The 56,000-nt window shown below is 73.0% G+C and carries 49 protein-coding genes and 2 pseudogenes (1 of these 51 running past the window's edge); 29 read left to right on the top strand and 22 right to left on the bottom strand.

Annotated features, from left to right (window positions below):
• From ABZ562_RS35220 to ABZ562_RS35205, 4 genes are all read left to right on the top strand, one after another.
• Positions 1-93: the final stretch of an amidohydrolase family protein gene (locus ABZ562_RS35220; RefSeq protein WP_361487798.1), read on the top strand. It extends 1,083 nt beyond the left edge of the window; only the last 93 of its 1,176 coding nucleotides appear in the window; the start codon falls outside the window, past its left edge; the stop codon is at positions 91-93.
• 56 nt (positions 94-149) lie between these two features.
• Positions 150-503, top strand: coding sequence for a hypothetical protein (locus ABZ562_RS35215; RefSeq protein WP_361487795.1), 354 nt, complete (start codon positions 150-152; stop codon positions 501-503).
• Positions 504-587: 84 nt separating this feature from the next.
• The gene (locus ABZ562_RS35210) at positions 588-1,385 is read left to right on the top strand and encodes an SDR family NAD(P)-dependent oxidoreductase (RefSeq protein ID WP_361487793.1); all 798 of its coding nucleotides are present in this window, start codon (positions 588-590) and stop codon (positions 1,383-1,385) included.
• A gap of 59 nt (positions 1,386-1,444) precedes the next feature.
• A complete protein-coding gene (locus ABZ562_RS35205) occupies positions 1,445-2,509 on the top strand; it encodes a zinc-dependent alcohol dehydrogenase family protein (RefSeq protein ID WP_361487790.1) in 1,065 nt (354 codons plus the stop codon).
• A 7-nt stretch (positions 2,510-2,516) separates the two neighbouring features.
• On the opposite strand, the gene ABZ562_RS35200 is transcribed toward ABZ562_RS35205, so the two are convergent.
• From ABZ562_RS35200 to ABZ562_RS35190, 3 genes are all read right to left on the bottom strand, one after another.
• The gene (locus ABZ562_RS35200) at positions 2,517-4,013 is read right to left on the bottom strand and encodes an MFS transporter (protein WP_361487787.1); all 1,497 of its coding nucleotides are present in this window, start codon (positions 4,011-4,013) and stop codon (positions 2,517-2,519) included.
• Positions 4,010-4,645 carry a TetR/AcrR family transcriptional regulator gene (locus ABZ562_RS35195; RefSeq protein WP_361487785.1) on the bottom strand — a complete coding sequence of 212 codons (636 nt, stop codon included), beginning with the start codon at positions 4,643-4,645 and terminating at the stop codon, positions 4,010-4,012. Before ABZ562_RS35195 ends, ABZ562_RS35200 begins: the two co-directional genes overlap by 4 nt.
• Before the next feature lie 72 nt (positions 4,646-4,717).
• On the bottom strand, positions 4,718-5,668 hold the full coding sequence (locus ABZ562_RS35190; RefSeq protein WP_361487783.1) for an SDR family NAD(P)-dependent oxidoreductase: 951 nt from the start codon (positions 5,666-5,668) through the stop codon (positions 4,718-4,720).
• Between the two features lie 52 nt (positions 5,669-5,720).
• Here ABZ562_RS35190 and ABZ562_RS35185 point away from each other — a divergent pair, with 52 nt between their 5' ends.
• Positions 5,721-6,134, top strand: coding sequence for a MerR family transcriptional regulator (locus ABZ562_RS35185; RefSeq protein WP_361487781.1), 414 nt, complete (start codon positions 5,721-5,723; stop codon positions 6,132-6,134).
• A gap of 18 nt (positions 6,135-6,152) precedes the next feature.
• Here the strand turns inward: ABZ562_RS35185 and ABZ562_RS35180 are convergent, their stop codons facing one another.
• Positions 6,153-8,240, bottom strand: a complete 2,088-nt coding sequence (locus tag ABZ562_RS35180; RefSeq protein WP_361487779.1) for a 3-hydroxybutyrate oligomer hydrolase family protein — start codon at positions 8,238-8,240, stop codon at positions 6,153-6,155.
• A 50-nt stretch (positions 8,241-8,290) separates the two neighbouring features.
• Positions 8,291-9,622, bottom strand: coding sequence for a citrate:proton symporter (locus ABZ562_RS35175; RefSeq protein WP_361487776.1), 1,332 nt, complete (start codon positions 9,620-9,622; stop codon positions 8,291-8,293).
• Positions 9,623-9,767: 145 nt separating this feature from the next.
• On the opposite strand from ABZ562_RS35175, the gene ABZ562_RS35170 reads away from it, so the two are divergent.
• The 4 genes from ABZ562_RS35170 (at position 9,768) to ABZ562_RS35155 (ending at position 14,016) form a co-directional block, all read left to right on the top strand.
• On the top strand, positions 9,768-10,706 hold the full coding sequence (locus tag ABZ562_RS35170) for a LysR family transcriptional regulator (protein ID WP_361487773.1): 939 nt from the start codon (positions 9,768-9,770) through the stop codon (positions 10,704-10,706).
• A gap of 104 nt (positions 10,707-10,810) precedes the next feature.
• Entirely contained in the window at positions 10,811-12,022 is a 1,212-nt protein-coding gene (locus tag ABZ562_RS35165) for a CoA transferase (RefSeq protein ID WP_361487771.1), read from the top strand.
• Positions 12,012-12,929, top strand: coding sequence for a CoA ester lyase (locus ABZ562_RS35160; protein WP_361487769.1), 918 nt, complete (start codon positions 12,012-12,014; stop codon positions 12,927-12,929). Before ABZ562_RS35165 ends, ABZ562_RS35160 begins: the two co-directional genes overlap by 11 nt.
• A 91-nt stretch (positions 12,930-13,020) precedes the next feature.
• Positions 13,021-14,016 (top strand): aldo/keto reductase, encoded by a 996-nt coding sequence (locus ABZ562_RS35155; RefSeq protein WP_361487767.1) that lies wholly within the window; start codon positions 13,021-13,023, stop codon positions 14,014-14,016.
• A gap of 56 nt (positions 14,017-14,072) precedes the next feature.
• Here the strand turns inward: ABZ562_RS35155 and ABZ562_RS35150 are convergent.
• Positions 14,073-14,818, bottom strand: a pseudogene (locus tag ABZ562_RS35150) (sigma-70 family RNA polymerase sigma factor).
• 243 nt (positions 14,819-15,061) lie between these two features.
• On the opposite strand from ABZ562_RS35150, the gene ABZ562_RS35145 reads away from it, so the two are divergent.
• Complete coding sequence (locus tag ABZ562_RS35145) at positions 15,062-16,099, top strand: glycoside hydrolase family 5 protein (RefSeq protein ID WP_361487764.1); 1,038 nt, start codon at positions 15,062-15,064, stop codon at positions 16,097-16,099.
• A 28-nt stretch (positions 16,100-16,127) separates the two neighbouring features.
• On the top strand, positions 16,128-17,918 hold the full coding sequence (locus ABZ562_RS35140; RefSeq protein ID WP_361487761.1) for a glycoside hydrolase family 9 protein: 1,791 nt from the start codon (positions 16,128-16,130) through the stop codon (positions 17,916-17,918).
• Positions 17,919-18,018: 100 nt separating this feature from the next.
• On the opposite strand, the gene ABZ562_RS35135 is transcribed toward ABZ562_RS35140, so the two are convergent.
• Positions 18,019-18,507 (bottom strand): glutathione peroxidase, encoded by a 489-nt coding sequence (locus ABZ562_RS35135; protein WP_055551726.1) that lies wholly within the window; start codon positions 18,505-18,507, stop codon positions 18,019-18,021.
• 223 nt (positions 18,508-18,730) lie between these two features.
• Between ABZ562_RS35135 and ABZ562_RS35130 the strand changes: the two genes are divergently transcribed.
• The gene (locus ABZ562_RS35130) at positions 18,731-19,279 is read left to right on the top strand and encodes a DUF3761 domain-containing protein (RefSeq protein ID WP_361487758.1); all 549 of its coding nucleotides are present in this window, start codon (positions 18,731-18,733) and stop codon (positions 19,277-19,279) included.
• Between the two features lie 57 nt (positions 19,280-19,336).
• On the opposite strand, the gene ABZ562_RS35125 is transcribed toward ABZ562_RS35130, so the two are convergent.
• From ABZ562_RS35125 to ABZ562_RS35115, 3 genes are all read right to left on the bottom strand, one after another.
• Positions 19,337-20,260, bottom strand: coding sequence for a YceI family protein (locus ABZ562_RS35125; protein ID WP_361487755.1), 924 nt, complete (start codon positions 20,258-20,260; stop codon positions 19,337-19,339).
• Between the two features lie 112 nt (positions 20,261-20,372).
• Positions 20,373-21,245 (bottom strand): dioxygenase, encoded by an 873-nt coding sequence (locus tag ABZ562_RS35120; protein ID WP_361487754.1) that lies wholly within the window; start codon positions 21,243-21,245, stop codon positions 20,373-20,375.
• Positions 21,246-21,287: 42 nt separating this feature from the next.
• Complete coding sequence (locus tag ABZ562_RS35115) at positions 21,288-23,060, bottom strand: FAD-dependent monooxygenase (protein WP_361487752.1); 1,773 nt, start codon at positions 23,058-23,060, stop codon at positions 21,288-21,290.
• Positions 23,061-23,187: 127 nt separating this feature from the next.
• Here ABZ562_RS35115 and ABZ562_RS35110 point away from each other — a divergent pair, with 127 nt between their 5' ends.
• The 5 genes from ABZ562_RS35110 (at position 23,188) to fxsT (ending at position 33,307) form a co-directional block, all read left to right on the top strand.
• Positions 23,188-24,987, top strand: coding sequence for a helix-turn-helix domain-containing protein (locus ABZ562_RS35110; RefSeq protein WP_361487750.1), 1,800 nt, complete (start codon positions 23,188-23,190; stop codon positions 24,985-24,987).
• A gap of 52 nt (positions 24,988-25,039) precedes the next feature.
• On the top strand, positions 25,040-26,140 hold the full coding sequence (locus ABZ562_RS35105; protein ID WP_361487747.1) for a hypothetical protein: 1,101 nt from the start codon (positions 25,040-25,042) through the stop codon (positions 26,138-26,140).
• 152 nt (positions 26,141-26,292) lie between these two features.
• Entirely contained in the window at positions 26,293-27,786 is a 1,494-nt protein-coding gene (locus tag ABZ562_RS35100; protein ID WP_361487745.1) for a hypothetical protein, read from the top strand.
• Positions 27,783-28,952: a MoxR family ATPase gene (locus ABZ562_RS35095; RefSeq protein ID WP_361487743.1), complete on the top strand. Its 1,170-nt coding sequence runs from the start codon at positions 27,783-27,785 to the stop codon at positions 28,950-28,952. Before ABZ562_RS35100 ends, ABZ562_RS35095 begins: the two co-directional genes overlap by 4 nt.
• Complete coding sequence (gene fxsT, locus ABZ562_RS35090) at positions 28,949-33,307, top strand: FxSxx-COOH system tetratricopeptide repeat protein (protein ID WP_361487740.1); 4,359 nt, start codon at positions 28,949-28,951, stop codon at positions 33,305-33,307. The genes ABZ562_RS35095 and fxsT overlap by 4 nt, the downstream gene beginning before the upstream one ends.
• 13 nt (positions 33,308-33,320) lie before the next feature.
• Here the strand turns inward: fxsT and ABZ562_RS35085 are convergent, their stop codons facing one another.
• From ABZ562_RS35085 to ABZ562_RS35075, 3 genes are all read right to left on the bottom strand, one after another.
• The gene (locus ABZ562_RS35085; RefSeq protein ID WP_361487738.1) at positions 33,321-35,108 is read right to left on the bottom strand and encodes an HEXXH motif domain-containing protein; all 1,788 of its coding nucleotides are present in this window, start codon (positions 35,106-35,108) and stop codon (positions 33,321-33,323) included.
• On the bottom strand, positions 35,105-35,278 hold the full coding sequence (locus tag ABZ562_RS35080; RefSeq protein WP_361487736.1) for a hypothetical protein: 174 nt from the start codon (positions 35,276-35,278) through the stop codon (positions 35,105-35,107). Before ABZ562_RS35080 ends, ABZ562_RS35085 begins: the two co-directional genes overlap by 4 nt.
• A 197-nt stretch (positions 35,279-35,475) precedes the next feature.
• Entirely contained in the window at positions 35,476-35,880 is a 405-nt protein-coding gene (locus tag ABZ562_RS35075; RefSeq protein WP_361487733.1) for a DUF4232 domain-containing protein, read from the bottom strand.
• Between ABZ562_RS35075 and ABZ562_RS35070 the strand changes: the two genes are divergently transcribed.
• Positions 35,870-36,103, top strand: coding sequence for a hypothetical protein (locus ABZ562_RS35070; protein ID WP_361487730.1), 234 nt, complete (start codon positions 35,870-35,872; stop codon positions 36,101-36,103). The two genes, ABZ562_RS35075 and ABZ562_RS35070, sit on opposite strands and share 11 nt — an antisense overlap.
• A 269-nt stretch (positions 36,104-36,372) precedes the next feature.
• Here the strand turns inward: ABZ562_RS35070 and ABZ562_RS35065 are convergent, their stop codons facing one another.
• Complete coding sequence (locus ABZ562_RS35065; RefSeq protein WP_055551856.1) at positions 36,373-36,642, bottom strand: DUF1876 domain-containing protein; 270 nt, start codon at positions 36,640-36,642, stop codon at positions 36,373-36,375.
• Between the two features lie 53 nt (positions 36,643-36,695).
• Positions 36,696-37,322: pseudogene (locus tag ABZ562_RS35060) on the bottom strand (phosphoribosyltransferase); the annotation flags it as partial.
• A 90-nt stretch (positions 37,323-37,412) separates the two neighbouring features.
• Here ABZ562_RS35060 and ABZ562_RS35055 point away from each other — a divergent pair.
• Together ABZ562_RS35055 and ABZ562_RS35050 are read left to right on the top strand one after the other, a co-directional pair.
• Positions 37,413-37,652: a hypothetical protein gene (locus ABZ562_RS35055; RefSeq protein ID WP_361487726.1), complete on the top strand. Its 240-nt coding sequence runs from the start codon at positions 37,413-37,415 to the stop codon at positions 37,650-37,652.
• 6 nt (positions 37,653-37,658) lie between these two features.
• Entirely contained in the window at positions 37,659-38,429 is a 771-nt protein-coding gene (locus ABZ562_RS35050; protein WP_361487724.1) for a DUF72 domain-containing protein, read from the top strand.
• Here the strand turns inward: ABZ562_RS35050 and ABZ562_RS35045 are convergent.
• The 4 genes from ABZ562_RS35045 to ABZ562_RS35030 form a co-directional block, all read right to left on the bottom strand.
• On the bottom strand, positions 38,419-39,243 hold the full coding sequence (locus ABZ562_RS35045; protein ID WP_361487721.1) for a carbohydrate ABC transporter permease: 825 nt from the start codon (positions 39,241-39,243) through the stop codon (positions 38,419-38,421). The two genes, ABZ562_RS35050 and ABZ562_RS35045, sit on opposite strands and share 11 nt — an antisense overlap.
• Positions 39,240-40,148 carry a sugar ABC transporter permease gene (locus tag ABZ562_RS35040; protein ID WP_361487718.1) on the bottom strand — a complete coding sequence of 303 codons (909 nt, stop codon included), beginning with the start codon at positions 40,146-40,148 and terminating at the stop codon, positions 39,240-39,242. Before ABZ562_RS35040 ends, ABZ562_RS35045 begins: the two co-directional genes overlap by 4 nt.
• Positions 40,145-41,563 (bottom strand): extracellular solute-binding protein, encoded by a 1,419-nt coding sequence (locus ABZ562_RS35035; protein WP_361487716.1) that lies wholly within the window; start codon positions 41,561-41,563, stop codon positions 40,145-40,147. Before ABZ562_RS35035 ends, ABZ562_RS35040 begins: the two co-directional genes overlap by 4 nt.
• 80 nt (positions 41,564-41,643) lie before the next feature.
• Positions 41,644-42,744 carry a PfkB family carbohydrate kinase gene (locus ABZ562_RS35030; protein ID WP_361487713.1) on the bottom strand — a complete coding sequence of 367 codons (1,101 nt, stop codon included), beginning with the start codon at positions 42,742-42,744 and terminating at the stop codon, positions 41,644-41,646.
• A 130-nt stretch (positions 42,745-42,874) separates the two neighbouring features.
• On the opposite strand from ABZ562_RS35030, the gene ABZ562_RS35025 reads away from it, so the two are divergent.
• The 8 genes from ABZ562_RS35025 (at position 42,875) to ABZ562_RS34990 (ending at position 51,718) form a co-directional block, all read left to right on the top strand.
• The gene (locus ABZ562_RS35025; RefSeq protein WP_361487710.1) at positions 42,875-43,636 is read left to right on the top strand and encodes a DeoR/GlpR family DNA-binding transcription regulator; all 762 of its coding nucleotides are present in this window, start codon (positions 42,875-42,877) and stop codon (positions 43,634-43,636) included.
• A complete protein-coding gene (locus ABZ562_RS35020) occupies positions 43,633-44,994 on the top strand; it encodes a 6-phospho-beta-glucosidase (protein WP_361487708.1) in 1,362 nt (453 codons plus the stop codon). Before ABZ562_RS35025 ends, ABZ562_RS35020 begins: the two co-directional genes overlap by 4 nt.
• Positions 44,995-45,271: 277 nt before the next feature.
• Positions 45,272-46,033, top strand: coding sequence for a DeoR/GlpR family DNA-binding transcription regulator (locus ABZ562_RS35015; protein ID WP_361487705.1), 762 nt, complete (start codon positions 45,272-45,274; stop codon positions 46,031-46,033).
• Positions 46,034-46,096: 63 nt separating this feature from the next.
• Positions 46,097-47,452 carry a sugar ABC transporter substrate-binding protein gene (locus tag ABZ562_RS35010; RefSeq protein ID WP_361487702.1) on the top strand — a complete coding sequence of 452 codons (1,356 nt, stop codon included), beginning with the start codon at positions 46,097-46,099 and terminating at the stop codon, positions 47,450-47,452.
• Entirely contained in the window at positions 47,445-48,410 is a 966-nt protein-coding gene (locus tag ABZ562_RS35005; RefSeq protein WP_361487700.1) for a sugar ABC transporter permease, read from the top strand. Before ABZ562_RS35010 ends, ABZ562_RS35005 begins: the two co-directional genes overlap by 8 nt.
• Positions 48,407-49,285: a carbohydrate ABC transporter permease gene (locus ABZ562_RS35000; protein WP_361487697.1), complete on the top strand. Its 879-nt coding sequence runs from the start codon at positions 48,407-48,409 to the stop codon at positions 49,283-49,285. The genes ABZ562_RS35005 and ABZ562_RS35000 overlap by 4 nt, the downstream gene beginning before the upstream one ends.
• Positions 49,282-50,271 (top strand): zinc-dependent alcohol dehydrogenase family protein, encoded by a 990-nt coding sequence (locus tag ABZ562_RS34995; RefSeq protein WP_361487695.1) that lies wholly within the window; start codon positions 49,282-49,284, stop codon positions 50,269-50,271. Before ABZ562_RS35000 ends, ABZ562_RS34995 begins: the two co-directional genes overlap by 4 nt.
• Before the next feature lie 76 nt (positions 50,272-50,347).
• On the top strand, positions 50,348-51,718 hold the full coding sequence (locus ABZ562_RS34990; RefSeq protein ID WP_361487692.1) for a hydroxylase: 1,371 nt from the start codon (positions 50,348-50,350) through the stop codon (positions 51,716-51,718).
• Positions 51,719-51,737: 19 nt separating this feature from the next.
• Here the strand turns inward: ABZ562_RS34990 and ABZ562_RS34985 are convergent, their stop codons facing one another.
• The 3 genes from ABZ562_RS34985 to ABZ562_RS34975 are packed head-to-tail and all read right to left on the bottom strand — an operon-like array spanning position 51,738 to position 54,956.
• Positions 51,738-52,505, bottom strand: a complete 768-nt coding sequence (locus ABZ562_RS34985) for an aldolase/citrate lyase family protein (RefSeq protein ID WP_361487691.1) — start codon at positions 52,503-52,505, stop codon at positions 51,738-51,740.
• Between the two features lie 58 nt (positions 52,506-52,563).
• Positions 52,564-53,514, bottom strand: coding sequence for a phosphoglycerate dehydrogenase (locus tag ABZ562_RS34980; RefSeq protein ID WP_361487689.1), 951 nt, complete (start codon positions 53,512-53,514; stop codon positions 52,564-52,566).
• 8 nt (positions 53,515-53,522) lie between these two features.
• Positions 53,523-54,956: an Nramp family divalent metal transporter gene (locus tag ABZ562_RS34975; protein ID WP_361487687.1), complete on the bottom strand. Its 1,434-nt coding sequence runs from the start codon at positions 54,954-54,956 to the stop codon at positions 53,523-53,525.
• A 171-nt stretch (positions 54,957-55,127) separates the two neighbouring features.
• On the opposite strand from ABZ562_RS34975, the gene ABZ562_RS34970 reads away from it, so the two are divergent.
• A complete protein-coding gene (locus ABZ562_RS34970; RefSeq protein ID WP_361487684.1) occupies positions 55,128-55,919 on the top strand; it encodes a DeoR/GlpR family DNA-binding transcription regulator in 792 nt (263 codons plus the stop codon).
• Positions 55,920-56,000: the final 81 nt, after the last annotated feature.

The raw sequence follows: 56,000 nt of genomic DNA, 5'->3' as shown, positions 1-56,000 counted from the left end.
GACGCGGGGCGGGTGGCGGCGCTGCTCGGCGCGGACAACGCGCGCCGAGTGTACGGTCTCGGCAGCACGATCACCCGTGATCATCAGCCTTGACCGCAGAATCCCCGGTTCGCGGGGCACCGGGCGAGGAGTTTCGTCACGATGGTGGGATGGACGAAGAGCAATTCCTGGAGCGCGCCAAGCAGTTCGCGCTTCACCTGGCCGAGCTTCAGTCGCGTCTCGACCCCGCGTCGTACGATCTGCTGCTGCGCATACTGCACGGCGTCAACGAGGCCATCGTGGGCCGGTCCTCGGGCGGGGCCACCGGTATCGACGTGCCGTTCACCGCGCTCGACCGGGATCTGTTCACCCCCGCTCTCGGACGGGAGCTGGCCCAGCTGACCAGTCTGCTGGGGCCGCACGGGCTGCAGTTGGTCGTCGAGTTCGGCGACCAGCCAGAGCGCGACCGGCGCGAGGTCGAGGCGATAGCCCGGGCCAGCGGCATGGATCCCGGAGGCGCGTGAGGATCTACCGGCGGGTACGGTTCGGCGTGGGCGATGGTGCGTGCCGCCGTCGCCCGCCACGTCAGCGTCGCCGGAGGAGAACGCATGCGGATCAGCGGCACCACCGTCCTGCTCACCGGAGCGACCGGGGGCATCGGGCAGACCCTCGCCCGGGCCCTCGCCTCCAGGGGCGCCGAGCTGCTGCTCACCGGGCGCCGCGAGGAGGTGCTGCGGCCGCTGGCCGAGCGGCTCGGCGCCCGCGCGATCGTGGCCGACCTGGCCGACCGGTCCGATCTGGAGCGGCTCGTCGAGGAGGCGGAGGCGGCGGACACCCGCATCCTCATCGCCAACGCCGCGCTGCCCTCCAGCGGTGACGTCCTCGGCTACGACACCGACCACCTCGACCGCGCCCTCGACGTCAATCTGCGCGCCCCGCTGCTGCTGTCCCGGCTGATGGCACCGCGGATGGTGGCCGCGGGCTCGGGGCAGCTGGTGATGATCGGCTCGCTGTCGGGCCGTACCGCGTCCCCCGGCGCCGCGCTCTACAACGCGGCCAAGTTCGGGCTGCGCGGCTTCGCGCTCGGGCTGCGGCAGGACCTGCACGGCACGGGCGTCGGGGTCACGCTGGTGCAGCCCGGGTTCGTCGGCGACGCCGGGATGTTCGCCGACTCCGGCGCCTCCACGCCGCCCGGAGTGCGCACCATCACCACCGGCCGGGTCGCGGCGGCCACGCTCCGCGGGATCGAACGGAACCGGGCCGAGGTGAACGTGGCCCCGCTGGAGCTGCGCTTCGGCAGCGCCCTCGGCGGCCTCTTCCCCACCCTCGCCGAGCGCGCCCAGCGCGGAGCCGGGGCCGGGCAGACGTCCCGGCAGCTCGCCGACGGACAGCGCGACAAGCGCTGAGCGCGGCGTGGTGTAGGTTCGGGCGACCCCACCGGGAGTTCGAGCGAGGGAGCGGGTTCATGCGTGCTGTGGTGTTCGACGACTTCGGGCGCAGGCCCGAGGTACGGACCGTCGACGATCCCGCCCCCTCCCCCCGCGGCGCGGTGATCCGCGTCGAGGCCACCGGGCTGTGCCGCAGCGACTGGCACGGCTGGATGGGCCACGACGCGGACATCCGGCTGCCGCACGTCCCCGGCCATGAACTCGCGGGCACAATCGAGGAGATCGGCCCCGAGGTCCTGAACTGGCGCCCCGGCCGCCGGGTCACCGTGCCCTTCGTCTGCGCCTGCGGACGCTGCGCCGCGTGCGCGGACGGCGCCCAGCAGGTGTGCGAGCGGCAGACGCAGCCGGGCTTCACCCACTGGGGGTCGTTCGCCGAGTACGTCGCGGTCGAGAACGCCGACGTCAACCTGGTCGGCATCCGCAACGAACTGCCCTTCACCACCGCCGCCTCGCTCGGCTGCCGCTTCGCGACCGCCTTCCGCGCGGTGGTGACCCAGGGCCGGGTCGCCCCGGGCGAATGGGTCGCGGTGCACGGATGCGGCGGGGTCGGACTGTCCGCCGTCATGATCGCGGCGGCTTGCGGGGCGCGGGTCGTCGCGGTCGACATCTCCGCCCGGGCGCTCGCCCTGGCCTCCCGCTTCGGCGCGGCGGTCTGCGTGGACGCGTCCTCCACCCTGGGCTCGGTGGCCGAGGCCGTCGCGGACGCGACGGGCGGCGGCGCCCATCTCTCCGTGGACGCGCTGGGCTCGCCCCGTACCTGCGCGGCCTCCGTGAGCAGCCTCCGCCGCCATGGCCGCCACGTCCAGATCGGCCTGCTGCCGCCCGCCGCCGGAAACCCGATGCTGCCGATGGACCGGGTCATCGCGCTCGAACTCCAGCTGCTGGGCAGCCACGGCATGGCCGCCCACGCCTACGGGCCGATGATGGAGATGGTCGATGCCGGGACGCTGCGGCCGGATCTGCTGGTCACCGACGTCATAGGGCTGGACGCCGTCCCCGAGGCCCTGACCACGCTGACGTCGGCGGCCAGGGGCGGGGTGACGATGATAGAGCCGCATCGCGCACCGCTCTCCGGCCGCTGACGCCGGCTCAGCTCCGGGCGGGCGTCACCGCCGCCTGGTCACCGGCTCGTGGGGCGGGCGGGCGTCCGCTGCCCCGTGGGGTGGGGATGGTGATGTCCCGCATCGCGAAGACCGCCGCGAGGGCGAGGACTCCGGCGGCCGCCCCGCCCCAGGCGACCGTGGAGCCGATCGCCGCGGCGCTCGCCGCGGTCGTGCCGTGCGAGCCCATCAGGGATTGTGCGCAGGCCAGCCCGAAGGTGCCGCCGATCTGCTTGGCGAGGGCCGAGCCCGCGGTCGCGGTGCCCATGTCGGCGGCGGGCACGGAGTTCTGGGTCGCGAGGGTGATGCCGCCCATCGCGGGTCCCGTGCCCAGTCCGGCGATCAGCAGCCAGCCGCAGATCAGGGCCGTCGGTGTCGCCGCGTCCAGGGCGAAGAACGCGGCGGTCCCGGCGGTGAGCAGCCCGGCCCCGGTCAGGAGCACCGGTTTGGGGCGGCCGCTGCGCAGGATGGCGGCGGCGGTGAGCCGGTTGCTCAGCGCCATGCCGGCCATCAGGGGAAGGAGCAGCAGCCCGGAGGTGGTCGCGGAGTGGCCCCGGACCTGCTGGTAGTACAGCGGCAGCAGGATCCCGACCGGCATCGCGGCGGCCTGGAAGAAGAACCCGCCGGTCAGCAGGGCGCTGTAGGCGCGGTGCCGGAAGAGACCGAGCGGCAGCACGGGTACGGACGCGCGGCGCTCGACGGGAACGAGCAGGGCGAGCAGCGCCAGGCCGCCGAGCAGACAGCCCGCCACGGCGGGATCCGTCCACGACGGGGCGCGTCCGCCGTCGGGAGTGCCCTTCAGGCTCAGGCCGGTCAGGGTCAGGGAGAGACCGGCCGTGAGGAGGAGGACCCCCGCGATGTCGAGCCGTCCGGACGGCGCCCCGGCGGGGCGGCGGTCCGGCAGCACCAGACCGAGGACGGCCGCGACGGCCAGGCCGATGGGGAGGTTGAGCCAGAAGGCCCAGCGCCAGCCCGCGTGGTCGGCCAGCGCACCGCCGACGATCGGGCCGCCGACCAGGCCGAGCACCAGCATCGTGCCCATCGCCGTCTGCATGCGGATCAGCCCCTCCGTGCGGGAGGGCGGATTGAGGTCACGGATCAGGGCCATGCCGAGGGTGAGCAGGGCCCCGGCGCCCAGTCCCTGACCGGCGCGGCAGATGATCAGCGCTTCCATCGAACCGGCCAGACCGCAGGCGAGTGAGCCCGCCAGGAACAGGGCGAGTCCGCCCAGCAGCAGTCGGCGGCGGCCGTACAGGTCGGAGAAGCGGCCGTAGACGGGGACGCTGATCGAGGAGGTCAGCAGGTAGGCGGTGACGAGCCAGACGTACCAGCTGTCGTCGCCGCCGATCTGCTCGGTGATGCGGGGCAGCGCGGTGCCGACCACGGTGCCGTCGAGCAGGGCCAGGAAGGCGCACGCCAGCAGGGCCAGCGTGATCAGGGTCCGGCGGCGGGAGGTGAGGTGCGCGTATCCCTCGGATGCGGTCACCGGGCCTCCCCCGGCCCGGCGAGCGCGCCGTGCAGGAAGAGGTCCACCAGTTCGTCCGTGGTCAGCGGGTCGTGCGCGCCCGGCCGCCCGGCGAACATGAGCAGCAACTGGAAGGAGTCCGCGAGCCGTTCGGGGGCGAGCCGCAGGGTCTCCCGGTCCGGCTCCAGCAGGGCGGCCAGGGCCGCGCGCGGTGCGGCGAGCCCCGCCTCACGGTCCGGCAGCTCGCCGCCCTCGCCCGGCCGGCGGGGTGCCCCGCGCTCCAGCCGGCCGGTCGCGGCGAGGGCCCCGACGACGGCGCCGATGCGGGTCATGTGCCCGCGCATCACCTCGGCCGCCTCGGTGAGCCTGGCGGCGAGCGGCTGGTCCAGGTCGATCGCCTCCAGGTGGGCGACCGCGTCGTCGGGGCGCGTGGCCTCGGCCACGCAGGCGGCGATCAGGGTGTCCTTGTCGGGGAAGACACGGAAGATCGTGCCCTCCCCGATGCCCGCGGCCCGGGCGATCTTCGCGGTGGTCACGGCGGCGCCGTATTCGACGACCAGGGGAAGCGCCGCAGCGATGATCATCTTGCGGCGCTGATCGGGGTCCATGGCGGGCGCGCGGCGCCGGGTCGGTGTGGAAGAGGTCTCCGTCATACCTCCGAGAGTACGGAGTGAGTGCTCACTCCGTCAATGAGTGAGCACTCACTCCGCTCCTCCGCAGCGGGCTCAGAACGCGTTCACGCCCGTGAGTTCGCTGGAGAGATCCCACAGCCGCGAGGCGGCCTGGGGGTCGGTGGCCCAGGGCTTCACCCCGCCGATGAGCATGTCGTCGGTGGTGGCCGGCTCGGCGATGTCGCAGTCCTGGCAGTACGCGCCGCCGTGGGCGCCGAGCAGCGGGGAGGTCGCGGCCCAGACGGCCGTCGCCGCGCCCTGCGGGGGCGTCTTGAAGCCCTCGGCGGGCTCGCCGTCCGGCGTCACCCAGCCCAGCCCGTGCCATTCGTCGCGCGGGATGTGGCGCTGGAGCGGGGTGAGGATGCTGCCGGGGTGCACGGCGTAGGCGTGCAGACCGCTGTCGGCGCCGAGACGGTCCAGGTGCAGGGCGAAGAGGGCGTTGGCGGTCTTGGACTGGGCGTAGGCGAGCCAGCGGTCGTAGCCGGTGCGGAAGTGCGGGTCCGCCCAGCGGATGTCGCTCAGGAAGTGGCCGGACGACGCCACGGACACCACCCGGGCGCCGGGGGCGAGCGCGGGGCGGAGGCGGCCCACGAGCGCGAAGTGCCCGAGGTGGTTGATGGCGAAATGGGCTTCCCAGCCGGGACCGACGCGGGTCTCCGGACACGCCATCACCCCGGCGCCGTTGATGACGATGTCGAGGCTGCGGCCGGTGTCGAGGAAGCGGTCGGAGAACGCGCGCACGCTCTCCAGGTCGCCCAGGTCGAGCGCGCCGGGTTCCGCCCCGGGAATGTCCCGCAGGGCTTCCCCGGCGATGCCGGGCCGCCGGGCCGGGACGATGACGCGCGCCCCGGCGCGGGCCAGCGCGCGGGTGGTTTCCAGGCCGAGCCCGGAGTATCCGCCGGTGACCAGGGCCGTGGCGCCGGTGAGGTCGATCCCGGCGGACACGTCGGCGGCGGTGCTGTGGGCGCCGAACCCGGAGGGGAGCTTGCGCTGTTTCGTGATCATGCACAGGACGCTAAAACCTCGACCGCGCGCTAGGTCAAGGTACGGTTCGCCGATGAGCAATGGCTTGAGTATCGGCGCGGTCGCCAAGGCGACCGGGCTGAGTGTGCACGCGCTGCGGTTCTTCGAGCGCGAGGGGCTGTTCCTGCGGGAGATCCCCCGCACCGGTGGCGGGCAGCGGCTCTACGCACAGGCGGATGTGGACTGGCTCGCGCTGTGCGACCGGCTGCGCGCCTCCGGCATGCCGATCGCGAGAATCCGCAGATTCGCCGAACTGGTCCGCCTCGGCCCGGGCAATGAGGCCGACCGGCTCGAACTGCTCCGTGAGCACGAGGAGAACGTACGGGCCAGGATCGGCGAGCTCGGCGCCTGCCTGGAGGTCATCCGGACCAAGGTGGCCGTCTACGAGCGGCACGTGCGCGACGGGACCGCCGCCGGGGTGTGGTCCCCCACGCCGCCGGAGGGGTGACGGACCACCGGCCCCGCCCTACGGCACGCGCACGGTGTCCCGCACCACCCGCACCCGGTCCCCCGCCGCCGGATCGGCCGCGATCGCGGGCACGTTGGCGGGGGTCAGCTCCGGGGCGTGGCCCGGCTCGCCGCCCCGTGGCACCGTCCGCACCACCTGGCTGGGCGGCAGTTCCCCGCCCCGCCCCCGCAGCCGCTGCCACATCACGTCCAGCGCCTGCTGGTAGTAGTACCCGAGCGGGACGTACCGGTTGTCCAGCCCCGGGGTCTGCGCGTCGCTGTGGTGGGCGTGCGTGACCTCGACGTAGCTGACCGTGGAAGTCCCCCGCTGCGCACGGGCGTTGAGCCCCAGATACGGCCGCGAGCTGTGGTTCACCGGCACCCTGGTGTCATCCCGGCCGTGCACGATGAGTGCCGGTTTGCCGTGCAGATCGCCGCTGCGGCGCGTGGCGTCGAGCCCGGCGGCCAGCCGTGCCGCCCAGCCCCGTCCCCCGCGGGCGCCCGGCGACGGAAAGGCGAGCCCGTACACGCAGCGCTCGCCGCGCAGGTTGTAGTCGTGACGGCCGTCCGCGCCACGGGACTTGCTGTCGGCGACGGGCCCGCCGGGCGCGTTCTCGTCGATCAGCGTCCCCGGGGCGGGCGCCCGCCCGGGGCTGGTGCCGAAGGCGGCGGCCAGCTCGGAGCGGCGGTAGGGCACCGGGGTGCCCGAGCCGTCGGTGCGCGCCCATCCGTATCCGCACAGCGCGTCGTCCACGGAGGCGCGCGCGTAGCTCATCGCGTACGAGGCCGGGGTCTGCGGATCGTAGTGCGCGAGCTGCAAGTACCCGGACTGCGGCTGGTATCCGGCGCGCACCAGGGCCCGTGCGGCGAGCCGTGGCAGACCGTCCTCCCCCGCCCGGCGCGCGTCGCGGCGTGTGATGAGCCGGGGGTCGTCGCCGACCAGCGCCGCGCACCGGCGGCGCGCGGCGGGGACGTCCAGGGTGGCGTAGCCCGGCGCGGAGGGTTCGGTGAGGGCGGCGCACGGCTGGAGCAGCGAGGCCAGGGAATTGTACCGGATCAGCGGCAGCCCGGCCACGGGGACGGCGCGCCCGCCCTGGCGCACCCGGATGCCGCCTCGCGGGGCGAGGTTCATCTGCGGTTCGGAGGCGACGACGGCGTCGATGAGCCCGGTACGGTCGTCCTCGCCCGCGGCGACGGCCGCCCCGCCGCCGTTGGAGACGCCGGTGGCCAGGACCGTGGTGGTGGCCGCGGTGTAGCCGCCGGGCGGTGCGCCGCTCGCCCGGTCGCGGTTCAGGACGGCGAGCGCGAGCCGCACCGAGCGCAGCACATCGCGCCCCCAGGTGGCCTGCGGATCGGTCCGGGAGTGCGCCATCTTGTACGCCACCCGGTACGGGCGGGCGGCGTCGAAGCGGGCCCGCTCGGCGTCGGTCAGCCCGGCGTCGAAGGCGCTGCGGCCGCCAGGTTCCGTACGCGGTCCGGTCGTGCCGTCGTAGGCCATGACCGTGCCGGAGTGCAGATCGTCGAAGGCCGGGCCCATGCCCTTGTCGGTGTAGGCGACGGCGCACCCGCGGTGCAGGCCCCAGGCCCCGGCCGTGCCGACCATGCTGTAGACGCCGCCGAGTCCGGTCGCGGGCGCGGCCACCACGCAGGGCCGGGCGCGGTCGAAGGTGTCCGGCACCTGGACGACGAAGCTCACGCTGTCCGCGCCGCGCCCCGCCACCGCCCGGTACTCGGTGCCGGCGATCCGGCCGTCGCCGGGCAGCGGGCGGCCCCGGTCGACGTTGGCCCCGTACAGCCGGCCGAGTCCGCCGCCGGAGCCGGCCGACATCCCGGCGGACGCCCAGACGGCCTGGCGGCGCAGCTCGGCGGTGGTGGGCCGGTCGGGGTCGGCGGGGGCGGGCAGCGGGCCGCGCAAGCCCTCGAAGCCGAGCCCGGCGGTGAGCAGATCGTCGCCCGTGCCGTCGTAGTGCACGGAGGTGAGGTGGTGGAAACCGGGCAGGGGGGCCGCGTCCGCGACGGCGGTGGCGGTGGCGGGGGTGAGGGACGCCGCGGCCAGGGCCGTGGTCAGCAGCAGGGTGGCGTTGCGGCGGTGGCGTACGGATGGCATCGCCAAGGCTCCTCCTCGGGGCGTCACGGCCGCACTCGCGGGGTGCAGGATCACAGCGGCACCGCGCCCGTCGCCATGGCGACCGCGGTCATCACCAGCGTGGTGCCGAACGCCCAGCGGAAGATGAACCGCTGGTGCTCGCCGAGTTGCACGCCGCTCATGCCGAGCAGGATGAACGTCGCGGCGGTGAGCGGGGACAGCGGGAAGCCGGTGGTCATCTGGCCGAGGACGGCGGCGCGGGCGACCTCGGCCGGGTCGGTGCCGAAGGAGTCGGCGGTCCCGGCGAGCACGGGCAGGATGCCGAAGTAGTAGGCGTCGGGGGTGAAGACGAGGCTGAGCGGCATGCTGGTGACGGCGACCAGCGCGGGCAGATGCCCGCCGAGGCCGTCGGGGATGACCCCGACGATCGCGTGGGCCATCTTCCCGATCATGCCGGTGCCGGTGAGGATGCCGGTGAACACACCGGCGGCGAAGATCATGGTGGTGACGAGGACGACGCTGTTGCCGTGCTTCTCCAGCAGGGCCTGCTGGTCCTCCCAGCGCGGGTGGTTGACCAGGAGCGCGATGGCGAACGCGAGCACGAACAGCACCGGCAGCGGCATGGCCTCCAGCACCAGGCAGACCAGCAGGGCCAGGGTGAGGGTCAGGTTGAAGACGGTGAGCGCGGTGCCCGCCCGCGCCGCCACCCGGGGCGTGCCCGGGCCGTCGCCGGTGGCCGCCGCCGCGGTCGGCTCCGGGATCGGCTCCGGGCCGGAATCCCGGCCGAGCGCGCCGAGGCGCGTGCGTTCGCGGCGGCCGATGGCGTACGAGGCGAGCAGCACCCAGCAGATGCCCGCGGCGAAGGCGGGCAGCAGCGGGGTGATCACATCGGAGGTGTCGAGCTTGAGGGCGGCGCCGGCCCGCGCGGTCGGCCCGCCCCAGGGGATCATGTTCATCACGCCCGCGCCGAGTGCGACGACCCCGGCCAGCACGAGCCGGCTCATGCCGAGCCGCCGGTAGACGGGCAGCAGGGCGGAGATGGTGATGAGGAAGGTCGAGGCGCCGTCGCCGTCGAGCCCGACGCACATCGTCAGGACGGCGGTGCCGACCGCGACCCTGACCGGATCGTTCTTCGCGATGCGCAGGATGGCGCGGATCAGCGGTTCGAAGAGGCCCGCGTCGATCATCAGGCTGAAGTAGAGCACCGCGAAGGCGATCATGATGCCGGTGGGGGCGACCTGGGACAGCCCGTCGAGCGCCATCGGGCCGAGTTCGTCCCCGTAGCCGCCGGCCACCGCGGTGACCACCGGTGTCAGCACGAGGGCGACCAGCACCGAGACCCGTTTGAACATGGTGAGCAGCAGGAAGCCGCCGATCGTGCAGAATCCCAGGGCTGCCAGCATGGGCCGCTCGCTTCCTCGTCCGGTCGGGTGTTGCCGATGAGTGTCGGAGCGGCGAAAGATCCGCGTCCAGCATCGAACACAGATCTATCCATGCGTTCTGCGCAACAGTTCCCCCGGACGGCGGTCGCGCATACGCTCGCCGACCATGGACGTCACCCTGCGCCAGCTCACGGCGTACACCGCGGTCGCCCGCGCGGTGAGCTTCACCGCGGCCGCCGCCGAACTGCACGTGTCCCAATCCTCCCTGAGCCGTGCGGTCGCCGATCTGGAACGCACCCTCGGCATGCGGCTGCTGGAACGCGACACCCGCAACGTCGAACTCACCCCGGCCGGGGCGGAGGCGCTGCGGATCGCCGACCAGATCCTCGCCGCGCACCGGGCGGGCCTCGCCCAGCTGGGCCGCTATGTGGCGGGCGAGCGCGGCACGGTGTCGCTGGCCGCGCTCCCCTCGGTGGCGGCCGTCCTCCTGCCGCCGGTCATCTCCGCCTTCCGCGCCCGGCGCCCCGAGATGACCGTACGGCTCCTGGACGGCCTGGAACGCTCGGTGCTCCAGCGGGTCGTGGACGGCGACGCCGACTTCGCCGTGAGCACGGTCCCCCGCCACCGGGCGACCGGCGGCATCCGGCTGCGGCCCCTGGTGCGCGACCGCTTCCACGCGGTGCTCCCCGAACACCATCCGCTCGCCGAGCGGGAGGAGGTCACCTGGGACCAGCTGGGCCGCGAACCGTTCCTCGCGGTCGGTACGGACTCCAGCGTCCGCCGCATGACGGACGCCGCCTTCACCCGGGCGGGCAGGGACGCGGCCCCGGCTGCCGAGGCGTCGAGCGTGGCCACGGTGGGCGGTCTGGTGGCGGCGGGCCTCGGCGTCTCAGCCCTCCCCGCCCTGGTCCACCCCCTGATCCCGCCGGGCCCCGTGGTCCGCCGCCCGCTGGTCGCCCCGGTGCTGGACCGCCGCCTGTACGTGGTCCTCCCGGCGCACCGGGCGCTCCCGCCGGGAGCGGCGCGCTTCCTGGAGGAGCTGGAGGTGTGCCGGGCGGCGGGCCGGGGGCTCCCGGACGGGGTGGCGTGGGAGGAGGCGGACTGATCCATAACTGGCCGGGCACTCCTGGCCATTATTGCGACATCCGCATGAATTGATGCTCGTTCAATGCTGGACCCGCATATGCCCCAGCCCGCAGCCTGAACCGCATGGAGGACCACACCAGCACACGGCAGGGACAGCTCGCGGGACTCAAGGTGGTGGAGTTCGCCCACGTCGTGGCGGGCCCGCTCGCCGGGGGCATGCTCGCCGACCAGGGGGCCGACGTCGTACACGTCGAGCCGCCCGGCGACGGGGACGCCGCCCGGGCCATGGGGCCCCGCCGGGACGGCGTCCCGCTCTGGTTCAAGGTCGCGGGCCGCAACAAGCGCTCCGTGACGCTCGATCTGCACCACGAGACGGGCCGGGAGGTCGCCCGGGAGCTGGTCGCGTGGGCCGATGTGGTGATCGTGACGCTGCGCGCCGGGCGGCTGCGGACCTGGGGGCTGGACTGGGAGGCCGTCCACGCGCTCAACCCCCGGGCCATCCTGCTCCAGATCTCCGGCTTCGGCGCCACCTCCTCCCGCGCGGACGCCCCCGGCTTCGGCAAGATGGGCGAGGCCCGCAGCGGGGTCGTCCACCTCACCGGCTTCCCCGACGGCCCGCCCGTGCACACCGGCTTCTCGCACGGCGACGCCGTCACCGGCCTGATGGGGGCGTTCGCGGTGCTCGCCGCGCTGCACCGCCGCAACACCGACCCGGACTTCGACGGCGAGTGGATCGACCTGGCCCTCTTCGAACCCCTCTACCGCCTCGTGGAGTGGCAGATCATCGCGTACGACCAGCTCGGTACGGCCCCCGAGCGGGCGGGCAACCAGCTCGCGGTCGCGCCCGCCGCCGTCATCAACACCTACCGCAGCGCGGACGGCGACTGGCTCACCGTCACCTCCGCCACCACCCGCTCGGTGCGCAACGTGGTCCGTCTGCTCGGCCTGCCCGACGCCGAGTTCGCCACCGTCGAGCAGCAGCACGCGGGCCGCGACCGGCTGGACACGGCGCTGCGCGAGTGGGTCGCCGGGCGCCCCTCGGCCGAATGCCTGGCGGAGTTCGAACGCGCCGAGGTGGTCGCCTCCCGCGTCTTCACCGCCGCCGACATCGCGGCCGACCCCGTCTACGCCGAGCGCGAGGACATCATCACCGTCGACGACCCCGACCTCGGCCCGGTCCGGATGCAGGCGGTCATCCCCCACTTCCGCCAGGCCCCCGGCGCCGTGTGGCGCACCGGCCCGGCGCTCGGCGAGGACAACGCCATGGTCTACGGGCAGTGGCTCGGCATCGACGACAAGCGGCTGGCGAAACTGGAGGACGACGGTGTCATCTGAACCGTGTGCACCCGCCCGGGTCCCCCTGCGCTCCCTGCTGTTCGTCCCGGGCAGCAGAACCGACTGGCTGCCCAAGGCCCGGGCGGCAGGCGCCGACGCCGCGATCCTGGACCTGGAGGACGCGGTCCCCGATGACGGCAAAGCGGCGGCGCTCGACGCGGTGACCCGCGCCGTCGACGAGGCGGCGGCGCAAGCCGCCACCGGCCGTATGCGGCTGCTGGTCCGCGTCAACTCCCTCGACCGCGCGGCGGGCTGGCAGGCCGCCGACGAACTGCGCGCCGTGGCCCGCCCCGGCCTCTACGGCATCGTGCTGCCCAAGGTCTCCCACGCCGACGACGTGACGGCCGCCGACCGGATGCTGGCGTGGTGCGAGCACCAGCACGGCCTGCCCGAGGGCCACTTCGCGCTCGTTCCCCTGCTGGAGACGGCGCGCGGACTGCGCGAGGCCTACGCCATCGGCCGCGCCGCCGACCGCGTCGCCCACCTGGGCGCGCTCACCGGCCCCGGCGGGGACGTGGAGCGCGCCGTGGGCTACCGCTGGAGCCCGGAGGGCGAGGAGACACGCGCACTGCGCGCCCGGGTACTGCTCGACGCGCGCGCCGCGGACCGCCCCCACCCGGTGGCCGGGCTGTGGACCGACATCGCGGACCTCGACGGGCTGCGCCGCTTCGCCGAGCAGAACCGCGCCCTGGGGTACGAGGGGATGGCGGTGATCCACCCCTCCCATGTGCCGGTCGTCAACGCGGCGTTCTCCCCCGGCCCCGACGAGCTGGCCCGCTGCGCCCGGCTGATCGCGGCGGTGGAGGAGGCCCAGGCGCGCGGGGCCGGGGCCGTGCGGTTCGAGGGGCGGATGGTGGACGAGGCGATGGCGGCCACGGCCCGCCACACGCTCGCCCTGCACGGCTGACTCCCGTCCGCTCGGGGGCTTGCCCTGGAGCGCGCGCTCCAGTCCCGGGGGCTTGCCTTGGAGCGCGCTCCAGCTCCTACAGTCCACCGCCATGGAGACCATGGCGCACAACAGAACACTGGGCCGCGGCGGCATCGAGGTGAGCGCCCTCGGCTTCGGCTGCTGGGCCATCGGCGGTGAGTGGCAGTCCCCCGACGGGCAGCCACTGGGCTGGGGCAGGGTCGACGACGAGGAGTCCGTGCGGGCGATCCGGCGCGCCCTCGACCTCGGTGTCACCTTCTTCGACACCGCCGACGCGTACGGCACCGGCCACAGCGAACGCGTGCTCGGCCGCGCCCTCGGCAAGCACCGCGCCGACGTCGTCGTCGCCACGAAGTGGGGCAACGTCTTCGACGAGCGGACCCGGACCCGCCTCGGACAGGACGACTCCCCGGAGCACGCGCGCCGGGCCCTGACCGCCTCCCTGCGGCGCCTGGACACCGACCACATCGACCTGTACCAGCTGCACATCTCCGACGCCGGGCCGGAGCGCGCCGCCCGGCTGCGCGAGACGTGTGAGGAGTTCGTACGCGAGGGGCTGATCCGCGCGTACGCCTGGAGCACCGACGACCCGGCCCGGGCCGCCGTCTTCGCCGAGGGCCCGCACTGCGCGGCCGTCCAGCACCGGCTGAACGTCCTCCAGGACGCGCCCGGGCTCCTCGCCCTCTGCGCCGAGTCCGGCCTCGCCAGCATCAACCGCAGCCCGCTCGCCATGGGCCTGCTCACCGGCAAGCACGCCGCCGGGCGCGCCCTGGAGGGCGGGGACATCCGCAACGCGCCGCCCGCCTGGCTGCCGGGGTTCACCGCGAACGCCGGGGCCGACCCGGCCTGGCTCCGGCGGGTCGACGCCCTGCGGTCCGTCCTCACCAGCGACGGCCGCACCCTCGCGCAGGGCGCCCTCGCCTGGATCTGGGCCCGCGACCCGCGGACGATCCCCATCCCCGGCTTCCGCACGGTCGCCCAGGCCGAGGAGAACGCCGGCGCCATCGCGAAGGGACCGCTCACCGCCGGGCAGATGGCCGACGTCGAGCGGATCCTGGGGCGGTAGCGGCGGTCAGCGTTGGCCGGAGCCGCGCCCGGCCAACGCTGGGGCGCCCGGCGTCGTCAGTCCAGGGCGGTCAGGTCGAGCCGGGCCAGCCGCTCCGGATCGGCGAGGATGTCGATCGCGACGATCTTGCCGTCCGTGACCGTGAAGCCCAGTACCGAGGCCGGCCTGCCCGCGCGGGTCCCGACCACCCCGACGGCTCCGTTGACCAGCACGGGCCGTGGGCGGGAATCCCCGCCGCCGACGCGGGCGAAGGTGAGCGCCTGGTGGGCCACGCCCTCCGCGCCGAGCACCTCGCGGAACGCGACCGGGGTGGCGGCGCCCGGCGGCGGGCGCGGCTGGCGAGCTGACGGGCCGCGGCCGGGGTGCGGTCGACGATGGGCGCGATCTCGTCGAACGGCACGCCGAACAGGTCGTGCAGGACGAACGCCAGCCGCTCGGCGGGAGCCAGGGCGTCGAGCACGACCAGCAGGGCGAGGCCGACCGAGTCGGCGAGCAGCGCCTGGTCCTCCGGGTCGACCCCGCCCGTACCGCTGAGGACCGGGTCCGGCACATGCGCCCCGAGGGGTTCTTCGCGCCGTGCGGTGCGCGAGCGCAGCATGTCGAGGCACACCCGGCCGACGACCGTCGTCAGCCACCCGCCCAGGTTCGCCACCTCGCTGGTGTCGGAGCGGCTGAGCCGCAGCCAGGCCTCCTGGACGGCGTCGTCGGCCTCGCTGAGCGAGCCCAGCATGCGGTGGGCCACCGCCCTCAGATGGCCGCGGTGTGCCTCGAAGGTCTCCGCCAGGAACGCGTTTCCGCCCATCGGCCCTCTCTCGTCATCGGTTGTCATCAGAACACTGACGTACGGCCGCGCCGGATGTGACAGGGCGGGCAGACACCGCCGTGGGCCGGTACGCCCGTTCGGTCCCCCAGCCCTTGACGCGCCGCGGCGCCCTGGCTACATAACTTGGGAGCGCTCCCAACCCGTTTCACCGTTTCCAGGCATCGTTGTCATGCTCGGGGCAATCGCCCGGGGCCCCGACCGCTCCCCCACCAGGAGTCGCCCATGCGTACGACCGCCCCCGGCGGTGCCACCCCCCGCGTCATGGCCGTCGTGTTCGCCGCCCTCGCCGCCCTGCTGCTGTCCCTGCCCTCCCTCGCACCACCCGCCCGTGCCGTCGGCGGATTACCCGTCGCGGGCGGATTGCATGTCGCGGGCGGCAAGCTGGTCGAGGGCAACGGCAGCCCCTTCGTCATGCGCGGCGTCAACCACGCCCACACCTGGTACGCCTCCCGGACCGCCCAGGCCCTCTCGGACATCAAGGCGCTGGGCGCCAACACCGTGCGGGTGGTGCTGTCCACCGGGGACCGCTGGGCCAAGAACGACACCGCCGATGTGGCGAACGTCGTCGCGCAGTGCAAGCGCGCCCGGCTCATCTGTGTGCTCGAAGCCCATGACACCACCGGCTACGGCGAGCAGGGCGGCGCCATCACCCTCTCCCGCGCCGCCGACTACTGGATCAGCGTGCGCTCCGCCCTCGCGGGCCAGGAGAGCTACGTCGTCGTCAACCTCGGCAACGAGCCGTACGGCAACACGGGCGCCAGCGCGTGGACCGCCGACACCAAGGCCGCCATCCGGAAGCTGCGCACCGCCGGAATCCATCACGCCCTGATGGCCGACGCCCCCAACTGGGGCCAGGACTGGGGCTTCACCATGCGCGACAACGCGGCTTCGGTCCTGGCCGCCGACCCGGACCGCAACACCGTGTTCTCCGTCCACATGTACGGAGTCTTCGACACCGCCGCCGAGGTCAAGGACTACCTCACCCGCTTCGTGGGCGCCCAACTACCGCTCGTCGTGGGCGAATTCGGCCACAACCACTCCGACGGCAACCCCGATGAGGACGCCATCATGGGATACGCCCAGGCGCTCGGTGTCGGCTATCTGGGCTGGTCCTGGAGCGGCAACAGCGGCGGTGTCGAATACCTGGACATGGCCACCGGATTCAACGCCGCGGCGCTCACCGGCTGGGGACAGCGGATCTTCAAGGGTGCGAACGGCATCGGCTCGACGTCCAGAGAAGCCACGGTCTACCGCTCCTAGCCAACCCCAGATCAGAAGGGCCTCCACCATGCCCAAGTCCCCTCTCCCACGTACCGCCGCCGCCCTGCTGGCCGGAGCGCTGCTGTTCGCCGCCGCGCCCACCACCCAGGCGGCCGTGGCCGCGCCCTCGGCCGTCCACGTCAACCAGCTCGGCTATCTGCCGGACGGCCCCAAACGTGCCACCGTCGTCAGCGCGAGCAGCACCGCCCTGCCCTGGCAGCTGCACGACGCGTCCGGCGCGACGGCCGCCTCCGGCACCACCACCGCGGGCGGCGCCGACGCCGCCTCCGGCGACTCCACCCAGCTGGTGGACTTCTCCTCGTACCGGGGAACCGGCACCGGCTACACCCTCACCGTGGACGGGCGGACCAGCGATCCGTTCGACATCCGCGCGGGCCTGTACGACGGGCTGCGCGCGGACGCGATGTCCTTCTTCTACCAGCAGCGCAGCGGCACCCCCATCGAGGCCCGGCTCGCCGGCGCGGCGTACGCGCGCCCGGCCGGGCACCTGGGTGTCGCGCCCAACACGGGCGACACCAGCGTGCCCTGCCAGCCCGGGGTGTGCGACTACGCGCGAGATGTCCGCGGCGGCTGGTACGACGCCGGTGACCAGGGCAAATACGTGGTCAACGGGGGCATCGCGACCTGGCAGCTGGTGAACTCCTTCGAGCGCGCCAAGCGGGCCGGGCACGCCGCGGCGCTCGGCGACTCCACCCTGCGCGTGCCGGAGCGGGGCAACAAGGTGCCCGATGTCCTCGACGAGGCGCGCTGGGAGCTGGAGTTCCTGATGCGGATGCAGATCCCGGAGGGGAAGCCGCTCGCGGGCATGGCCTTCCACAAGGTGCATGACGCGGCCTGGACCGGCCTGCCGACCCGCCCCGAACAGGACTCCCAGCCGCGCCAGCTCCACCCGCCGTCCACCGCCGCCACCCTCAACCTGGCGGCCGCGGCGGCGCAGTGCGCACGCGTCTACGCCCCCTACGACGCGGCCTTCGCCGCCCGCTGCCTCGCCTCGGCGCGCCGCGCCTGGACCGCCGCCCAGGCCCACCCCGGCCTGCTCGCACCGGACTCCGACAGCACCGGCGGCGGCGCCTACGGGGACACCCGGGTCGGCGACGAGTTCTACTGGGCGGCCGCCGAGCTGTACGCCACCACCCAGGAGAGCCAGTACCGGGACGCGGTGACCTCCTCGCCCTTCCACACCGCCGACGACGTGTTCACCGCGGGCGGGTTCGGCTGGGCCGACACCGCCGCCCTCGGCCGCATCACCCTGGCCACGGTCCCGAACAAGCTGCCCGCCACCGACCTCGCCCGCGTCCGCGCCTCCGTGGTCACCGCCGCCGACGGCTACCTGGCCACCATGAGCCGCCAGGGATACGCCGTCCCCCTGCCCGCCGACGGCTACGTCTGGGGCTCCAACAGCCAGGTGGCCAACAACGCGAGCGTCATCGCCATCGCCTACGAACTCACCAAGCAACCCCGCTACCGCACCGGGGCGCTGGAGGCCCTGGACTACCTCCTCGGCCGCAACGCCCTCGGCCAGTCCTACGTCACCGGCTACGGCGACCACACCTCCCTCAACCAGCACCACCGCTTCTGGGCCCACCAGTACGACGCCTCCCTCCCGCACCCGCCCGCGGGCTCCTTCGCGGGCGGCCCGAACGCGGCACTGCAGGACCCGGTGGCCCAGGAGAAACTGGCGGGGTGCGCGCCCGCGAAGTGCTACATCGACGACATCGGCTCGTACTCCACCAACGAGGTGGCCATCAACTGGAACGCCCCGCTGGCGTGGCTGGCCGCGTTCGCCGCCGAGCGCTGAGCGCCGAAAGCTGAGCCCTCAACGCCATCGGTGAGCCACCGGCCGGTGCCTGACAACGCGCGAGCGTCGCAGCGGGCGCCGGCCGGTGGCCTCTTTCAAGTCAGCGCGGCAGCTGGGCCTCGATCGCCTCGACGACCTCCGCCGCCTCCGGCTCGGTCCGCGGCCGGAACCGGCCGGCCACCTCGCCCTGCGGCGAGACCAGGAACTTCTCGAAGTTCCACTGCACGTCCCCGGCCTCCCCCGCCGCGTCCGGCGTCCGGGTCAGCTCGGCGTAGAGCGGATGCCGCTGCTCGCCGTTGACGTCCGTCTTCTCCAGCAGCGGGAAGGAGACACCGTACGTGGTCGAGCAGAACGTCTCGATCTCCTCCGCCGTCCCCGGTTCCTGCCCCGCGAACTGGTTGCACGGGACCCCGAGCACGGTGAAGCCGCGCCCGGCGTACCGCTGCTGCAACCGCTCCAGCCCCTCGTACTGCGGCGTCAGCCCGCACTTGGACGCCACGTTGACCACCAGCACCGCGGCACCCTGATGCGCGCCGAGGGTGGTCGGCTCGCCGGACAGGGTGCGCAGGGGAATGTCGTACAGACTCATCGCGGATACCACCTTCGTCGTCAGCCAATGCGCCCAATCTATGCCCTGCGGGCGCCGCCACGTCTGCCGGGGACTACGCGCGCCCGCCTGCCCCGCCGGGGCGCTCCGGCGGCCGGGCGGACAGCGCCCGGATCACAACTTGACCACGGATCACACACAAACTTTTCACTTTTCAATTACCGCAGTTATGGTCAGCTCCTCGAGTTTCACTCAAGGGGGGACCATGTCCTGGAATAACCACCCAACACCGCCGCCTCCGGGTCCGGGTCCGACGCCTCGTCGGCCGAGATGGGCCCGTAAGCGCGTCGCGATACCGGCGGCGGCCGCGCTGCTGTTCGTCGGCATGGGCATGGGCGGGGCGGACGGGGAGGACGCCAAGGCGGCAGGCCGGGCCAAGCCCGCGCCCACGGTGACGGTGACGGTCACCGCGAAGCCCGCCCAGATCAAGCACAAGGCCGAGCCGACGCCGACCGTCACGGTCACGGTCACGAAGACCGTCACGGCCGAGCCCAGGCCCGGTGCCACGCCGAAGCCGAAGGCGACGAGGAGCGCCGAGGCACCCGCCGACACATCGGGATCGGGAGCCGGGACGGGCTCGGGGTCGGGATCCGGGACCGGGTCGGGGTCGGGGTCGGGATCCGGGTCCGGTGGTTCGTCTTCCGGGGCGGGGAGTGGGGCCACGGCCAGGTGCGAGGACGGGACGCTGTCGTACGCCGCACACCATCAGGGCGCCTGCTCGCATCACGGCGGGGTCGCCGTCTTCTACCGGTGACACGGCGACGGGGCGCGCCGCGGTGGCGCGCCCCGTCGTGTGCGGGCCGGTGTGCGGCTACTCCGGCGGGGTCGGGGTTTCGTGGTTGCGGTACATCGCCTGGATGTCGAGTTCCAGCTTGACCGTCGGTCCGACGACCGCGATGCCGCGGGCGAGCATGTTGCGCCAGTTCAGCGTGTAGTCCTCGCGGTGGAGTTCGGCGGTGGCGCGGGCCGCGCAGCGCAGTTCCTGGTCGTATCCGCCGTTGACCGCGCCGAGGTAGGTGGTGTCGAGGGTGACGGAGCGGCTGACACCGTGCATCGTCAGGGGGCCCTGGATGTTCCACTTGGCGCCGCTGCGCCAGGTGAAGCGGTTGCTGACGAAGTGGATGTCCGGGTAGTTCTCGACGTCGAGGAAGTCGGCCGAGCGCAGGTGGTTGTCCCGGGTGTTGTTGCCGGTGGAGATGCTGGAGGCGTCGATGAGGACCTCGATGCGGGAGTCCTCGATGCGCTCGGCGACATGGATGCCACCGCGGAAGCGGGTGAAGCGGCCGTGCACGTTGGCCATGCCGACGTGGCGGGCGATGAAGCGGATGGCGGTGTGCGGGGGGTCGAACAGCCAGGTGCCGGGCGGGGGGAGTTCGAGCTGCTGGGAGGGCTGCATCGGGATGCGCTGGGGGTCGGCGCATTCGCCCGGCCTGATCTCGGTGGTGAGACGATGGGGCTCCAGGCCGCTGCCGGTGATCAGCACCGAGTACTCGCCCGGCTCCAGGGTGGCGACGAACAGCCCGTGGGGGTCGGTGGTGGCCTTGATCGCCTGCTTGCCCGCGCCGCGGGTCGCGGTGATGGTGACCTCGACACCGCCCAGCGGCTGGCCGACGGGGTCCAGGACCTCGCAGCTGAAGGCACCGGCACCGACGGGCATGGGGAGGCGGAGACCCGATCCACGGTTCGGGCGCTTGGTTCGCATGCGCCGGAGCAGTGCGAGCGGTGTTGCAGTCATCTCTCTAAGGTTTCTCTCGGTAACGGGGTCTCCCCATGATGAGGGGCGCTGGGGGACGTCACCCATCAGGGGCGGTTGTATCGGCCAACGGCCTCGGCCTCGTACACACCGTTCATGAGGTGGCACGCGACAGTACGAGGTCGAAGTCGGCGCGACGAAAGGGGGTGCTGACACCGTAGCGGGTGGCGAGGGCGGGGTCGTCGACCAGGGTGAAGTCCTGCACCAGGCTCCGTTTGACGGCGAACACCGCGTCGGACTCCACATACGGGCTGCCCGCCACGAAGACATGGGTGGTCAAGGTGGCGTGCCCGGCGGCCTCGGCGATGACGTGGATGTGCGCGGGCCGGTACGGATGCCGGCCGGTGGCGCGCAGCAGGGCGCCGACCGGTCCGTCGGTGGGGATGGGGTACGGACTCGGTACGCAGGTGCGGAACCAGAAGCGGCCCTCGGCGTCGGCGGTGAACAGCCCGCGCCCGTTGCCCTCCGGCTGGACGCCGGGCTGCTGCACATCGTAGAAGCCCTGGTCGCTGGCCTGCCAGACGTCGAGGACGGCTCCGGGCAGCGGGGTGCCGTCGGTGCCGGTCACCCGGCCGGTGACGACGCAGGGTTCGCCGGTGCCCACGAGGTCGATGGTGTCACCGAGGTCCCGGCGCGGCGATCCGGTCAGGTGGAAGGGGCCGAGAATGGTGGGTTCGGTGGCCCCCTCCGCCCCGCGCCCGTTGATCGTCTCGACCAGCGTGGAGATCCCGAGGACATCGGAGAGCAGGATGAATTCCTGCCGGGTGTCGGTGCAGTGACGGCCGGTCTCGGTGAGGAAGCCGATCGCCGCCTCCCACTCCTCGGGGGTGGGCTCGGTCTCGCGCACGAAGTTGTGCAGATGTCGGGCCAGGGAGGTGAGGAGAGTGTGCAGCCGTGGGTCGGGGGTGGCGGCGAAGCTGTCGATGACGGCTTCGGTCGCGGTGTCCTCGGTGACGTCGGTGGCCATGCCTCTCCCCTTCGCTTCGTACGCCGCGTGTGCCGCGTACCGTCAGTGGTCCTCCTGGTGTGCGGGGCGCGCATGTCCGAGGATCTGCCTCAGCGCACCGGTCAGCAAGCCCGCCGCCTCCGGCGAGGCCGTGGCGTGGCGGAAGCCGATGTAGTTGTCGGGGCGGGCCAGCAGGGCGCCGCCGTCGCCGATTTCGCGCAGTGCGGCCCAGTCGCCGTACGGGTCCTCGTACTCCTGACCGGGCCCGATGACGACGGTGGCGATCTCGATGCCCAGTGCGCGGCCCGCGGCCTCGGCCGCCTGTCGCCAGCGGTCCCCGCCGATGCCGGTGAAGACGGTGAACCGGCCGTGGCCGCCGAGGTCCAGGGTGGAGAGCCGGTCACGGCCGCGGGTGACCCAGGCGTGCGGCAGCTTGGCGCCGGGCCGGGTGGAGGGCTGGTGGTACAGCTCCGGGTCGCGAACGAAGCCGGGGTCGGGGGTGCCGTCGGGGACGACGGCGGCCGAGGCGTACCGCTGGTTCATCTCCACGCCGTGCGCGTTGAACTCGTACACCTTGGCGGCGATGGCCTCCCGCAGCCGCTGCCGCTGCTTCTCCGCCTCGGCGGTGGCGTCCTTGCGGGCGGCGACGTTGCGCCACATCTGCTCGGGGTCGGCGGTGGACAGCACGTTCAGCGCCTCGAAGACCGGCGCGGTCTCGCCGATGCTCTTGTTGGCGCGTTCGACGATCTGCCGCCCGACCGGGGCCCGCTCGGCGGAGTAGCTGTCCAGGAGGGCGGGCGCGGCGGTGCCGTCGAGGACGTGGCGGAGCTTCCAGGCGAGGTTGTACGCGTCCTGGATGGAGGTGTTGGAGCCCAGGCCGTTGGAGGGCGGGTGGCGGTGGACGGCGTCGCCCGCGCACAGCACCCGCCGGTCGGCGTAGTCTTCCGCGTACAGGTGGTTGACGGTCCACGCCGAGGTCGAGGTGATACGGACCGGGATCTCGTCGTCGCCGAGCAGGCGGCGCACCACCGACAGCGCGAACTCCTCGGTGAGGTCCGGCGGACCGGCCTCCAGGTCGTACCCCCACACCACCATCCACTCGGTCCAGGGGCGCACGCAGCGCACCAGTCCGGCGCCGATGCCCCCGACGGTGGCGCCGGGGGCGAGCACCCAGTAGAGCGTGGAGGGGCGGTGGGCGGTGAGGGCGGTCAGGTCCGCCTCGAAGACGATGTTGAGGCTGCCCGCGACTCCCATCCGCCCGACGGTGGGCAGCCCGGCGTTCTCGGCGACGCGGCTGCGCCCGCCGTCCGCGCCGACCAGGTAGCGGGCCCGCACGCGGTAGGTGTCGCCGCGCAGCCGGTCCCGTACGGTCGCGGTCACGCCCTCGTCGTCCTGCTCGTGCGCGAGGTATTCGGTGTCGAAGCGCAGCGCGGTGCCCCGGGCGACGGCGGCGTCCACCAGGACGGGTTCCATGAGGTGCTGCGGCATGTCGCACAGGGGGCTGGGCCCGGCCAGTTCGTGTTCTGCCTGGACGCGCGGGTCGTTGCCCCAGGAGCGCAGCCGCCCCAGCTCCTCGCCCGCGAGGCTGGTGCAGAACACGGTGTTCCCCATGAGGTGCTGCGGGGTGGCCCGGTCCCGTACCCGCTCCTCGACACCGAGGTCGCGCAGCACCTCCATGGTGCGCTGGTTGGTGATGTGCGCGCGGGGCGTGTCCGCGAGGCGGCCGTACCGGGTGACCATCATGTTGGGCACGCCGTAGGTGCTCAGGGCGAGCGCCGTCGCGGCTCCGGCCGGGCCGCTGCCGACGACCAGTACGTCGGTCTCGACGGTGTCCACTGGGTGAGGCTCCTCTCCTGGTGGCCGGTCCTTCGCCGATCCCGGCCAGTTTGATGATCTTGATCCAGGAGGGGACGGCGGAGGTGTCTCAATACGAGACACCCGGCCCGTATACGGTGAGGTCCCTGTGACGAGCATCGACGACACCCCGGCCACCCCGGCTCTCGACCCGGTACGACGGGCCCGTGAGCGGTTCCTCGCCGGGCGGCCGCCGGGCGAGGACATCCCCGACGAGCTGGCCGAGGCGTGGCGGCGGGCCCGGTTCCTGGGCGTACGGCGGGATGTGACGCCGCCGCCCGCCCCCGTACCCGCGCACTCCCCGCTGCTGGCCGCCGCGCGTCCGGTGCTCGACCGCGTCCTGCCCGCCCTGGCCGGCGGCGACACGGCGCTGGTGCTCGCCGACTCGCGCTGCCGGGTGCTGTGGTCGGGCGGCGGTCCGGCACCGGCTGCGGGTCGCGATCTGTCCGAGCGGGCGGTGGGGCACAACAGCGCGGTGCTCGCGCTGCGCCTCGGGCGCCGGGCGGAGGTGCACGGCCCCGAGCACGTCCTGGACCTGTGGCAGGGGCTGTCGGCGGTCAGCGTTCCGGTGTACGAGCCGGGGGCGGACCGCCCGGCCGGGACCGTCACGGCGCTGGCCCCCTCGCGCGAGGACCGCGCGCCCCATCCGGGCGCGGCGCTCGCCGAGGCCACCGCGTTCGCGGTCGCGTCGGAGCTGCTGGGCCGGGCCCGGCCCCCGGAGCGGCTGCTGCTGGACGCGTATCTGCGCAAGGCGCCGGAGGGGCGCGCGGTGGTGGCGCTCGACGGCGGCAGCCGGATCGTCAGTCCCGGGGCGGCGCGGCTGCTGTCGGACGAGACGCTGGCCCGGCTGGAGCGCCGGGCCACGGAACTGCTGCGGGATGCGGGAGCGGCGGACGGGCGGCGGGCGCGGGAGTTCCCGGTGCCGGACGGGGCCGGGCTCGTCGTCCGTATGACACCGGTCGTGCGCGAGGGCGACGGCGAGGTCATCGGCGCGGTGGCGGTGGCCCGCCCGGCTCCGGCGGCCGGTCCTGCGCGGACGGAGCGTACGGCGGGGCAGGACGGCGGCGGCCGGGAGCGGCTGCCGGGGCTGGCCGGCACGTCGGGGCCGTGGCGGGTGGCCGTCGCGCGGGCGACCGGGCTGGCCGCGAGCGCGGAGCCGCTGCTGCTGACCGGGGAGGCGGGCGTCGGCAAGTCCTCGCTCGCCCGTGCCCTGTTCGCCTGGCGCGGCACCGCCGCGCCCCTGGTGGTGGACGCCGCCGAGGGCGCGCCCGGTGCCGTACCGCGCTGGTGTCACGCCCTGGCGGAGGGGGACGGCGCGCCCCCGCTGCTCGTGCTGCACGCCGAGCGGCTGGACCAGCCCGATGTGGCCGCGCTGCTCTCGCTGCTGGCGCGCCGGCCCGAGGTGCCGCTGACGGCGACGCACACCCCGGGCACCGGGGTCGGCCCGTGTCTGCGGCGGCTGCTGGACCTGCTCACGGCCCGTTCCGTCGCCCTGCCGCCGCTGCGCGAGCGCGTCGAGGACATCCCCGTACTGCTGCCGGGGCTCGCCGGGCGCCCCTCCCCCGGCCGCCCGCCGCTGTCGTGGAGCCTGGACGCGCGCCGGGCCCTGGAACAGCACGACTGGCCGGGCAACGTCGCCGAACTCTCCCAGGTGGTACGGGAGGTGGCCGAGCATCGCCGCGCCACCGGCCCGGTACGGCGCGGGGAGCTGCCGCCGGACCTGCGGGTGCCGCCCGCCGCGCGGCGGCTCAGCGGGATGGAACGGGCCGAGCGCACCGCGATCCTGGAGGCGCTGCGCCGCCACGGCGGCAACAAGGCACGCGCGGCCGAGTCCCTGGGCATCGGCCGGGCCACCCTGTACCGCAAACTGCGCGCCCTGGGCGTGGCTCAGCTCCAGCCGCCGCGCTGACGGCCAGTAGGGTTTTCCGCACGGTCGTGTTCATGTCGTTCGAGGGGGAACCGTGGGGGCTGGCGACACCGGGGGCGCGGGGCGGGCGGACGTCGTCGTCCTGACCGCGCTGGAGATCGAGTACCGGGCCGTACGGGCTCATCTGGACGATCCGCGTCCGGTCCGGGCGGAGCGCGGCTCCCTGTTCGAGACGGGCGTCCACCGCTCCGCGGCCCGGCCCGGCGGGCGGCGGGTGGCGATCCACATGACGGGCCCGGGGAACCCGGGCGCGGCGGCGCTGGTCGAGCGGGCGGCGGCGCTCTTCGCGCCGCGGGCCGTGCTGTTCGTCGGCGTGGCGGGCGGCGTCAAGGATGTCGCGCTCGGCGATGTGGTGGCCGCCGACGCGGTCTACGACTACGAGACCGGCAAGGACACCGAGTCCGGGTTCCTGCCCCGGCAGAAGTCCCATCAGCCCGCCTACGGGCTGGTGCAGCTGGCCCGGAGCGTCGCCGCGGCCGACGACTGGCAGCGGCGGATCCTGCCCGGCGGCGGCGCGCCGCGCCCGCGCGCCCATGTCAAGCCGATCGCGGCGGGCGGCCGGGTGGTGGGGCACGAGCGCTCCGACGTCGGCCTCCGGCTCGCGGCCGTCGCCGGGGACGCGATCGCCGTCGATATGGAGGGCTTCGGCTTCCTCGCCGGCGCCTACGTCAACCAGCACCTCGACGCGCTGGTCATCCGGGGCGTGTCCGATCTGCTGGGCGACAAGGGCGGGGCGCACGACGAGCACTGGCAGCCGGTCGCCTCCCGGCACGCGGCCGCCTTCGCCTTCGAACTGATCGGGCGGCTCCCCGGCGCGGAGACGGCACCCGGCGCGCCCGCCCGGCGCCGGGCCAAGCTCACCATCCGGGAACTCGGCGGTCTGGCGGACCTGTTGCTGGAGGTGCCCGGCCTGTCCTCCCCCACCGGCTGGCAGCAGCTGCTCGACGAGCTGCCCACCGTCGGCACCGCGGTCGCCCGGCAGTCGGCGAGCCGGGCGGAGGCCCTGGCCCTGCTGCGGAGCTGCGAGGCGCACCGGGCCCTGGGCGAGCTGGTGTCCGTGGTGGACGTCCTGGCCCCCGGCGCCCCGGCGGCGGCCGAACTCGGCCGCCGCGTCGAGGAATTGGGCCTGACCTGAGGGCTCCCGGGGGGCGGGAGGGGTGTCGCGGGGGGCGTGCGGGGCATACAAGTTGTCCGGAGTCCGCGCGGGCGGCGCTTGCCTGTGGCAGGGTCTTCCGGCGGGATCATCGGCGGCGGGGACCGGTGATGCGGGTACGGGGGAGGCACGGCATGGCGGCCACGCGGGAAGGCGGCCTCAGATCGGTCCATCATCTGGTGTCGGCTCTGAAGGAGTTCCGCTGTCTGACGGATCCGGATTCGCGCGCACTGTGTCTGGACCTGGTCGCGATGGAAATGGAGACCACGTCCGTCCCGGTGCGCGGCCATCGCGTCACCGACTACTTCCTGGTGGAGCTGGCCCGGGAGTGCCTGGAGAACGTGCGGATGATGCGCGCGCTGCGCGCCTCGCTCGCGGTGATGGCGCCGGGCACGGACGCCATGGACCGCCTCGATTCGGTCGTGGAGCAGATGACGGCCCGTCCGGTGCTGCCGGCCCCGGCGGCCGGGGGCTTGCGGTCGCTGCTGGAGGACCTGGAGATCGGGCACCTGGGCCAGCTGTGCCGGGCCGCGGCGGGTCCGCTGCAGGACGTCCCGGCGGTCACCGGCCCCTGGCACGCCTTCGAGGAGCTGAGCCGGATGAACGCGCGGCCGGACGGGCTGCCGCCGGGGCTCGCCCTGGTGGAGTATCTGGCGGCGTCGGCCCAGCCGCTGCGGAGGGCCGACGCGCTGCGGGCGTGGGCCGATGAGCAGGCGCGGGAGCTGGACCTGACCTCGCACTTGAGATCGCTGCGCCAGCAGGTGGGGCATGCCGCCCCGGCCGAGCCGGACGACGCGTACCTGGTGATCCGGCTGCTGCCGCAGGAGGAGCCGGGCCGTTACGAGCTGTCGTCCTGGCACAGCTACGACCCCAGCGGCTGGCATCCGGTCCGCGGCCCGGTCACCCAGGTCACCGCCGCCACCGCCGAACGGGCCGTGCAGGAGCTGGTGTACGCGGCGGAGGAGGAGTGGGAGGACGCCCGGTGCATCCATCTGGAGTTCCTGCTGGGCCCCGACGACCTGAATCTGCCGGTGCACCTGTGGCGCAAGGAGCTGGACAGCACGATGGCCACCCCGCTGTGCATGGACTACCCGGTGGTGGTGCGGAGCCTGGAGCGGAGTCAGACCAGACGCTGGCACCGCCCGTGGAACCAGCGCTGGCAGCTCTTCTCCGGGCGGCCCGAACTCGCCAGACAGCTCGTCGTCGAGGGCCAGGATCCGGACAGTCCGCGCTCGGGCGATCCGGCCGCCCTGCTGGCCCGGCTCCAGGCGGATCCGCATGTCGTCGCGCTGATCCTGGGCTCGCCGCCGGGCGGCGCCGGTGAGGGTTCGTACGAGGCGCTGGCGGCCTGGCGGGCGGGAATCCCGCTGGTGGCGTGGGATCGCCGGCCCACCCGGGATCCGGCGTTCGTCCAGTACTTGAGACAAAAATCGGACGACGCCGGCGGGGACCTGGCACGGCTCCGCGAAGCCGTGACAAAGTTACGTCTGGACGCCCATACGATCGACTCCGCGGAGCGGGAGCACCACCCGGGGCAGCATGTGGTGCTCGTCTGGGACGACCCGACCCGGCCCGTGGAGACGCAGGGACGCATGACGGGGCCGGACGAGGGGTTGGGCAGTCGATGAGCGACGCAGAGCCTGCACGGCGGCACAACGGGCGGATCCCGGGCGGCGAGGGCTCCGCCTCCGGGCCCCTGCCGGCCGGCATACCGCGCCCCTGGTGGATCTACCAGGGCACCGGGCGCCCGCTGCACGACGTCAGCCTGGAGGACATCCTTCCGCCCCCGCCGCCCTGGCGCACCTTCGGCGGCGTCTCGGCCGGCCCGGTGGACGCGGACGGCGCGTTATCCGACCCGGACGAGCCGCCGACCGAGCCCCCGGCGCCGCCGGAGGACGCGCAGGACACCGCGCGACGGCTCGGCGCGACTCCGCTCGGCCTGCGGTCGGAGGCGGAGGAGGCGGACGTGGTGAACGCCGCGCTCATCCTGCGGCGTCCGCTGCTGGTGACCGGCCGCCCGGGCACGGGCAAGTCGACGCTGGCGTACCGCATCAGCCGGGAACTGGGCCTGGGCCGGGTGCTGCGCTGGCCGATCACCACGCGTTCCACCCTGCGGTCGGGTCTCTACGGCTACGATGCCGTCGGCCGTGTGCACGCCGCGGCGGCCGGACAGGCGGCTGAGGAGGACGGACACGAACCCGGACCGGAGGACATCGGCGACTTCCTCCAACTCGGCCCGCTGGGCACCGCGATGCTGCCGCACCGCCTCCCCCGCGTCCTGCTCATCGACGAATTCGACAAGAGCGACATCGATCTGCCCAATGACCTCCTCGACATCTTCGAGGCCGGTGAGTACTCCATCCCCGAGCTGGTGCGCATCCGCAGGCGGCGCCCGGCCGTATCGGTCCTCACCGACGACCCCGACCGCAGCACCGTCATCGCCTCGGGCCGGGTGCGCTGCCGCGCCTTCCCCATCGTCGTCATCACCAGCAACGGGGAGCGGGAGTTCCCGCCCGCCTTCCTGCGCCGCTGTCTCCAGCTGCGGCTGCCCGACCCGGACGCCGACCGGCTCGCCGCCATCGTGGCCGCGCACCTGGGCAGAGCGGACGACCCGCGCGCGCGGGAACTCATCGACATGTTCCTGGAGCGCAGCCGCCACGAAGGCGGTCTCGCCGCCGACCAGTTGCTCAACGCGGTGTATCTGGTGACGGCCCGTTCCGAGACCCCGGGGCCCGAGTGGGAGGAGCTACTGCGCGCCGTCTGGCACCGGCTGGACGCCGCAGGCTCGACATGACACAGGACCCAGGCGGCGGGTCCGGTGAGCACGGCCCACGGGACCTCGACTGGCAGCAGATCGCCGATGCCTTCTGGCTGGCCGTCTGCAAGGCCGAAACGGACCGTGGGCCCCGCCGGCCGGCGCCCGGCCCGCTCCCCGCGCCCCCGCGAGGCGACAGCCCGGCGCCCGCCGACGACCGGCCCCCCGAGCCGCCGGAGGACGACGGCGGGCGGCGGCCCGAGCCCGCGCCCGAGCCGGCCGTCTCGGCGCCGCAGCCCGTGGAACTCGTCGACGTGCCCGACGCGCCGGAGGATCCGGACGGGACGGAACCGGCGCTGGTCACCGACGTCATGGTGCCCGCGCCCCGGCTGACCGCCGCCGGGCCGCTGGTCGCCGAGCGCGCCGTCTCCCGGGCGCTGCGCCCCCTCAAGCGCACCGCGCCCTCGCCGGTCGAGCTGGAGGTCGACGAGGAGGCCACGGCCGAGCGGGCCGCCCGCGACGGGCTGTGGCTGCCGGAGTGCGCGCCCGTCCAGGAGCGCTGGATGGACGCGGTCCTGGTGCTGGACTGCGGCAGCTCGATGGTGGTGTGGCGGCGCACGGCGGCGCGGCTGGTCACCGTGCTGGAGCGGACGGGTGCCTTCCGGGGCGTCCGGGTGCACCGGATGAACACCGACCACCCGTGGACGGTGGATCATCACGACTCCCCGGTGGACGGCATGTCCCCGCGCGGGAAGCGGGCGGTGCTGGTGCTCACCGACGGCATCGGCGCGGCCTGGGGCGACGAGAGCGCGCAGCGCGCCCTGGGGCGCTGGGCCCGGCGCGCGTCGGTCGCCGTGCTCCATGTGCTGCGTCAGGGCCGCTGGCACCACACGGGCATCGCGCCGGAGCGGGTCCGGGTGCGGGTTCCCGAGCCCGGCGCGCCCAACGGCACCTGGCGGCGGGGCGGCGGCGGTTCCTGGCCGGGCGGCGAGCCCCCGGTGCCGGTGCTGGAGCTGGACGCGCGCTGGCTGGGCAACTGGGCGCGGCTGGTGGGGCGTCCGTCGGAGCGGGGCCATGACACGCTGGCGCTGCTGCCCGGGGCGCCGGCCGAGCCCTGGGATCCGGAACCCGAACCCAGCGCCTGGGACCGGGTCTTCCGCTTCCGCTCCACCGCCTCGCCGAGCGCCTTCCGGCTGGCGGCGCGGCTGGCGGCGGCCCCGCTGAACATTCCCGTGATGGAGTTCGTGCAGGGGATCCACCAGCCGGAGGGCAGCCCCGGCGATCTGGCCGAGATCCTGCTGGGCGGGCTGTTACGCAAGGTCGGCACCGCCGACCCGCTGGACGAGACCGGCATCGGCTACGAGTTCCACGACGGGGTGCGGGAACTGCTGCTGTCCGCCGGGTTACGGGACGAGTCGCTGTACACCCTGCGCAGCGTGCTGGACCGGCTGGGCCGCCGCTGGAAGCCGCTGCATCTGCTGCGCGATCTGCTCAACCATCCCTCGGGGCCGGTGCGGGACCTGCCCGACACCGAGCGCCTGATGCCGTACATACGCCTTCAGGAACAGGTCTACCAGGCCCTTTCCGGGCCCTATCTCGAAGGCGCGCGCTCCTTTCGCGCCCTTGTCCTCGCGCGCCAAGCGCTCCCCCGCACGGGCGAAAGCCGCCCGGAGCCCTTTGAAGACGTACCCCACTGGGGAAATGTGGTACCCGAGGTTGCCGTGACCGACTCCATGACTCCCCGACCCCGTCCGTCGTCCCAAGCCGACGATTCACCATCCCCGCCGGCGCACGGCACGCCGGGTACGGCGGGGGAGCATTCGAGAGGAACCTTCGTGTCCGTGACCGCTGCCCGGTCCCTGCCCGCCGTGGAGGAGCGCCGCGCCGGGGATCCCCCGGCCATCTGGGGCAATGTGCCGCCCCGGAACAACAACTTCACCGGACGGCGAGCGCTGCTCGACACGCTGCACGAGCGGCTGCACAGCGAGGGAACGGCCGCCGTGCTGCCCGAGGCGCTGCACGGTCTCGGCGGGGTCGGAAAGTCCCAGATCGCCCTGGAGTACGTGCATCAGCACGCCGCGGACTACGACGCGGTGTGGTGGATTCCGGCGGAGCGCCCCGAGCAGATCCGCCAGGCGCTGGTGCAGCTCGCCGACCGGCTCGGACTGCAGGCGGGCATGGAGGCGAACACGGCCGTGCCCAGCGTGCTGGACGCGCTGCGCACCGGGCGCCCCTGCCGCAACTGGCTCCTGGTCTTCGACAACGCGGAGGAGCTGGAGACGGTCCGGCCGTTCTTCCCCGCGGGCGGGCCCGGCCGGATCCTGGTGACGTCGCGGAACGCCCAGTGGTCGCGGGCCGCCCGTACCGTCGAGGTGGATGTCTTCGAGCGCGAGGAGAGCATCCAACTGCTGCTGCGGCGGGGGCCGGAGCTGCCGCACGAGCAGGCCGACCGGATCGCCGAGACCCTGGGGGATCTGCCGCTGGCGATCGAGCAGGCGGCGGCGTGGCTCTCCGAGACGGGGATGCCGGTCGACGAGTACCTCCAGGTCTTCGAGGACGAGCGGGCGGATGTCAGCACCCGGCGCAACGAGCTGCTGGCGGCCGGGGTCCCGGTCGACTATCCCGAACCCGTCGCCGCCGCCTGGAACATGTCGCTGCGCCGGCTCGCCGAGCACCACCCGGGGGCCCTCCAACTGCTGCAGATGTGCTCCTTCTTCGCCCCCGAGCCGATCTCCCGGCGGCTCTTCTCGGGCATCCGGGGTGTCTCCCTCTCCCCCGAGCTGTCCGAAGTGCTCCAGGATCCGATCAAACTCGGCCATGCGATCCGGGAGATCAACCGCTACGCCCTGATCAAGATCAATCACCGCAGCAACACCATCGAACTGCACCGGCTGGTGCAGGCGGTGCTGATCGGCCAGATGTCCCCGCAGCAGCAGGCCGACATGCGGCACAGCGCGCATGTGCTGCTGGCCTACGGAGACCCCAATGACGTCTCGCCCGCCCACTGGGGCCGCTACGCGGACCTGCTCTCGCACGTCCGGGCGTCCCGCGCGATGGACTGCGACGACAAATGGGTGCGCCAGATGGTGCGGAACCTGGTCCGGTTCCTCCATGTCTGGGGCGACCACGAGGGCGCGCTCGAACTCGGCAGCCGGGTGCGGGAGAAGTGGCGGACCTCGCTCGGCGAGGACAACCCGGAGACGCTGGCCATCTCCCGCACGCTCGGCCATGTCCTCACCCTGCTCGGCCACTTCGGGCAGGCCCGGGAGCTGAACAGCCGGACGCTCGAACTGCAGCGCGCCAGCGAGGGCGACGACCACGAGAACACGCTGGTCACCCTCGGGGCCGTTGCCAGCGACGCCCGCTACCAGGGCGACTACACCCACTCGCTGGAGCTGGAGGAGGACCGCTGGCGGCGGACCCTGCGGCTGTTCGGCGACGAGGATCCGTACACCATCGCCGCCGCCAACGACTACGCCCTGGCGCTGCGCTCGGCCGGTGACTTCGCGCGCGCCCGCGAGGTGGACCAGAATGCCCGCGACCTCGCCGAGGTCGTCCTCGGCGAGGACTCGCTGCTGACGATCCTGCTGGAGGCCAATCTCTCGATCGACGTCCGGGAGAGCGGCGACTACATCGCCGCCCGCACCATGCTGGAGCAGACCTGCACCCGGGTCCGGCGGCTGCTTCCGCAGAACGCGCCGATCGGCGTCTACGCCCTGCGCAACCTCGCCGTGGCGCGCCGCAAGGCGGGCGATCACGAGGGCGCGCTGGAGGTCACCCGGGAGGTCCTGGAGCGGTACCGGCTGCGGTACAACGAGCCCAATCTCCACATCGCGGCGACCTCGCTGAACCTGTCCATGGACCTGCGCCAGACCGCCGACCTCGACGGCGCCCGCGAGCTGGGCGCCAAGTGCGTGGACGACATGCGGGCCGCGCTCGGGCCACGGCACCCGGTGACGCTGAGCGCGGCCATCGACCTGGCCGTCACCCTGCGGCTGCTGGGCGAGACCGAGGCGGCGCTCGCGCTCAACAAGGAGACGCTGCCGGTGCTGGCCGAGAGGCTGGGCGAGGACCATCCGATCACCCTGGCCTGCGCGGTCAACCTGGCCAGCGACCACTACACGCTGGCGGACTATCAGGAGGCCCGGGAGCTGGACACCAAGACGCTCGCGGCCTGCCGGGCCCGGCTGGGTGAGGACCACCCCACCACGCTGGCCTGCGCGGTCAACCTGTCCGGGGATCTGCGGGCGCTGGGCGAGGGGCGGTCGGCCGAGGAGCTGCACAACGACTCCCTGGCCCGGATGCGTACCGTCCTGACCCCCGGCCACCCGGCCACGGTCGCGGCGGCCCGGGGCATCCGCGCGGACTGCGATGTGGAGGCGATCCCCTTCTGATACCCCGTGGTCCTCAGAGAGAGGCCGCCGTCCCGATCCAGGTGGCGAGAGCGACCGGATCGGGCGCCGCGCCGCCGGTGTCCCGGAGCGCGCGGTGGACGGCGAGGGCCACTTCGGGAGCGCGGAGCAGCGCCGCCCTGGCCGCGCCGTCCGGCAGGGTGAGGGCCAGCCCGGCCCAGGCGGCGATGTCGTCCGGGACCCGGGCCAGCCGGTCGCGGTAGCCGCGCAGCGCGGCCGCCCGGTCGCCCATGACCCAGGCGAGGTCGGCCCCGTCCGGGGCGTCGTCGCCGCCCTTCCGGTCCCGGAGCCGTTCCGGTGCGGCGAACCGGAGCCTGGCGAGCGCCGTCCGCCCCACCGTCTCCGCGAGGGCGGGCTCGACCGAGGCGGGGGGCAGCTCCCGGGGCGGCGCACCGCGCGTCCGCCAGGCCAGCGCCCACCGGGCGAGCCGCGCGGGTTCGGGCCGCAGATGGCGCATGCGGTACACGAGCCGGTGGTCGACGACCAGGTCCTCCGCCAGCCGCCGCGGCACGGGCGGGACCGGCTCCGCGAACCAGCCGGCCAGCCGCTCCGCCGCCTGATCGAGGAAGCTCCGGCCCAGGGGCGTCAGCTCGGCGTGGGTGCGCAGCGTCTCCAGCCCGTGGGAGGTCTGCACCCGGCGGAGGGCGAACTCGAACGCGGCGGTGTCCTTGGCGGGCCCGTCCTCGGCCCGGTGCCGGCGGTCCTGCCAGAAGCCGGTCACGCCCAGGAACGCGTACACCCCCTGGAGCAGTCCGCGCAGCGGCCTCGGATCCGGCCGCCACGGCGCGTGGTGGACCTCCTCCCGGCCGCCCTCGATCAGGGGCACCAGGTCCATCAGGGCGCTGAGCTTGATGTGCTGGGCCTCGTGCACCAGCGCGGCGGCCAGGTCCGGCTCGGCCGCGGGGGCGTTGATCAGGACGCAGCCGTAGGCCTCCGGGGATGAGGCGCTGAACGGGTCGGGCTGGGCCGCGTACGGTACGGGGACCACGGAGGCGACGCAGGCGGCGACCCCCGACGGGTCCACGTTGCGCTGCTCGGCGAGCAGCCGCCAGGCGCCCGCGAAACGTTCCTGCCAGCGTTCCCACGCGTCCTCGGAGAGCCGGTCCGGCGGTCTGCGGCGGAAGAAGTCGCGATAGGGGTCGACATCGTCGAGGAACGGCGAACAGATGTGCCCCCGATGCTCACCGTGCAGCCGTCGCAGGCCCTGCCACCCGGGGGTGTCCCCCGCGAAGCCGGAAGCGGGCAGCGGCACAGTATGCGGCCCGGCCACCACTGCCGCCCCCTCCCCCGTCCGCACGACCTCGGCGAGGCCGGTGGCGGGGTCCGGCAGGAGGGCGAAGCCCAGCGCGGGCAGCATCACCCCGCCGTCGCGCACCACGACGGCGATGCGGAAGTCGATGCCCGCGAGGAGGGCGGCCGAGGCCGCCACCGCGTACAGATAGCCGGTCTCGCTCCACAGCGGCGCCTCCGCCGTTTCCTGGCCGCGCAACCGCCGCAGGCACCGGCTGAGCCACACCCCGGTCTGCGGATGCAGCAAGAGCCGCTCCACGGCGGCCGGGGAGCGGCGCTCGGCGCGTATCAGCAGTCGCCAGGCGTCGTCGGCGGGGGGCAGCGGGCCGGGGAGGTCGGGATGTACGGCGGCCACGTCGACCAGCGCCCGCAAGAGCAGCATCGCGCGGCTGCGCTGACCGGATCTCAGCTCGGCGACCGATGCCGCACTTCCCGAACCCGCGGCCAGCTCGGTGAAGCACTCCGCCGATAAGTGATGGCGGGAGTCGGTCAACCGCAATTCGTCCCCGCATTGGAGGAATTGGCCGCCGTCGCCGGGTTTCGGACCGCGTCGATCAGGCACAGCGCCACCGCGGCGATCCCCTCGTCCCGGTCGAGGTCTTCCAGTGTCGCTCCCGAAAGGTCCAGCAGCTCCGTCTCGACCTCGGTCGCGACTCGCTCCATGACACCGCCCTCCTTAAGGACGTTCCACACCGGCTCACGTGAGGCATCCCTATGGTGACCTACCCCTATTGATTGCGAAAGGGTGAACACGGCCAGCGGACGCCCGGCTTGTCAAGATTTTCGGACACATCCGGCGCGCCCGCCGGGGGGCTCGGTATGCCGCTGTCAGGTGCGCTTTCGGGGCCGTCAGGCGGCCGTCAGGCGCCCTTTCCGGAGTGGATCGACTCGACCTCGAACACGCCGCCGCAGACGCGGAAGGAGCGCGCCGGCACCGTCATGGAGGTGTAGGAGTCCGGCGGGTAGGCCCGGATCCGGGCGGGGGTGCGCCAGCAGGGCTTGTCGGCCGTGCCCTCGTTGAGGGTGTGCAGCATCGCGGAGGCGCTGCCGCCGGGCGGCAGGGAGACCGTGGAGCGCGACCCGCCGCGCCGGGAGGCGGGGTCGCCGATCGCGGAGCCCGCGGAGTCCAGCAGCGAGACCCCGGGGAAGCCGGTGAGCGTGCAGGTGGCGGTGGACTTGTTGGTGAGCACCAGCGGCATGTGGACATTGCCCGCGCCCACGTCCTCGCGCCCGAGGGAAAGCCCCAGGCGATCGGTGGGGCACACGCGCTGGGCGCCCGGGCGCGACGCGGTGGTGTGCGCGACCGCCGCCGAGGACGCGGGGCGCGTCACGGGGCGCGACGAGCCGGGCTGGGAGGCGGACGTCACCGGCGCCGCGCGCCCGGTGTGCGCCGCCGACCGGGTCGCCGCCGACTGGCTGACGGACGAGGCGGACGGCTCACCGCCGTCCGGTGCGCCGGAGGAGCCGGGCGGCCCGGACCGCTGGTGACCGGTGTCGGCGCCACAGGCCGTCACCACGGCCAGCGCGCCGACGGCCAGTGCGCATAAGCACCATGGCCGGGACCTCCGGGGCCTGGGCGTCGTCGTGTCGTTCCGTTGCGCCATGAGCGACCTCCCGGGGTCGTATCCGCTCTCTTTGGGCTCCCCCTTCCCCGCTTGGACGCCCTTATGTCTCCGGGACATTGATCGCATTCCCCGGCAATTCCTCACCCCCGCCCCACCCGGCCCCGGTGACCGGGAAGCCACCGGGGCCATCGGTCACATCACCAGGTGTGCCTTGCTGTGGGTGACTTCCTCGATGTCGCCGCCCGCCTTGCCGATCAGCCGGTGGGCCAGGTTGCTCAGCGCCCTCGCCGCCGCGATCTCCTCGCCGACCCGCGGCTGTGCCGGGTCGTCGGGGTTGCGGTTCGCGCGGCCCTGGGCGAGCATCTCGGTGCCGTCGTGCATCCGCAGCCGGATGACGGCTTCGGTCAGCGGACCGATCTCACGGAATTCCATCTGAATGTCGCATCCCACGATCGTCTCCATCACGATCACCTCCTGCGTCACCTTCCAGGATGCGCCTCCCCCCGCTGTCCAGTCGACCTGGTCAGCAGGTCCACCACCTCGGCGTCGCCGGTCTGGGAGAAGTCCTCGTACCACTCGCCGACCGCGGAGAAGTCCGGGGGCGTGGACAGGCACACCACCTCGTCCGCGTCCTCGCGCAGCGACGCGACCGCGTCCGGCGGCGCCACCGGGACGGCCAGAACGGCCCGGGCCGCGCCCTGGGCGCGCGCGACCCGGCAGGCGGCGCGTGCGGTGGCGCCGGTCGCGATCCCGTCGTCCACGATGATCGCCGTACGGCCCTCCACCGGGATCCGCGGCCGGTCGCCGCGGAACCGCCGCGCCTGCCGGGTCAGCTCGGCCTGCTCGGTCCGCTCGACGTCGGCGATCTCTTCCTCGTCCGCCCGGCTCATCCGGATGATCGCCTCGTGGACGACCCGTACCCCGCCCTCGCCGATGGCGCCGAAGCCCAGCTCCCGATGGAAGGGGACGCCGAGCTTACGGACGATGATCACATCCAGCGGGGCGTTCAGCGCCCGGGCCACCTCGAAGGCCACCGGCACCCCGCCCCTCGGCAGCCCCAGCACCACGGGCTTCTCTTCGGCCAGCGGCCTCAGCCGCTCGGCGAGGCGCCGTCCGGCGTCCACCCGGTCAGTGAAGATCATCGCTCACCCCCGGCACGGGTTCCTCTCCTTCGAATCAAGCGGACAATGCCCCGGGCCGCAAACCGGCGGCGGCTCCGGCACCCTGGAGGCATGGAGCACGCCACAAACCGGGACGATTCCGGTTACCCCGTCTTCGTTGAATCATTCGACTCGGACAGCCGCTACCGGCGGGTGCGGCTTCGGGGGGTGGGGTGCGAACCCCTGGAGAAGGAAGAGTTCGCTCCGCGCGTCCGGCAGGTCTTCCCCGGCATCGACCTCGACGACCCGGATCAGGTCCACTGGGCCGACCGGCCCGGACAGTGGCCGACGTGGCATCCGGGCGAGGCCTGAGCGCGCATGGGCGTCCTGATCGGCACCTCGGGATGGCAGTACAGGGACTGGCGCGGTGTCCTCTACCCCGCCGGCTGCCCGCAGCGGCTGTGGCTGGAGGAGTACGCCAGGGGCTTCACCACGGTCGAGAGCAATAACGCGTTCTATCGGCTTCCCGAGCGCGATCAGTTCGCCGCCTGGCGGGACCGCACGCCCGGCGGGTTCGTGATGGCGGTCAAGGCCAGCCGCTATCTGACCCACATCAAGCGGCTGCGCGACCCGAAGGAGCCGGTCGCGCGGCTGATGTCCCACGCGGAAGGTCTCGGCGACCGGCTGGGCCCGGTCCTGCTCCAGCTCCCGCCGACCCTGCGGGCCGACCCCGGCCTGCTGGACACCTGTCTGGCCTGCTTCCCCGCCGGTACCCGGGTGGCGGTCGAGCCGCGCCATGACTCCTGGTGGACCGAGGAGGTCCGGGCGCTGCTGGAGCGCCACGGCGCCGCGCTGTGCTGGGCGGACGTGGGCTCGCGCCCGGCCGCCCCGCTGTGGCGGACGGCGGGGTGGGGGTACGTACGGTTCCACGGCGGCCGGGCCGAGCCCGCGCCGCGCTACGGCCGCCGGGCGCTCGCCACGTGGGCGCGCCGGGTGCGGGACACCTGGCCCGGCGAGGCCGACGTCTACGCGTACTTCAACAACGACACGGGCGGGGCGGCGATCCACGACGCCGTCGTCCTCGCCCGGGCCGCCGCCGGGCTGGGCCTCCCGGTCAGCCGTACGCCCGCGACGGCGGCTACTCCTTGACCGCGCCGCCCAGCATGCCCTCGATGAACCGGCGCTGGAGCGCCACGTAGACGACCACCACCGGCAGCGCGATCAGCACCGACGCCGCCGCGAGCAGCGCCGCGTCCGAGCTGTGCTGCCCCTGGAAGAAGGCGAGGCCGAGGGGGACGGTGCGATGGGCCTCGTCGCTGACCATCACCAGCGCCATCAGGAACTCGTTCCACGTCCACATGAAGGTGATCACGACCATGGTGGAGATCGCCGGGCGGCCCATCGGGACGAGCACCCGCCACAGCGTGGTCCAGCTGTTCGCCCCGTCGAGCCGGGCCGCCTCGATCACCGCCCGTGCGCTGCCCCGGAAGTACGTCCGCATCCAGAACACGCCGAACGCCAGCGACTGGGCGATCTGCGGCAGGATCAGCGCCCAGTAGGTGTCGGTGAGTCCGGCGTACCGCAGATCGAAGTAGAGCGGGACGACCAGGGCCTCCTGGGGCAGGGTCAGCCCGATCACGAAGAGGTAGAACAGCGGGGTGGAGCCGGGGAAGCGCATCACCCCGAAGGCGTACGCGGCGAGCACGGCCAGCACGGTGGTGGCCGCCACCACGACCGTGGTGACCAGGACCGAGTTGCCGAGGTAGGTGCCGAAGTGGCCGCGGCTCCAGGCGTCGGCGAAGTTGCCCCAGTGGAGCCCGTCCCACGGAGCCGGGAACCCGGTGCCCAGGGAGTCCTGCGAGGCGAAGGCGGTGGTGAGGATGGAGACGACGGGGACGAGCGAGAGGACGGCGAACAGGGTGAGGAGCGCGTAGGTGACGCCGCGTTCCAGGCGTGTGGTCATGCCCGCCGTCCTTCCACGAGCCGGGAGACCGTGACGGTCAGGGCGAAGATCAGGACCGTGAGGGCCACGCCGACCGCGGCGGCCGAGCCGACCTGGTTGGTCTCGAAGGCCCGGTGATACACCTCGTAGGCGGGTACGGAGGTGGCGTTCCCGGGGCCGCCGCTGGTGGTGACGTAGATGAGGTCGAAGTTGCGCAGGCCCGCGATGATGGTCAGGGTCAGCGCCACCGCGAGGTGCGGCCGCAAGGCCGGGAGGGTGACGGCGAGGAACTCCCGGACCGGACCGGCGCCGTCCATCCGCGCCGCCTCGTACAGCTCGCGCGGGACGCGCTGGACCCCGGCGAGGAAGAGCACCATGCACAGCCCGGTGCCCACCCAGGTCCCGATGACCCCGACGGCGGGCAGCGCCCAGGTGTAGTCGCCGAGCCAGGGGCGGGCGAGCGAGCCGAGACCGACCGCGCGCAGGGTGTCGTTCAGCAGTCCGTCGGGGGCGAGGATGGACCGCCAGGCCACCGCGACCACGATGAGCGCCAGGACCTGCGGCAGGAACAGGACGGTGCGGAAGAAGGTCATGCCGTGGATCCGCACCCGGGACATCGCGGCCGCCAGCAGCAGCCCGATGGCCACCGGCAGGGCCGAGTAGAACACGAGCAGCAGCAGGGCGTGGGCGAACGGGGCGCGCAGCGCGGGGTCGCCGAACAGGTCGCGGTAGTTGCCGAAACCGGCCGGGGTGGCGGCGGTCAGCCCGTCCCAGTGGAGGAACGACAGCCACACCGACTGCCCGAAGGGGTAGAGCAGGAAGACGGCGTACACGAGCAGCGCGGGCAGGATGTAGAGGTAGCCGACGGCGCGCGGTTCACCGGGCGCCCGGCGGTGGTATCGCCCGGCCGGGGCGGTGGTCTTCATCGCGTCGCCGCCGCGTGGCGTTGCCGCTGGGCGCGCAGGAAGGCGCCGTAGTCCCGCTGCAGGGTGGCGGCCAGCTCGTCCGGGGAGGTCTTGCCGCTGACGACGCCCTGGAGGGCGGCCGAGAGGGTGTCGTAGAAGGTGGGGGTGGCGTAGTCGAGGTACGGGACGAGGCCGTCGGCGGCGCTGAGCCGCTTCCAGCCGTCGATCATCTGGCCGTCGACGGTGTCCGGGGCGACCTCGGCCGCGGCCGGGCCGGGCACGGCGGGCAGCACTCCGTGCCGGGTCATGACGTCCGAGGCGTGGGCGCTGGTGAGGAAGTCGAGGTAGGCGGCGGCCACTTCGGGGTGGCGGGAGCGGGAGGTGATGGACCAGGCGAGGCCCTGCCCGCCGGTGGTGACGGGGGTGCCGCCGGGCTTCGCGGGCGGCGGGGGCATGAGGCCGAGCTTGTCCCCCATCGTCTTCTCGAGGTCGGCCAGCAGCCAGGTGCCGGTCATCAGGTACGCGCCGTCGCCGGAGGCGAACTTCTTGGCCGCGTCGTCGTATCCGAGGCCGCCTGCGCCCTTCGGCAGATAGCCGCGCCTCATCCAGTCGCTGAGGGTCGCGGCGGCGGCCTTGGTGGCCGCGGTGGAGAAGCCGGTACCACGGCCGAGGACGGTGTCCCGGGTCGCGGCGGCGGCGTACTGGTCCTGGAGCACCCCGAAGGTGTGGATCGCGGGGTACTTGTCGAGGTTGCCGAACTGGACGGGCATCTCGCCCCGCTCCTTGAGGCGGGCGAGCCCCGCGGTGAACTCGCTCCACGTCTCCGGCGGTTTCAGGCCCGCCTTCCGCAGCAGGTCCTTGTTGTAGTAGAGGCCGACGAACTCGCCGGTCTGGGAGATGCCGTAGAGCCGTCCGCGGCCGAAGTCGGTGCCGTCGACGGAGACCCGGTTGAGGTTCAGGAGGGTGTTCGGGTAGCGGGTGTTCCAGTCGTAGATCCCGGCGTAGTTGTCGAGCGGGGCGAGCAGCCCGGCGCGGACGAAGGACACCATGTCCGGGTAGCCCTGGTTGGCCTGGATGACGTCGGGCGGGTTGTTGCCGGAGACGGCGAGCTTGAGCGTGGTCTTCAGATCGGTGAAGCTCCGCGCCACCCGCTTGATCCGCACGTTGGGGTACTTCTTCTCGAACTCCCGGTTCAGCTGGGTGATTTCGCCGTTCGTGCCGCCGCGGATCTCCTGGTCCCACACGGTCAGCGTGGTCTTTCCGGCCGTTCCCGGGTCGGGTACGGCGGTGGCCACTCCGGCCCCGGATCCGGCGGCCCCCGAGCCGTCGGTGCCGGGCACACAGCCCGCGGCGAGCAGGGTGGCGCCGAGGGCGAGGGCGACGGGTAAGGCGCGATGTGGGGGCCGGTGGCGCGCCCCGCTGCGGGGACATCCCATGCGGTTCTCCTTCGGGCGGGCGTCGTGCTGCGGGCGTCGTGCGGCAGGTAACGCGTCGTACGAGCGCGGTCGTACGGGCGTCAGGCCCCGCGGGCGTCGGCCGCCCGGAAGCCGATGGTGGGCAGGGCCCGCGGCCGGGGCCAGTCGCGCACCCCGGCCGGGATCAGGCCGTCCAGGAAGCGGTGGCGCGCCACCAGCTCGCGGTCCGCCGAGCGGGCCGTACGGTCCCACCACGCGGCCACCTCGGCCCAGCCGGGCGCGGCGAGCGAGCCGCCGAAGTGCTGGACGGAGAGGGCTGCGGTGAGGTTGGCGAAGGCGAGCCGGTCGGCGAGCGGCCAGCCCGCGAGCGTTCCGGTCATGAAACCGGCGATGAACACGTCGCCCGCTCCGGTCGGGTCGAGCGCTTCCACCGCGAGGCCCGGCACCTCGGCGCTCTCCCCGGTGAGGGAGTCGATGCCGACCGCGCCCCCGGCGCCCCGGGTGACCACGACGATCGGCACCAGCTCGGCCAGGGCCCCCGCCGCCCGCTCGGGGGTGTCGGTGCGGGTGTAGCGCTGTGCCTCGGTGGCGTTGGGCAGGAAGGCGTGGGTGTAGGGCAGGTCGGGGAGGGCGGCGAGATCCCAGCGGCCGGACTCGTCCCAGCCGACGTCGCCGAAGATCTTGGCTCCCTGGGCGTGCGCCTGGTGCACCCAGTCCTCCTGGCGGCCCGGCTCGTAGGCGGTCACACAGGCCCGGGAGCGGGGCGGCGCGGCGCGGGTGGCGGGCGGCGGCGCGGGGTGCTCGTGGGTGACCATGGTGCGTTCGCCCTCGTAGGCCATGGACACGGTGACCGGTGAGTGCCAGCCGGGGACGCGCCGGGAGTGGGTGAGGTCGACGCCCTCGGCGTGGGCCAGGCTCTCCCAGCAGTAGTCGCCGTAGACGTCGGCGCCGAAGGCCGCGGCGAGGGTGGTGTGCAGGCCGAGCCGGGCCAGCGCGGTGGCCATGTTGGCGATGCCGCCGGGGCTGGAGCCCATGCCGCGGGCCCAGGACTCGGTGCCGCGCACCGGGGCGTGGTCGAGGCCGGTGAAGATGATGTCCAGGAAGACGGTGCCGGTGAGGTAGACGTCGTGTTCGGGGTCGCCCTGGGTGCGCAGCGCGGCGAGCGGGTCGATCGGCTGTATCGGACCGGGGGCTGCGGACATGGGGCTCACCGGCGCGCCTTTCCTTGTTCGTCATGACGTCGGATGAGCGACACCATGCACCTCGGAGAGGCTTTGTGCAAGAGGTCGCTCATAGTCGCGCAGACTCGCTCACCTGGAGTACGTTGCCCCCATGCTGCGAGAGACCCGCCACGAGAAGCTGCTGAGCATCCTCGGCGAGCAGGGCGTGCTGCCGATCGGGGAGATCGCCAAGCGTCTGGAGATCAGCGAGGCCACGGCCCGCCGGGACCTCGCCGAACTGGGCCGGGCCGGCCGGCTGACGCGGGTCTACGGCGGCGCGGTGGCGGCGCCCACCCCGGACGAGGAGCGCCCGTTCGGCGAGGTGGCGGTCGACGAACCGGAGGAGAAGGCAGCCGTGGCCCGGCGCGCGGCGGAGCTGGTCGTGGACGGCGATGTGCTGCTGCTCGACATCGGCACCACGACCCTGCACCTGGCCAGGCTGCTGCGCGGCCGTCCGGTCACCATCGTGACCAGCAATCTGGCGATCTACGACGAGCTGCGCGACGACCCCGAGGTGACGCTGATCCTGCTCGGCGGGCAGGTGCGCGCCAACTACCGCTCGGTGGTCGGCTTCCTCACCGAGTCCAACATCCGGCAGCTGCGGGTGGGCCGGCTCTTCCTGGGCGCGAGCGGGGTGCTGTCCGACGGCAGCGTGCTGGACAGCACGCATGTGGAGGTGCCCGTCAAGCGGGCCATGCTCGCCTCGGCCCGGGAGGTGGTGCTGCTGGTCACGGCGGGCAAGTTCCCGGGCGACACCGGGCTGGCGCGGGTCTGCGGCCCGCGGGAGATCGACACCCTGATCACCAACAAGACCGCCGATCCGGCGACGCTCGATGTGTTCCGCGAGGCCGATGTGGAGGTAGTGACCGTATGAGGCTGACCGTGCTGGGTGGCGGCGGTTTCCGGATGCCGCTGGTGTACCGGGCCCTGCTGGAGGACACCGGGGACGCCGCCGGGCGCTGCACCGAGCTGATGCTGTACGACACCGATCGGCGCCGGCTGGACGCCATCGGCGCGGTCCTGGCCGAGCAGGCGGCGGACCGCCCCACCGCTCCCGTGGTGCGGGCCACCACCGACCTCGACGACGCGCTGCGCGGCAGCGACTTCGTGTTCTCCGCGATCCGGGTCGGCGGCCTGGAGGGCCGCGCCCGCGATGAGCGGATCCCGCTCGGCGAGGGCGTCCTCGGGCAGGAGACCGTCGGCGCGGGCGGGGTGCTGTACGGGCTGCGCACCCTGCCGGTGGCGACGCGCATCGCCGAGCGGATCGCCGCCGTGGCCCCGGACGCCTGGGTCATCAATTTCACCAACCCCGCGGGCATGGTCACCGAGGCGATGCGGCGGGTGCTGGGCGACCGTGTCATCGGCATCTGCGACTCGCCGGTCGGGCTGTGCCGCCGGGCGGCACGGGCCCTGGGCGCGGATCCGGACCGGGCCGTCTACGACTACGTGGGCCTGAACCACCTCGGCTGGCTGCGGGGCGTGGTGGTGGACGGCCGGGACCGGATGCCCGAGCTGCTGGCCGACGCCGGGGCACTGGAGTCCTTCGAGGAGGGCAAGCTGTTCGGCGCCGAGTGGCTGCGGGCCCTGGGCGCGCTGCCCAACGAGTATCTGCACTACTACTACTTCAACCGCGAGGCGGTGGCCTCCATCCGGCAGGCCCCGACCACCCGGGGGGAGTTCCTGCGCGAGCAGCAGGCCCGGTTCTACGAGACGGCCCGCACCGCCCGCGGCGGGGCACTCGCGGCCTGGGAGCGGACCCGGCTGGAGCGCGAGGTGACGTACCTGGCCGAGAGCCGGGAGGCCACCGGCGGCTGGGAGCGCGACTCCTGCGATCTGGACGGCGGAGGTTACGAGCGGATCGCGCTGGCCATCATGCGGGCCATCGCCCGCGACGAGCGCACCACGCTGATCCTCAACGTCGCCAACCGCACGGCCGTCCCCGGGCTGGACGCGGACGCGGTGGTGGAGGTGCCCTGTCTGGTGGACGCCTGCGGGGCGCGCCCCCTGGCCACCGGTGCGGTGGCTCCGGACCAGCTGGGGCTGATGCTGTCGCTGAAGGCGGTCGAGCGCTCGACGATCGAGGCGGCCGGGGCGACCGGTGCGGCCGGGGCCGGTGGCACCGCCGCCGCCCGGAGCGCGGCCCTGCGCGCCCTCGCGCTGCATCCGCTGGTCGACTCGGTCCATGTGGCGAGCCGGATTCTCGACGCCTCGGGGTTGCCGGCGACGGAGTAGCACATGTCCGAACGGGCTTTCCCTAGACCATGATCGCGCCCGAACGGGCTCCGTTTCGGCCAACTTCTCGAAAGCGGGCACGAAACGGGCCCGTTCCGCGCCGATTCAGGCGTCCGCGATCCTCACCGCGCGTCCGCTTACCGGATCTGACCTGCTGAGATAACGTTCGTGAAACGGGCACATCCGGTCATGATCTGTCCCGTGCCAAGCCTGGCCACCCCGGTTGCGTGCTTGTAAAACTTCTCGCCAAGCCCGAAGAAGAAGCAGGTGATGCGGTGTGGACGCGGAGGAACGCCGTCGGGGGATCCTCGACATGGCGCGGCGTGCCGGGGTCGTCGACGTCGGCAAGCTCGCGGCGGACCTCGGAGTGTCCAAGGAGACGGTGCGCCGCGACCTGCGGGTGCTGGAACAGCACGGTCTGGTCCGGCGCACCCATGGTGGCGCGTACCCGGTGGAGAGCGCCGGATTCGAGACCACCCTCGCGTTCCGCACCACCATGCACGTCCCGGAGAAGTCGCGGATCGCGACCGCGGCCGCCGAACTGCTGGGCGACGCCGAGACGGTCTACATCGACGAGGGCTTCACCCCGCAGCTGATCGCCGAGGCCCTGCCCCGGGACCGGCCGCTCACCGTGATCACCGCGTCCCTCGCGACGGCGAGCGGGCTCGCCGGCCGCGAGAACACCACGGTGCTGCTCCTGGGCGGCCGGGTCCGCGGCGGCACGATGGCCACCGTCGACCACTGGGCCACGCACATGCTGTCCGGGTTCGTCATCGATCTGGCGTTCATCGGCGCCAACGGCATCTCCCGGCAGTACGGGCTCACCACCCCCGATCCGGCGGTCAGCCAGGTCAAGGCGCAGGTGGTCCGGGTGTCCCGGCGCAAGGTGTTCTCCGGGGTGCACACCAAGTTCGGGGCGGTCAGCTTCTGCCGGTTCGCCGACGTGTCCGACTTCGAGACGATCGTGACCGACACCGGGCTGCCCGTGACCGAAGCCCATCGGTATTCGCTGCTGGGCCCGCAGATCCTCCGGGTCTGACCCCACCGTCCCCCTTCCCGTCCCCCAGTCTCCCTCCCCCACGTCCCTCCGATTGGACCCGTTATGCCAGTCCTGACACTTCGTGCTGCCCGGATACCGGTCGTGGCCCTGGCCGCGGGCGCGCTCCTCGCGGGGTGCGCCGGTATGGGCGGCGGCAGCTCCGGCGGCAACACCATCAATGTGCTGATGGTGAACAACCCGCAGATGATGGATTTGCAGAAGCTGACCGCGAAGCACTTCACCAAGGAAACGGGCATCAAGGTCAAGTTCACGGTGCTGCCGGAGAACGATGTCCGCGACAAGATCAGTCAGGACTTCTCCAATCAGGCCGGGCAGTACGACGTCGCCACCATCAGCAATTTCGAGGTTCCGTTCTACGCCGAGAACAGCTGGCTGATGCCGCTGGACGACCATGTCGCCAAGGACAAGGCGTTCGACCAGAAGGACATCCTTCCGCCGATGCGGGAGTCCCTGACCGCCGGTGACGGCCAGTTGTACGGGGAGCCCTTCTACGGCGAGTCGTCGTTCCTGATGTACCGCAAGGACATCTTCGCCGAGAAGCATCTGAAGATGCCCCAGCGGCCCACCTGGAAGCAGGTGGCGGATCTCGCGGCCAAGGCCGACGGCGCCCGCAAGGGGATGAACGGCATCTGTCTGCGCGGGCTGCCCGGCTGGGGCGAGCTGATGGCCCCGCTCACCACGGTCGTCAACACCTTCGGCGGCACCTGGTTCACCAAGGACTGGAAGGCACAGCTGACCTCGCCGGAGTTCGTCAAGGCGACCAAGTTCTATGTCGACCTGGTGCGCAAGCACGGTGAGGCCGGCGCCTCCCAGTCCGGCTTCGCCGAGTGCCTGAACAACCTCACCCAGGGCAAGAGCGCCATGTGGTACGACGCGACCTCGGCCGCCGGGTCGCTGGAGGGCGCCAAGTCCCCCGTCAAGGGCAAGATCGGCTATGTGCAGGCGCCGGTGGAGAAGACCGAGAGCTCGGGCTGGCTCTACACCTGGGCGTGGGGCATCCAGAAGGCCTCGCGCAACTCCGACAAGGCATGGAAGTTCATCTCCTGGGCCTCCAGCAAGAAGTACGAGAACCTGGTCGGCAAGACGTTCGGCTGGTCCAACGTGCCCGCGGGCAAACGGGCCTCGACGTACGCCAACCAGGAATACCGCGATTCCGCGGGCGCCTTCTCCGATGTCACCCGGAAGGCCATCACCAGCGCCAAGCCGCGCGACCCCGGGGTGCAGGAGCGGCCGACCATGGGCATCCAGTTCGTCGACATCCCCGAATTCGCGGATCTCGGCACCAAGGTCGCCCAGGAGATCAGCGCCGCCATCGCCGGGAAGCAGTCCGTCGACGAGGCATTGAAGACGTCGCAGAAGCTGGCCGAGAAGGTGGGCGAGGAGTACCGAGATGAGTAATCCGACAACGGCGGTCCCCGTTCGCGGCGAGCGCCCACCGACCGTGGCCGCCGCCTCCCCCGGCACCGGCCGGCCGACGAGGAACCGGGCCCGGGAGTGGGCCACCCGGGCACCGCTGATGCCCGCGCTGATCTTCCTGATCGTGGTCACCCAGCTGCCGTTCGTGGCGACACTGGTGATCTCGCTCTTCGACTGGAACTCCTTCCGCCCCGACAAGCGTGAGTTCGCGGGGCTGGAGAACTACAAGACGGTGGCGAGCGACGCGGCGCTGCGCGAGTCGATCCTCACCACCGTGCTGCTGACCGCCACCGTGGTCATCATCAGCGTGGTGCTGGGGCTGGCGCTGGCGCTGCTGCTGGACCGCAAGTTCCGCGGCCGGGGCCTCGTCCGCACGATGCTCATCGCGCCGTTCCTGCTGGTGCCGGTGGCCTCGGCGCTCCTGTGGAAGCATGCGCTGTACAACCCCGAATACGGGCTGTTCAACGGCGTCCTGAACTGGCTGGGCGGGCCCCAGCCGGAATGGCTCAGCGATATGCCGCTGATGGCCGTGGAGGCGTCACTGATCTGGCAGTGGACACCGTTCATGATGCTCATCCTGCTGGCCGGGCTGCAGAGCCGGCCGCTGGACATGATCGAGGCGGCCCGGCTGGACGGCGCGGGCAACTGGCAGATCTTCCGCTTCCTCACCCTGCCCCATCTGCGGCGCTATCTGGAGCTGGGCACCCTGCTCGGGTCGATCTACATCGTGCAGAACTTCGACGCCGTGTTCACCCTCACCCGTGGCGGTCTCGACACCGCCAACCTCCCCTACACCATCTACGAAACCTTCTACAACGCCCACGAGTACGGGCTGGCATCGGCGGCGGGTGTGCTGGTCGTGATCGGCACGATCATCATCGCCACCTTCGCGCTGCGCGTGGTGTCGTCCCTCTTCCGTGAGGAGGCCTCCCGCGCATGACCACCCTGACCGCCCCCGGGGCCATCACCGCCGTTCCGCCGGCCGCCCGGCGGGCCCGGCGCCGCGGTACCGCGCTCGCCCTGCTGGCCTGGTTCACCGGCATCCTGTTCGTCCTGCCGGTGCTGTGGATGCTGCTCACCTCGTTCCACTCCGAGAGCGACGCCGCCACCAATCCGCCCTCGCTGGCCGCCCCGTTGACCCTCGACGGCTACAAGGCGTTCTTCGGCGTGGACGGCGGGGCCAGCCCCTGGCCCGCGCTGCTCAACTCGCTGGGCACCTCCCTCTTCTCCACCCTCTTCGTGCTGGTGCTGGCGCTTCCGGCCGCGTACGCGCTGTCGATCCGGCGGGTCCGCAAGTGGACCGACGTGATGTTCTTCTTCCTGTCCACCAAGATGCTGCCGGTGGTGGCCGGGCTGCTGCCGGTGTACCTGTTCGCGAAGAACATCGGCTTCCTGGACAACGTGTGGCTGCTCGTCATCCTCTACACGTCGATGAACCTGCCGATCGCCGTGTGGATGATGCAGTCCTTCCTCGCCGACATCCCCGTGTCCATCATCGAGGCCGCCCAGATGGACGGGGCCCGGCTGACGACCATCCTGTGGCGGGTCGTCGCCCCGATCGCCGGTCCCGGCATCGCCGCCACCTCGCTGATCTGCTTCATCTTCAGCTGGAACGAAATGCTGTTCGCCCAGGTGCTCACCGGCGTGGTCGCCCAGACCGCACCGGCCTTCCTGACCGGCTTCGTCACCAGCCAGGGGCTGTTCCTGGCCCAGGTGTGCGCCGCGTCGATCGTCATCTCCCTGCCGGTGCTGGCCGCGGGGTTCGCCGCCCAGGACAAACTCGTCCAGGGCCTGTCGCTAGGAGCAGTCAAATGAGGGCCGCCGTCATCGAAGCACCCGGCAAGGTCACCGTCGCCACGGTCGCCGATCCGGCCCCGGGGCCCCGCGAGGTCGTCGTCGACGTGGCGGCCTGCGGGCTGTGCGGAACCGATCTGCACATCCTGCAGGGGGAGTTCGCGCCCACCCTGCCGATCGTGCCCGGCCATGAGTTCGCCGGGGAGGTCGTAGGCATCGGCAAGGACGTCACCGAGGTGGCGGTCGGCGACCGCGTCGCCGTCGACCCCTCCCTGCACTGCCACGAATGCCGCTACTGCCGCATCGGCCGGGGCAACCTGTGCGACAACTGGAACGCCATCGGGGTCAGCGTCCCCGGCGGCGCCGCCGAGTTCGCCGTCGCGCCGGTCGCCAACTGCGTACGGCTCCCCGAGCACGTGGAGGTCGGCGACGCGGCCCTGATCGAGCCGCTGTCCTGCGCCGTGCGCGGCTACGACGTGCTGAGCGGCAATCTGGGCGCCGAAGTGCTCATCTACGGCTCCGGCACCATGGGGCTGATGATGCTGGAGCTGGCCAAGCGGACCGGCGCCACCAGCGTCGACGTCCTCGACGTCAACCCCGAGCGGCTGTCCACCGCCAAGACCCTCGGCTGCTCCCGGGCCGCGGCCTCGGCCGACGAACTCGACCAGGGGCGCGGTTGGGACGTGGTCATCGACGCCACCGGCAACCAGGCCGCCATCCAGGACGGTCTCGGCCGGGTCGCCAAGGCGGGCACCTTCCTGCAGTTCGGGGTCTCCGACTACGCGACCCGGGCCACCATCGAGCCGTACAAGATCTACAACCAGGAGATCACCATCACCGGCTCCATGGCGGTGCTGCACAGCTACGAACGCGCCGCCGGGCTCTTCGCCTCCGGTGTCCTCGACCCGAAGATCTTCATCAGCCACCGGATGCCCCTCGCCGAGTACCCCGAGGCGCTGGAGCAGTTCCGCTCCGGCCAGGGCCGCAAGATCGTGGTCGAGCCGTAACCGTGTGTGGTTGACGGCCCGGGCCCGGTACCACCAGGCTTGGGCCGCGACGATCACGGTGGACGGGAGGCGGCGGATGGGCAGGGGCGACGCGTTAGTGGTGGGTGGCGGCCTGGCGGGAACCCTGGCCGCCGCCGCGCTCATCGGCCACGCGGACACGGTCACCATCGTGGAGCGCGATCGCTATCCCGAGCAGCCCGTCTTCCGCAAGGGCGTCCCCCAGGGGCGCCATCTGCACGTCTTCCTCAGCGGCGGCTGCCGGGCCCTGGAGAAGCTGCTCCCCGGAGCGACGTCGGAGCTGCGGGCGGCGGGCGCCCGGCTGCTGGAGGCGCCGCGCGATGTGATCACCCGGGCCTCCAACGGCTGGCACCGCCGGTTCCACGAGGGCCGGCACACCATGATCAGCTGCACGCGTCCGCTCTTCGACACCACCGTACGGGCGAGCGTGCTGGCCCGGGCCGCCGGTTCCGGGACCCGGGTGGAGGTGCTGCAGGCCACCGAGGCCATCGGACTGCTCGGCGGCGCGGACCGGGTGACCGGCGTGCGGGTGCGCTCACGCGACACCGGGCGCGCCGTGCGGGAGCTCTGCGCCGATCTGGTCGTCGACGCCTCGGGGCGTGGCTCGCGCGCCCCGAGGTGGCTGGCCGAGCTGGGCCGCCGAGCACCGCGCGAGGAGGTCGTCGACGCCGGAATCGGCTACTCCACGCAGATGTTCCGGCCTGCCGAGCCGCTGGACATGTCCGTGGTCATCCAGCCGCGCCCCGGCTGTCCCCGTGGCGCGGCCTGGTCCCCGGTCGAGGGCGGCAACTGGCTGCTGACCCTCGCCGGTGTGCGCGGACATCATCCGCCGGCCGAGGGGCCGGCCGTGCCCGATTTCGTACAGGGCCTCGGCGCCCCCGAGTTGTACGAACACCTGCGCACCTGCGAGCCGGTGTCCCCGCCGTACGGCTACCGGGACACCTCCAACCGCCGCCGCCACTACGACGCGCCGGGCGCGGTGCCGGAGGGGTTCGTCGTGGTCGCGGACGCGGCCTGTACGTTCAACCCGATCTACGGGCAGGGGATGTCCGTCGCCGCGCTGAGCGGGCTGGCGCTGCGTGGCGCCCTGGCCGGCGGCGGGGTGCGCCCCGGCCTCGCGGCCGCCGCCCAGCGCGCCGTCGCCCGGGCGGGCGACACCGCCTGGCTGACCGCCGTCGGCGCGGACCGCCCGTACGCGGCGGGCTCGGACACCACGCCGCCGGGCGCCGCCGAGCGGGTGCAGACCTGGTACTTCGGGCGGCTGGCGGACCGGGCGGCCATCGATCCCGTGGTCGGCGCCGCGTTCCGCGACATCACCCACCTGGCCGCGCCGCCGTCCCGTCTGCTCTCCCCCGCCGTCGCCCTGCGGACGGTGCTGCTCCCCCGGGCCCGGGGCCTGGCGTCCCCGCCGTTGCGGGTCGAGCCGTAGCCCCGGGCGAGGGTCCGGGTCAGGCGGTGGCGTCGCGGAGGTGGGCCGCCGCGGCCTGCTCCAGGTGGACCAGGTCGCAGCTGACCGTGGCGAACGTGAAGCCCTGGGCCAGCCGCTTGGCGGCCGTGGCGCCGTCCGGGCAGTGGATCCCGGCCGCGATCCCGGCCGCCTCCGCGGCCCGCGCGACCTTCGCCAGGGCCGCGTCGAACGCTTCCGCCACCGAGGCGTCCGTGGAGGTGCGTCCGCCGAGGGCGATCGTGAGGTCGGACGGGCCGATGTAGACGCCGTCCAGCCCCTCCGTCGCGCAGATCTCCTCCGTGTTGCCCAGCGCCTCCGCCGTTTCGATCATCACGACGCAGGCGACCTGCTCGTTCGCCTCGGCCGGGACGGGGCCGACGCGCAGGCCGGAGCGCATCGGGCCGTAGCTGCGGACCCCGAGCGGGGGGTAGCGGCAGGCGCTCACCGCGGCGGCGGCCTGCTCGGCGGTGTTGACCAGGGGGACGATGACGCCGCGGGCGCCCGCGTCCAGGGCCTGGCCGATCCAGAAGCCGTCATTGGCGGGGACGCGCACCATTCCGGCGGCGGTGCCGCGGGCGTCGATGGCGGTCATCGCGCCGAGCGTGCCCTTGTAGTCGAGCAGACCGTGCTGGGCGTCGACGCAGATGTAGTCGTAGCCAAGCCCGGCCAGCCGCTCGGTGCCGACGGGGTTGTCGAGGACGACCCAGTAGCCGAGGATCCGCTGACGTGCGCGGAGCCGGGATGCGAAGTCGGCGGGGGAAGTGTTCATGGTCTGGAGCTTCTCTCGATTTGTCTGGTCGGTCGATAGGGGGCGTAGGGAAGGAACGTCACACCACGGGGTTCACCGGGTCCTCGCCGCGCAGCACCCGCACCACGTCCGCGGCCACGGCGCTGCCCATCGCGGCGTTCGCCTGGTGGGTGAAGGCCGAGCAGTGCGGGGTGAGCACCGTGTTCGGCGCGGTGAGCAGCGGGTTCCCGGCGGGGGGCTCGGTGGCGAACACATCGATTCCGGCCGCCGCGATGTGCCCGCTGTGGAGCAGTCCGGCGAGGGCGCCCTCGTCGACGAGCCCGCCCCGCGCCGTGTTGATCACGCAGGAGCCGGGTTTCATGGCTTCCAGCCGGGCACGGTCGAGCAGCGGCCCGCCGGAGGGCATGGGCAGATGCAGGGTGACGGCGTCGCTCAGGGCGAGCAGGTCGTCCAGGGGTACGGAGCGTACGCCCTGCTCGGCGAAGACGGCCTCCGGCAGGTGCGGGTCGTACGCGACGATCTCCATGTCGAAGCCCCGGGCGCGCCGGGCGACGGCCTGCCCGATCCGGCCGAAGCCGACGATGCCGAGCGTGCGACCGGCCAGTTCGGGGCCGAAGAAGCGGTCCCAGCGGCCGCCGGTGACCGAGGCGTGGGCGGGCACGATCCGGCGTACGGCGGCCAGCAGCAGGGCCATGGCCATGTCGGCGACGGCGGTGGTGTTGGTGCCGGGCGCGTTGACCACCCGTACGCCGCGCGCGGCGGCCGCGGTGAGGTCGATGTTGTCGACGCCGACCCCGTGCTTGGCGATGACCTTCAGCCCGGGGGCCGCGTCGAGGACGTCCGCCGTCACGCGGTCGAGCCCGACGACGAGGGCGTCCGCGCCCGCCGCCTCGTCGATCAGCTGCGCCTGCGCCAGCGGATGCGCGGCGCGCGCGGCGCGCACCGGGACACCGGCCTGTTCGAACACCTCCCAGGGGGCCCGGGAGTGCTGGCCGAAGCTCGGCGTGGTCACCAGGACGTCGTGTCCCATGGTCTGGTTCAACTCCCCACCCCGAGGCCGAGGACATCGAGGACCGAATAGATTCCGAGTGCGCCGATGGCCGCACTGCTCAGCACGAGCGCGCCGTTCAGCGCGGGATTGCGGCGGAAGCGCGGGGCCACCTCGGTGGCGCGCAGATGCCATACGGCGATGACGACCGCGACCAGGAAGACACCGCCCGCGATGCCACCGACCTGCACCATCAGCACCGGTTCCTGGATGAAGAGGTAGCTGACGGCCCACAGCGGCGGCAGGACGACGGTGAGCACGCGGATGGCGCGCTTGCGGGTCGTGACGTTCTTCCAGTCGAGCAGGCCGAGCAGGCCGAGGGTGTTGGTCCACAGCCGGGGCACGCTCGCGGTGGAGGCGATGATCGTCGAGTAGAGGACGGCGATGGCGCCGGCCAGGAAGAGGTACTTGCCCCAGGGGCCGAGAGTGTCGGTGTACATCCGGGACAGGGTGCTGATCATCTCGTTGCCCTCGGGCACCAGGCCCTGCCGGTGCAGGATGGCCGCGCCGATGACGTAGAAGGACAGCGTGCACAGGGTGCAGATGAGCCAGGAGACGAGGGCGTCGGTCCGCATGACCCGGATCCAGCCCTCGGCGCGCTCGGCCCGCGCCTCGGTGCCGTCGTCCGGGCCGGTCCAGCGCGCGTAGCCCTTCTCCAGACACCAGTAGGTGTACGTGGTCATCTCGTCGGCGCCGACTCCGGTGATGCCGAACATGGCGACGGCGAAGCCGAGGGTGCCGGCCGGGATGGACAGGGTCAGCCCGGAGCCCAGGTCCGCGCCGCTGTAGGGGAATTCGGTCCAGGGCAGTCCGACGGCGAGGGCGACCGTGGAGAGCGTGAAGATCACGACGGTGATGAATCCGGCCTTCTCCACCAGCCCGTAGCGGTTGGTGTACATCAGCGCGACGACGGAGACGATCACGATGACGGTCCACGCCGTGAGCGAGGTGCGGCCCAGCGGGTCGCCGCCGATCGGGGCGAGGATGCTGAACGCCGCCGCCGCGCCGCCGATCATGCCGCCGCGCTGGAGCATCTTGGCGAAGTCCATCAGGATCCACAGCACGTTGATCCAGCCGACCCGGCCGACTCTGGGCGCGACCTGGCTGTACCCGGCCAGCGCGGTCTTGCCTGTGAGGATGGTCCAGCGGGCCAGCTCCATCTGCACCCACACCTTGACCAGCGCGCTCGCGATCACCAGCCACAGCAGGACGAATCCGGCCTTGGCGCCGAGCGAGGTGGTGGTGATCAGTTCACCGGAGCCGACCACCGCCGCGGAGAGGATCATGCCGGGCCCGAGGCGCTTGACGGTGCCCTTGAGGTCGCTCGGCGGCTCCAGGACGTCGCCCGCCCGCAGTGCGTACGGATCGTCGGACGCGGGTTCGCTGCCCGCCCCGACGTCGACCGGCACACTCTCCGCCTTCATGGACCCTCCCGCTACATGCGTGTTGTGAGCGGAACGCTCGCATGCTTGCACGTAACACGCAAGAGTCTGCCCCATGTCCACGATGAAACAGCGCGAAATGCGCAGACTGATAGGGTGCTCCCCCAGTCACGCAGAGTCGCGGGGAGTCGCGGAGAGGATGGCAGGCGAAAAATGACATCCAACGGGGAGGGTCAGCGGCGACTGCGCGCCGCCGACCGCCGGGAACTGATCGCCCGCACGATCCGGACCGATGGCACGGTCGTCGTCGAGGAACTCGCGCGCTCACTGGAGGTGACCCCCTCCACCATCCGCCGGGACCTCGCCCTGCTCACAGAGCAGGGCACCATCGCCCGCACCTACGGCGGCGCGATGAGCGCGGGGCACACCGCCGAGCCGACGCTCGGGCAGCGCAGCGGGCTCGCGGTGGCCGAGAAGGACCGCATCGGACGGTGGGCGGCCACCCGGATCGGGCAGGGCGACACCGTCATCCTGGACGCGGGCACCACCACCGGCCGGCTCGCCCACCATCTGCGCGCCCGCACCGAACTCACCGTCATCACCAGCGGATTGACCGCGCTGCGGGCGCTGGCCGAGGTGGACGGCATCGAGCTGATCACGCTCGCGGGGACGCTGCGCCACGTCAGCCAGGGCTTCGTCGGCCCGCTCGCCGAACTCACCCTGTCCCGGCTCACCGCGGACAAGGTCTTCCTGGGCGCCGACGGGCTCGACGCGCGGCGCGGCATATGCGAGGCCAGTCTGCACCAGACCTCACTGAAGGAGATGATGGCCGACCGCGGCCGGGAGGTGTTCGTGCTCGCCGACAGCAGCAAGCTCGGCCAGTCCCCGTTCACCGCGTGGGCCCCGCTGGACGGGCCCTGGACGCTGGTCACCGACGACGGCGCCACCGATGACCAGCTCGCGCCGTTCCACGCCCTGCCCGAGACGGAAGTGATCACCGTATGAGAAGGGGCGGGGGGGGGGGGGGGGTAGAGAGGGCCGCCCCCCCCCCCCGGGAGCCCCACCGCGCGCGGGGGGGGGGAAGAG

Origin of the sequence: Streptomyces sp. NPDC019937, from assembly GCF_040631655.1 — a bacterium.
In the GTDB taxonomy this organism is placed as follows: Bacteria; Actinomycetota; Actinomycetes; order Streptomycetales; family Streptomycetaceae; genus Streptomyces.
The sequence above is the reverse complement of the archived record's forward strand: the minus strand, read 5'-3'. Positions and strand labels throughout refer to the sequence as shown.

Bases quoted from the DNA above. Each gene is read 5' to 3' on its own strand.
- ABZ562_RS35215 (WP_361487795.1), top strand. From the start codon at position 150: ATGGACGAAGAGCAATTCCTGGAGCGCGCCAAGCAGTTCGCGCTTCAC.
- ABZ562_RS35210 (WP_361487793.1), top strand. From the start codon at position 588: ATGCGGATCAGCGGCACCACCGTCCTGCTCACCGGAGCGACCGGGGGC.
- ABZ562_RS35205 (WP_361487790.1), top strand. From the start codon at position 1,445: ATGCGTGCTGTGGTGTTCGACGACTTCGGGCGCAGGCCCGAGGTACGG.
- ABZ562_RS35195 (WP_361487785.1), bottom strand. From the start codon at position 4,645: ATGACGGAGACCTCTTCCACACCGACCCGGCGCCGCGCGCCCGCCATG.
- ABZ562_RS35190 (WP_361487783.1), bottom strand. From the start codon at position 5,668: ATGATCACGAAACAGCGCAAGCTCCCCTCCGGGTTCGGCGCCCACAGC.
- ABZ562_RS35185 (WP_361487781.1), top strand. From the start codon at position 5,721: ATGAGCAATGGCTTGAGTATCGGCGCGGTCGCCAAGGCGACCGGGCTG.
- ABZ562_RS35180 (WP_361487779.1), bottom strand. From the start codon at position 8,240: ATGCCATCCGTACGCCACCGCCGCAACGCCACCCTGCTGCTGACCACG.
- ABZ562_RS35175 (WP_361487776.1), bottom strand. From the start codon at position 9,622: ATGCTGGCAGCCCTGGGATTCTGCACGATCGGCGGCTTCCTGCTGCTC.
- ABZ562_RS35170 (WP_361487773.1), top strand. From the start codon at position 9,768: ATGGACGTCACCCTGCGCCAGCTCACGGCGTACACCGCGGTCGCCCGC.
- ABZ562_RS35165 (WP_361487771.1), top strand. From the start codon at position 10,811: ATGGAGGACCACACCAGCACACGGCAGGGACAGCTCGCGGGACTCAAG.
- ABZ562_RS35155 (WP_361487767.1), top strand. From the start codon at position 13,021: ATGGAGACCATGGCGCACAACAGAACACTGGGCCGCGGCGGCATCGAG.
- ABZ562_RS35145 (WP_361487764.1), top strand. From the start codon at position 15,062: ATGCGTACGACCGCCCCCGGCGGTGCCACCCCCCGCGTCATGGCCGTC.
- ABZ562_RS35140 (WP_361487761.1), top strand. From the start codon at position 16,128: ATGCCCAAGTCCCCTCTCCCACGTACCGCCGCCGCCCTGCTGGCCGGA.
- ABZ562_RS35135 (WP_055551726.1), bottom strand. From the start codon at position 18,507: ATGAGTCTGTACGACATTCCCCTGCGCACCCTGTCCGGCGAGCCGACC.
- ABZ562_RS35130 (WP_361487758.1), top strand. From the start codon at position 18,731: ATGTCCTGGAATAACCACCCAACACCGCCGCCTCCGGGTCCGGGTCCG.
- ABZ562_RS35125 (WP_361487755.1), bottom strand. From the start codon at position 20,260: ATGACTGCAACACCGCTCGCACTGCTCCGGCGCATGCGAACCAAGCGC.
- ABZ562_RS35120 (WP_361487754.1), bottom strand. From the start codon at position 21,245: ATGGCCACCGACGTCACCGAGGACACCGCGACCGAAGCCGTCATCGAC.
- ABZ562_RS35100 (WP_361487745.1), top strand. From the start codon at position 26,293: ATGGCGGCCACGCGGGAAGGCGGCCTCAGATCGGTCCATCATCTGGTG.
- ABZ562_RS35095 (WP_361487743.1), top strand. From the start codon at position 27,783: ATGAGCGACGCAGAGCCTGCACGGCGGCACAACGGGCGGATCCCGGGC.
- fxsT (WP_361487740.1), top strand. From the start codon at position 28,949: ATGACACAGGACCCAGGCGGCGGGTCCGGTGAGCACGGCCCACGGGAC.
- ABZ562_RS35080 (WP_361487736.1), bottom strand. From the start codon at position 35,278: ATGGAGCGAGTCGCGACCGAGGTCGAGACGGAGCTGCTGGACCTTTCG.
- ABZ562_RS35065 (WP_055551856.1), bottom strand. From the start codon at position 36,642: ATGGAGACGATCGTGGGATGCGACATTCAGATGGAATTCCGTGAGATC.
- ABZ562_RS35055 (WP_361487726.1), top strand. From the start codon at position 37,413: ATGGAGCACGCCACAAACCGGGACGATTCCGGTTACCCCGTCTTCGTT.
- ABZ562_RS35050 (WP_361487724.1), top strand. From the start codon at position 37,659: ATGGGCGTCCTGATCGGCACCTCGGGATGGCAGTACAGGGACTGGCGC.
- ABZ562_RS35045 (WP_361487721.1), bottom strand. From the start codon at position 39,243: ATGACCACACGCCTGGAACGCGGCGTCACCTACGCGCTCCTCACCCTG.
- ABZ562_RS35040 (WP_361487718.1), bottom strand. From the start codon at position 40,148: ATGAAGACCACCGCCCCGGCCGGGCGATACCACCGCCGGGCGCCCGGT.
- ABZ562_RS35035 (WP_361487716.1), bottom strand. From the start codon at position 41,563: ATGGGATGTCCCCGCAGCGGGGCGCGCCACCGGCCCCCACATCGCGCC.
- ABZ562_RS35030 (WP_361487713.1), bottom strand. From the start codon at position 42,744: ATGTCCGCAGCCCCCGGTCCGATACAGCCGATCGACCCGCTCGCCGCG.
- ABZ562_RS35025 (WP_361487710.1), top strand. From the start codon at position 42,875: ATGCTGCGAGAGACCCGCCACGAGAAGCTGCTGAGCATCCTCGGCGAG.
- ABZ562_RS35020 (WP_361487708.1), top strand. From the start codon at position 43,633: ATGAGGCTGACCGTGCTGGGTGGCGGCGGTTTCCGGATGCCGCTGGTG.
- ABZ562_RS35010 (WP_361487702.1), top strand. From the start codon at position 46,097: ATGCCAGTCCTGACACTTCGTGCTGCCCGGATACCGGTCGTGGCCCTG.
- ABZ562_RS35005 (WP_361487700.1), top strand. From the start codon at position 47,445: ATGAGTAATCCGACAACGGCGGTCCCCGTTCGCGGCGAGCGCCCACCG.
- ABZ562_RS35000 (WP_361487697.1), top strand. From the start codon at position 48,407: ATGACCACCCTGACCGCCCCCGGGGCCATCACCGCCGTTCCGCCGGCC.
- ABZ562_RS34995 (WP_361487695.1), top strand. From the start codon at position 49,282: ATGAGGGCCGCCGTCATCGAAGCACCCGGCAAGGTCACCGTCGCCACG.
- ABZ562_RS34990 (WP_361487692.1), top strand. From the start codon at position 50,348: ATGGGCAGGGGCGACGCGTTAGTGGTGGGTGGCGGCCTGGCGGGAACC.
- ABZ562_RS34985 (WP_361487691.1), bottom strand. From the start codon at position 52,505: ATGAACACTTCCCCCGCCGACTTCGCATCCCGGCTCCGCGCACGTCAG.
- ABZ562_RS34980 (WP_361487689.1), bottom strand. From the start codon at position 53,514: ATGGGACACGACGTCCTGGTGACCACGCCGAGCTTCGGCCAGCACTCC.
- ABZ562_RS34975 (WP_361487687.1), bottom strand. From the start codon at position 54,956: ATGAAGGCGGAGAGTGTGCCGGTCGACGTCGGGGCGGGCAGCGAACCC.
- ABZ562_RS34970 (WP_361487684.1), top strand. From the start codon at position 55,128: ATGACATCCAACGGGGAGGGTCAGCGGCGACTGCGCGCCGCCGACCGC.